The organism is Pseudomonas sp. RA_5y_Pfl1_P24 (assembly GCF_963970945.1).
In the GTDB taxonomy this organism is placed as follows: domain Bacteria; phylum Pseudomonadota; class Gammaproteobacteria; order Pseudomonadales; family Pseudomonadaceae; genus Aquipseudomonas; species Aquipseudomonas tritici.
On sequence record NZ_CAXAOJ010000007.1, the window covers coordinates 115,344 to 173,014 of the forward strand.

The 57,671-nt window shown below is 60.8% G+C and carries 45 protein-coding genes and 1 riboswitch (2 of these 46 cut by a window edge); of the genes, 30 read left to right on the forward strand and 15 right to left on the reverse strand.

The features are described from left to right. Positions 1-1,465: the 5' end (the start) of a trifunctional transcriptional regulator/proline dehydrogenase/L-glutamate gamma-semialdehyde dehydrogenase gene (gene putA, locus AACY30_RS13535; protein WP_339469250.1), read on the reverse strand. It extends 2,489 nt beyond the left edge of the window; the window shows 1,465 of its 3,954 coding nt (coding positions 1-1,465); it begins with the start codon at positions 1,463-1,465; the stop codon falls past the left edge of the window. A gap of 461 nt (positions 1,466-1,926) precedes the next feature. Between putA and putP the strand changes: the two genes are divergently transcribed. The 3 genes from putP to AACY30_RS13550 all read left to right on the forward strand — a co-directional run bounded on the left by putP (position 1,927) and on the right by AACY30_RS13550 (position 6,302). Next, positions 1,927-3,411, forward strand: coding sequence for a sodium/proline symporter PutP (gene putP, locus AACY30_RS13540; protein WP_339469251.1), 1,485 nt, complete (start codon positions 1,927-1,929; stop codon positions 3,409-3,411). Between the two features lie 203 nt (positions 3,412-3,614). Continuing rightward, positions 3,615-5,591 (forward strand): type VI secretion system Vgr family protein, encoded by a 1,977-nt coding sequence (locus tag AACY30_RS13545; RefSeq protein ID WP_339540469.1) that lies wholly within the window; start codon positions 3,615-3,617, stop codon positions 5,589-5,591. Between the two features lie 27 nt (positions 5,592-5,618). Next, positions 5,619-6,302 carry a DUF4123 domain-containing protein gene (locus AACY30_RS13550; RefSeq protein WP_339540470.1) on the forward strand — a complete coding sequence of 228 codons (684 nt, stop codon included), beginning with the start codon at positions 5,619-5,621 and terminating at the stop codon, positions 6,300-6,302. Here the strand turns inward: AACY30_RS13550 and AACY30_RS13555 are convergent. Then, positions 6,288-7,565, reverse strand: a complete 1,278-nt coding sequence (locus AACY30_RS13555) for an O-acetylhomoserine aminocarboxypropyltransferase/cysteine synthase family protein (protein ID WP_339540471.1) — start codon at positions 7,563-7,565, stop codon at positions 6,288-6,290. The genes AACY30_RS13550 and AACY30_RS13555 overlap by 15 nt on opposite strands. Positions 7,566-7,814: 249 nt before the next feature. Between AACY30_RS13555 and AACY30_RS13560 the strand changes: the two genes are divergently transcribed. After that, complete coding sequence (locus tag AACY30_RS13560; RefSeq protein WP_049710361.1) at positions 7,815-8,651, forward strand: 23S rRNA (adenine(2030)-N(6))-methyltransferase RlmJ; 837 nt, start codon at positions 7,815-7,817, stop codon at positions 8,649-8,651. Between the two features lie 79 nt (positions 8,652-8,730). On the opposite strand, the gene msrA is transcribed toward AACY30_RS13560, so the two are convergent. From msrA to aceE, 4 genes are all read right to left on the reverse strand, one after another. Then, complete coding sequence (msrA, locus tag AACY30_RS13565) at positions 8,731-9,378, reverse strand: peptide-methionine (S)-S-oxide reductase MsrA (RefSeq protein ID WP_065875274.1); 648 nt, start codon at positions 9,376-9,378, stop codon at positions 8,731-8,733. A 72-nt stretch (positions 9,379-9,450) separates the two neighbouring features. Further along, positions 9,451-12,135 (reverse strand): putative bifunctional diguanylate cyclase/phosphodiesterase, encoded by a 2,685-nt coding sequence (locus tag AACY30_RS13570; RefSeq protein WP_339540472.1) that lies wholly within the window; start codon positions 12,133-12,135, stop codon positions 9,451-9,453. A gap of 316 nt (positions 12,136-12,451) precedes the next feature. Then, positions 12,452-14,095 (reverse strand): dihydrolipoyllysine-residue acetyltransferase, encoded by a 1,644-nt coding sequence (aceF, locus tag AACY30_RS13575; protein WP_339540473.1) that lies wholly within the window; start codon positions 14,093-14,095, stop codon positions 12,452-12,454. An 11-nt stretch (positions 14,096-14,106) separates the two neighbouring features. Next, complete coding sequence (gene aceE, locus AACY30_RS13580) at positions 14,107-16,752, reverse strand: pyruvate dehydrogenase (acetyl-transferring), homodimeric type (protein ID WP_339415598.1); 2,646 nt, start codon at positions 16,750-16,752, stop codon at positions 14,107-14,109. Positions 16,753-17,135: 383 nt separating this feature from the next. Here aceE and glnE point away from each other — a divergent pair, with 383 nt between their 5' ends. From glnE to AACY30_RS13620, 8 genes are all read left to right on the forward strand, one after another. Continuing rightward, a complete protein-coding gene (glnE, locus tag AACY30_RS13585) occupies positions 17,136-20,075 on the forward strand; it encodes a bifunctional [glutamate--ammonia ligase]-adenylyl-L-tyrosine phosphorylase/[glutamate--ammonia-ligase] adenylyltransferase (protein WP_339540474.1) in 2,940 nt (979 codons plus the stop codon). A gap of 220 nt (positions 20,076-20,295) precedes the next feature. Further along, on the forward strand, positions 20,296-21,330 hold the full coding sequence (waaF, locus tag AACY30_RS13590) for a lipopolysaccharide heptosyltransferase II (RefSeq protein ID WP_339469265.1): 1,035 nt from the start codon (positions 20,296-20,298) through the stop codon (positions 21,328-21,330). A gap of 1 nt (position 21,331) precedes the next feature. Next, entirely contained in the window at positions 21,332-22,393 is a 1,062-nt protein-coding gene (gene waaC / locus AACY30_RS13595; protein WP_339540475.1) for a lipopolysaccharide heptosyltransferase I, read from the forward strand. After that, positions 22,393-23,517: a glycosyltransferase family 4 protein gene (locus AACY30_RS13600; protein ID WP_339540476.1), complete on the forward strand. Its 1,125-nt coding sequence runs from the start codon at positions 22,393-22,395 to the stop codon at positions 23,515-23,517. Before waaC ends, AACY30_RS13600 begins: the two co-directional genes overlap by 1 nt. Then, entirely contained in the window at positions 23,514-24,320 is an 807-nt protein-coding gene (rfaP, locus tag AACY30_RS13605) for a lipopolysaccharide core heptose(I) kinase RfaP (RefSeq protein ID WP_339415603.1), read from the forward strand. The genes AACY30_RS13600 and rfaP overlap by 4 nt, the downstream gene beginning before the upstream one ends. Further along, the gene (locus tag AACY30_RS13610; protein WP_339540477.1) at positions 24,320-25,054 is read left to right on the forward strand and encodes a lipopolysaccharide kinase InaA family protein; all 735 of its coding nucleotides are present in this window, start codon (positions 24,320-24,322) and stop codon (positions 25,052-25,054) included. The genes rfaP and AACY30_RS13610 overlap by 1 nt, the downstream gene beginning before the upstream one ends. Then, positions 25,051-25,803: a lipopolysaccharide kinase InaA family protein gene (locus AACY30_RS13615; protein WP_339469271.1), complete on the forward strand. Its 753-nt coding sequence runs from the start codon at positions 25,051-25,053 to the stop codon at positions 25,801-25,803. The genes AACY30_RS13610 and AACY30_RS13615 overlap by 4 nt, the downstream gene beginning before the upstream one ends. After that, positions 25,803-27,248, forward strand: a complete 1,446-nt coding sequence (locus AACY30_RS13620) for a lipopolysaccharide kinase InaA family protein (RefSeq protein WP_339540478.1) — start codon at positions 25,803-25,805, stop codon at positions 27,246-27,248. Before AACY30_RS13615 ends, AACY30_RS13620 begins: the two co-directional genes overlap by 1 nt. Positions 27,249-27,255: 7 nt before the next feature. On the opposite strand, the gene AACY30_RS13625 is transcribed toward AACY30_RS13620, so the two are convergent. Continuing rightward, positions 27,256-27,522 carry a hypothetical protein gene (locus tag AACY30_RS13625; protein ID WP_339469273.1) on the reverse strand — a complete coding sequence of 89 codons (267 nt, stop codon included), beginning with the start codon at positions 27,520-27,522 and terminating at the stop codon, positions 27,256-27,258. Positions 27,523-27,641: 119 nt separating this feature from the next. Further along, a complete protein-coding gene (locus AACY30_RS13630; protein WP_339540479.1) occupies positions 27,642-29,744 on the reverse strand; it encodes a TonB-dependent receptor family protein in 2,103 nt (700 codons plus the stop codon). A gap of 198 nt (positions 29,745-29,942) precedes the next feature. On the opposite strand from AACY30_RS13630, the gene AACY30_RS13635 reads away from it, so the two are divergent. The 8 genes from AACY30_RS13635 to AACY30_RS13670 all read left to right on the forward strand — a co-directional run bounded on the left by AACY30_RS13635 (position 29,943) and on the right by AACY30_RS13670 (position 38,494). Next, positions 29,943-30,299, forward strand: coding sequence for a YceK/YidQ family lipoprotein (locus AACY30_RS13635; RefSeq protein WP_339540480.1), 357 nt, complete (start codon positions 29,943-29,945; stop codon positions 30,297-30,299). Positions 30,300-30,441: 142 nt separating this feature from the next. After that, entirely contained in the window at positions 30,442-32,199 is a 1,758-nt protein-coding gene (locus AACY30_RS13640; protein ID WP_065875259.1) for a carbamoyltransferase family protein, read from the forward strand. Further along, the gene (locus AACY30_RS13645) at positions 32,183-33,313 is read left to right on the forward strand and encodes a glycosyltransferase (protein WP_339540481.1); all 1,131 of its coding nucleotides are present in this window, start codon (positions 32,183-32,185) and stop codon (positions 33,311-33,313) included. The genes AACY30_RS13640 and AACY30_RS13645 overlap by 17 nt, the downstream gene beginning before the upstream one ends. Continuing rightward, a complete protein-coding gene (locus tag AACY30_RS13650; protein WP_339540482.1) occupies positions 33,313-34,209 on the forward strand; it encodes an antimicrobial resistance protein Mig-14 in 897 nt (298 codons plus the stop codon). The genes AACY30_RS13645 and AACY30_RS13650 overlap by 1 nt, the downstream gene beginning before the upstream one ends. After that, positions 34,206-35,591, forward strand: a complete 1,386-nt coding sequence (locus AACY30_RS13655) for a PIG-L deacetylase family protein (protein ID WP_339540483.1) — start codon at positions 34,206-34,208, stop codon at positions 35,589-35,591. The genes AACY30_RS13650 and AACY30_RS13655 overlap by 4 nt, the downstream gene beginning before the upstream one ends. Continuing rightward, positions 35,591-36,547 carry a glycosyltransferase gene (locus AACY30_RS13660; protein ID WP_339469283.1) on the forward strand — a complete coding sequence of 319 codons (957 nt, stop codon included), beginning with the start codon at positions 35,591-35,593 and terminating at the stop codon, positions 36,545-36,547. Before AACY30_RS13655 ends, AACY30_RS13660 begins: the two co-directional genes overlap by 1 nt. Positions 36,548-36,600: 53 nt before the next feature. Continuing rightward, the gene (locus AACY30_RS13665; protein WP_339540484.1) at positions 36,601-37,362 is read left to right on the forward strand and encodes a glycosyltransferase family 2 protein; all 762 of its coding nucleotides are present in this window, start codon (positions 36,601-36,603) and stop codon (positions 37,360-37,362) included. Positions 37,363-37,408: 46 nt separating this feature from the next. Further along, positions 37,409-38,494, forward strand: a complete 1,086-nt coding sequence (locus AACY30_RS13670) for a glycosyltransferase (RefSeq protein ID WP_339469285.1) — start codon at positions 37,409-37,411, stop codon at positions 38,492-38,494. Here AACY30_RS13670 and AACY30_RS13675 read toward each other — a convergent pair. Continuing rightward, entirely contained in the window at positions 38,483-39,049 is a 567-nt protein-coding gene (locus AACY30_RS13675) for a toluene tolerance protein (protein ID WP_339540485.1), read from the reverse strand. The genes AACY30_RS13670 and AACY30_RS13675 overlap by 12 nt on opposite strands. A 148-nt stretch (positions 39,050-39,197) precedes the next feature. On the opposite strand from AACY30_RS13675, the gene AACY30_RS13680 reads away from it, so the two are divergent. The 6 genes from AACY30_RS13680 (at position 39,198) to AACY30_RS13705 (ending at position 46,100) form a co-directional block, all read left to right on the forward strand. Next, on the forward strand, positions 39,198-40,376 hold the full coding sequence (locus AACY30_RS13680; protein ID WP_339540486.1) for an O-antigen ligase family protein: 1,179 nt from the start codon (positions 39,198-39,200) through the stop codon (positions 40,374-40,376). Between the two features lie 9 nt (positions 40,377-40,385). After that, positions 40,386-42,194 carry a lipid A export permease/ATP-binding protein MsbA gene (msbA, locus tag AACY30_RS13685; protein WP_339469288.1) on the forward strand — a complete coding sequence of 603 codons (1,809 nt, stop codon included), beginning with the start codon at positions 40,386-40,388 and terminating at the stop codon, positions 42,192-42,194. A 153-nt stretch (positions 42,195-42,347) separates the two neighbouring features. Continuing rightward, entirely contained in the window at positions 42,348-43,052 is a 705-nt protein-coding gene (locus tag AACY30_RS13690; RefSeq protein ID WP_339540487.1) for a sulfotransferase family 2 domain-containing protein, read from the forward strand. After that, positions 43,045-43,653: an adenylyl-sulfate kinase gene (gene cysC / locus AACY30_RS13695; RefSeq protein ID WP_339427253.1), complete on the forward strand. Its 609-nt coding sequence runs from the start codon at positions 43,045-43,047 to the stop codon at positions 43,651-43,653. The genes AACY30_RS13690 and cysC overlap by 8 nt, the downstream gene beginning before the upstream one ends. Positions 43,654-43,756: 103 nt before the next feature. Further along, entirely contained in the window at positions 43,757-45,181 is a 1,425-nt protein-coding gene (gene hldE / locus AACY30_RS13700; protein ID WP_339415619.1) for a bifunctional D-glycero-beta-D-manno-heptose-7-phosphate kinase/D-glycero-beta-D-manno-heptose 1-phosphate adenylyltransferase HldE, read from the forward strand. Further along, entirely contained in the window at positions 45,174-46,100 is a 927-nt protein-coding gene (locus AACY30_RS13705) for an NAD-dependent epimerase/dehydratase family protein (protein WP_339415620.1), read from the forward strand. The genes hldE and AACY30_RS13705 overlap by 8 nt, the downstream gene beginning before the upstream one ends. A gap of 109 nt (positions 46,101-46,209) precedes the next feature. Here AACY30_RS13705 and AACY30_RS13710 read toward each other — a convergent pair whose 3' ends face one another. The 4 genes from AACY30_RS13710 to AACY30_RS13725 all read right to left on the reverse strand — a co-directional run bounded on the left by AACY30_RS13710 (position 46,210) and on the right by AACY30_RS13725 (position 49,667). Next, the gene (locus tag AACY30_RS13710; protein ID WP_339415621.1) at positions 46,210-47,169 is read right to left on the reverse strand and encodes a metal ABC transporter ATPase; all 960 of its coding nucleotides are present in this window, start codon (positions 47,167-47,169) and stop codon (positions 46,210-46,212) included. A 41-nt stretch (positions 47,170-47,210) separates the two neighbouring features. Further along, positions 47,211-48,023 carry an aldo/keto reductase gene (locus AACY30_RS13715; RefSeq protein ID WP_339469294.1) on the reverse strand — a complete coding sequence of 271 codons (813 nt, stop codon included), beginning with the start codon at positions 48,021-48,023 and terminating at the stop codon, positions 47,211-47,213. Continuing rightward, the gene (locus AACY30_RS13720; RefSeq protein ID WP_339469295.1) at positions 48,020-49,189 is read right to left on the reverse strand and encodes an NAD(P)/FAD-dependent oxidoreductase; all 1,170 of its coding nucleotides are present in this window, start codon (positions 49,187-49,189) and stop codon (positions 48,020-48,022) included. Before AACY30_RS13720 ends, AACY30_RS13715 begins: the two co-directional genes overlap by 4 nt. A 142-nt stretch (positions 49,190-49,331) precedes the next feature. Next, positions 49,332-49,667: a DMT family transporter gene (locus tag AACY30_RS13725; protein ID WP_339415624.1), complete on the reverse strand. Its 336-nt coding sequence runs from the start codon at positions 49,665-49,667 to the stop codon at positions 49,332-49,334. A 102-nt stretch (positions 49,668-49,769) separates the two neighbouring features. Between AACY30_RS13725 and AACY30_RS13730 the strand changes: the two genes are divergently transcribed. Beyond that, entirely contained in the window at positions 49,770-50,660 is an 891-nt protein-coding gene (locus AACY30_RS13730; protein WP_065879892.1) for a LysR family transcriptional regulator, read from the forward strand. A gap of 23 nt (positions 50,661-50,683) precedes the next feature. Beyond that, positions 50,684-51,961 carry a lipid IV(A) 3-deoxy-D-manno-octulosonic acid transferase gene (gene waaA, locus AACY30_RS13735; protein WP_339540488.1) on the forward strand — a complete coding sequence of 426 codons (1,278 nt, stop codon included), beginning with the start codon at positions 50,684-50,686 and terminating at the stop codon, positions 51,959-51,961. Between the two features lie 118 nt (positions 51,962-52,079). Here waaA and AACY30_RS13740 read toward each other — a convergent pair whose 3' ends face one another. Further along, positions 52,080-53,519 (reverse strand): TolC family outer membrane protein, encoded by a 1,440-nt coding sequence (locus AACY30_RS13740; RefSeq protein ID WP_339469298.1) that lies wholly within the window; start codon positions 53,517-53,519, stop codon positions 52,080-52,082. A gap of 195 nt (positions 53,520-53,714) precedes the next feature. Beyond that, positions 53,715-53,820, forward strand: a riboswitch (TPP riboswitch). 149 nt (positions 53,821-53,969) lie between these two features. On the opposite strand from AACY30_RS13740, the gene thiC reads away from it, so the two are divergent. After that, positions 53,970-55,874 carry a phosphomethylpyrimidine synthase ThiC gene (gene thiC, locus AACY30_RS13745; protein ID WP_339415628.1) on the forward strand — a complete coding sequence of 635 codons (1,905 nt, stop codon included), beginning with the start codon at positions 53,970-53,972 and terminating at the stop codon, positions 55,872-55,874. A gap of 146 nt (positions 55,875-56,020) precedes the next feature. Continuing rightward, positions 56,021-57,310, forward strand: coding sequence for a putative hydroxymethylpyrimidine transporter CytX (gene cytX, locus AACY30_RS13750; protein ID WP_339540489.1), 1,290 nt, complete (start codon positions 56,021-56,023; stop codon positions 57,308-57,310). Here the strand turns inward: cytX and AACY30_RS13755 are convergent. Next, a protein-coding gene (locus tag AACY30_RS13755; RefSeq protein WP_339469301.1) for an RsiV family protein crosses the window boundary here: on the reverse strand, positions 57,279-57,671 show its 3' portion. It continues 345 nt past the right edge of the window; the window shows 393 of its 738 coding nt (coding positions 346-738); the start codon falls outside the window, past its right edge; its stop codon occupies positions 57,279-57,281. The genes cytX and AACY30_RS13755 overlap by 32 nt on opposite strands.

The window sequence follows — 57,671 nt, forward strand, 5'->3', positions numbered from 1 at the left end:
TGTGGGCGTTGTGCGTGGCGAACTGCGGGTAGATGACTTCCGGCACCGACAGCAGCTTGCGTGCGCAGGCAATGTAGGAAACGTCGGTGTAAACCTTGCGGGTGTACACCGGGTAGCCTTCCAGGCCTTCAACCTGGGCGCGCTTGATCTCGCTGTCCCAGTACGCGCCTTTTACCAGGCGGATCATCAGACGATGGCGGCTGCGGCGCGCCAGGTCGATGACGTAGTCGATCACATACGGGCAACGCTTCTGGTAGGCCTGGATCACGAAACCGATGCCGTTCCAGCCGATCAGTTGCGGCTCGAAGCACAGGCGTTCCAGCAGGTCGAGCGACAGCTCCAGGCGGTCTGCTTCTTCGGCGTCGATGTTCAGGCCGATGTCATATTGCTTGGCCAGCAGCGTCAGGGACAGCAGGCGCGGGTACAGCTCATCCATCACGCGTTCGTACTGCGCACGGCTGTAACGCGGGTGCAGTGCCGACAGCTTGATGGAGATGCCCGGGCCTTCATAAATCCCACGGCCATGGGAGGCTTTGCCGATGGAGTGAATGGCTTGTTCGTACGAGGCCAGGTACTTCTGCGCATCGTGCTCAGTCAGCGCGGCTTCACCGAGCATGTCGTAGGAATAACGGAAACCCTTGGCTTCGAATTTGCTCGCGTTAGCCAGGGCTTCGGCGATGGTTTCGCCGGTGACGAACTGCTCGCCCATCAGGCGCATAGCCATGTCGACGCCCTTGCGGATCATCGGCTCGCCGCTTTTGCCGATGATGCGGCTCAGGGACGAGGTCAAACCTGCCTCATTATGCGTGGCGACCAATTTGCCGGTCAGCAGAAGGCCCCAGGTGGCGGCGTTAACGAACAGCGATGGGCTGTTGCCCACGTGAGGGTGCCAGTTGCCGGTGCTGATCTTGTCGCGGATCAGTGCGTCACGGGTGCCTTTGTCCGGGATGCGCAGCAGCGCTTCGGCCAGGCACATCAGTGCCACGCCTTCCTGGGAAGACAGGGAAAATTCCTGCAGGAGGCCCTGAACAATCCCGGCACGGCCGCCAGCACTTTTCTGGTTGCGCAGCTTCTCGGCAATCGAGGCGGCGAGCTTGTTGGTAGCCTCGGCCATAGGCGCTGGCAGGCGAGCCTGCTCGATCAGCATCGGCACCACTTCCGGCTCTGGGCGGCGGTAAGCGGCGGTGATCGAGGCGCGCAGTACGGACTGCGGCAGGATGCTCTCGGCGAACTCAAGGAAGCACTGGTGGGCGTGGTCGTTCTGGACCTCGCCTGCGTCGTCTGCTTCCTTGCTGCTCAAGCCATCGAGCTCAGTCAGGGTTGCACCACCCTCCAGTTTCTCCAGGTAATTGAAAATCGCCTGCTTGATCAGCCAGTGCGGCGTGCGATCAATGGAGGTCGCGGCAGCCTTGAGGCGCTCGCGGGTTGGGTCGTCAAGTTTGACCCCAAGGGTGGTCGTAGCCATTTTCTTATCCTCATGGGTGCCACTACCGAGTGGCATCAGCTGGCGGCAAGATTAGCTTTGCGCATGCAGAGGTGCAACCGGGTGCAACCCTTTTTATGCATGAAATTTTCGCACGGGTACGTGAAATAAAATGGCCCTCGGCGGAATTGGCTCTGCCTTGGTGCGTTTGCTTCTGAGATCGGCTGTTCTTGCTCCGAAAAGTAGCAAAAACAGGGTGTTTTGTACTTTTCACATCAAGGTGCAACTTATTCTCACGAAACTGGTTGCACCTTATTTGGTTTGTTGAATAGCATTCGCGGCCAAGGTGCAACCACTCCGGTGAGTCGGTTCATCGGCTGACGGCTTTCCTGGGGAAACGTCAGTCATAAATGCGCGGCACGCAGCTACGTCTATCCTACTTGCAGTGGGTGGCCGTCTGACAGACCGTCGCTACATAAAAACAAAGCCAGGACGTCACTCCTATGAGCGTTAGTAATCCAACCCTGATCACGTTCGTGATCTATATCGCAGCAATGGTGCTGATCGGCTTCATGGCCTATCGCTCCACCAACAACCTTTCCGATTACATCCTGGGCGGTCGCAGCCTCGGTAGCGTGGTGACTGCCTTGTCGGCCGGCGCTTCCGATATGAGTGGCTGGTTGTTGATGGGCCTGCCGGGCGCGATCTACATGTCCGGCCTGTCGGAAAGCTGGATCGCTATCGGCCTGATCGTCGGTGCCTACCTCAACTGGCTGTTCGTCGCCGGTCGCCTGCGGGTCCAGACCGAGCACAGCGGTGACGCCCTGACCCTGCCGGATTACTTCTCCAGCCGTTTCGAAGATAAAAGCGGCCTGCTGCGGATCATCTCCGCCGTGGTGATCCTGGTGTTCTTCACCATTTACTGCGCCTCCGGCATCGTGGCCGGTGCCCGCCTGTTCGAAAGCACCTTCGGCATGTCCTACGAGACCGCGCTGTGGGCCGGTGCTGCAGCGACCATTGCCTACACCTTCGTCGGTGGTTTCCTGGCAGTGAGCTGGACCGATACCATACAAGCCACGCTGATGATCTTCGCGCTTATTCTTACGCCGATCATCGTGCTGCTCGCCACCGGGGGCGTTGACACCACCTTCCTGGCGATCGAAGCCAAGAACCCCGACAACTTCAATATGCTGAAAAACACCTCCTTCATCGGCATCATCTCGCTGATGGGCTGGGGCCTGGGTTACTTCGGCCAGCCGCACATCCTCGCGCGTTTCATGGCGGCGGATTCGGTGAAGTCAATTGCCAAGGCACGTCGTATCTCCATGACCTGGATGATCCTGTGCCTGGCCGGCACCGTGGCGGTGGGTTTCTTCGGTATCGCTTACTTCTCGGCGCATCCGGAAGTGGCAGGCCCTGTGACCGAGAACCACGAGCGTGTGTTCATTGAGCTGGCCAAGCTGATGTTCAACCCATGGATTGCCGGTGTACTGCTGTCGGCCATCCTGGCTGCCGTGATGAGCACCTTGAGCTGCCAATTGCTGGTGTGTTCCAGCGCCCTGACCGAAGACTTCTACAAAACCTTCTTGCGCAAAAACGCCTCCCAGGTTGAGCTGGTATGGGTCGGTCGCCTGATGGTGCTGCTGGTTGCCCTGATCGCCATCGGCATGGCTGCCAACCCTGAAAACCGTGTATTGGGCTTGGTGAGCTATGCCTGGGCTGGCTTCGGCGCTGCGTTCGGTCCTGTGGTGCTGATCTCGGTAATCTGGAAAGGCATGACCCGCGACGGCGCACTGGCCGGTATCCTGGTCGGCGCGATCACCGTGATCGTGTGGAAACACTTCGAATTGCTGGGGTTGTACGAAATCATCCCTGGCTTCATCTTCGCCAGCCTCGCGATCTACTTCGTGAGCAAGATGGGCGCACCGACTGCGGGTATGGTTGAGCGCTTTGATGCGGCGGAAAAAGACTACAACCTCAATAAGTAATTCGACGGGCGCTAAGCGCCCTACGAATTGAAAAAAGGCCCGCGTCCTACAGATGGCGGGCCTTTTTTTGTGTGCGCTTTACGTCGGACTTAAGAAAGTTCTGGCGCGTGCGTGTAGGGTTTTACTGATTTGTTTGGGGTGTGCTCAGCAAGGTGAAGCGGTGGTGCAGAATCTGCCACCTATCCCTCGCAGAGAAACACCGGATGTTCGCTCCTGCCAATCAAAGTGCCTTCACGCTGACCCTCGATGGGGAGCCCAGTGAACTCAAGGTGTTCGAGTTCATGGGTGTTGAGTCCATCAGCCAACCCTACCGTTTTGAACTCGAACTGGTCGCCGAGCAGCCCGATCTCGACCTGGAAAGTCTGCTGCATCACCCGGTGTATCTCGGATTTGATGATCGTGGCCATGGCGTTCATGGTCTGGTTCACCGAGTGGCGCAAGGTGATTCAGGGCGCCGACTGACGCGTTATCAAATGACGCTTGTACCGCAGCTCGCCTATCTGGCGCACAGCAGTCACCAGCGTATTTTCCAGCACAAGACAGTACCGCAGATTGTTGCGCAGGTGCTGGAGGGGCAGGGGATCCAGAGCGACCGCTTCGAGTTCCGGCTCAGCGGCACCTACCCCGAGCGCGAGTATTGCGTGCAGTTTGGCGAAACTGATCTGGCCTTCATTCAGCGGCTTTGTGCCGAGTTGGGTATTCACTATCACTTCCAGCATTCGGCCGAGGCGCATGTGCTGGTATTTGGCGATGACCAGACGGTTTTTGTCCAGGCGGATCAGCCTACTCCTTACACTCCCGGTTCCGGGATGGTCGCGGACACCCCGGCGATCAAGCGGTTTACGGTGCAGGTGCAGACCCGCGCCACGGCAATCAACCTGCGCGACTATGACTTTCGCAAACCCAGCCTGGCACTGGAAAGCGCGGTGTCTGGCGAGCAGTTACCCAAGCTCGAAGCGCAGGATTACCCCGGCCACTTCAGCGACCGTGCCCATGGCAAATACCTCGCACAGCGTGGCCTGGAGCGTCATCGCAGCGACTATCGTGTCGCCTGTGGCAGTGGTGATGAACCCGCTCTGGTCAGCGGACGGTTCCTCAGGCTCGCCGGTCACCCGCGCGAAGACTGGAACGCCTTGTGGCTGGTGACGAAAGTAACCCATGAGGGCAAGCAGCCCCAGGTACTGGAAGAGCTTGTAACCGAGGTGTCGGGCGGGGATTTTCGCCAGGGCTATCGCAACGAATTCGCCGCCGCCCCGTGGGATGTGATTTTCCGGCCGCCAATGCCAGAGCAGCCTCGCCCGAGCATTGCTGGCTATCAAAACGCAACGGTGACCGGCCCCGTCGACAGTGAAATTCATTGTGATGAATACGGCCGGGTCAAGGTGCAGTTGGCGTGGGATCGTGCCGCAGAGCATAACGACCATTCCAGTTGCTGGCTGCGGGTTGCCAGCGCCTGGGCGCATGATCGTTATGGCTCGGTCGTGATCCCGCGAGTCGGCATGGAAGTGCTGGTGGGCTTCGTCAATGGCGACCTGGACATGCCACTGGTGGTGGGCTGCCTGGCAAACGCCGCAACACAGCTGCCCCTCGACCTGCCGGCGGACAAGACCCGCAGCATTTTCCGCAGCCAGAGCAGCCCAGGTGGGGGGGGCTACAACGAGCTACGCATTGAAGATCGCAAGGGGGCCGAGGAAATCTACCTGCGTGCCCAGCGTGATTGGACGCAGCATGTGCTGCATGACCATCGGGTGAAGGTGGGCGGTGAGTCGCACCATGAACAGCAAGGCGAAGAGCAGCGCATAACCCATGGCAACCGCGTGACCGACCTCAAGCAGGACGACCATCTGGTGGTTGGCGGCTCGCAGCAGGTGCGCGCCGGGCAGACCATCCAGATGGGGGCAGGGCAAAGCGTTGTCATTGATGCGGGCGTGACCGTCACGATTCAGGCGGGTGGGCAGTCGATCACCCTGTCTGCGGGCGGAATTTTCAGCAGCGTACCGATTCAGCTCGGCGGCTCCGCCGTTCCGACATCCGCGCCGTTGATTCCTGGCGTGAAAGAGAAGTTGCTGGCCGTGATTCCTGCACCGCTGAGTCGTGTGCAAATCGCCAGTCTGAAGCGCAGCGCGCCGTTTTGCGAAGAGTGTGAGCGTTGTAAAAACGGCCAGTGTGATCTCACCTGACCTCCACTTTAAAAGGAATTTACGTCGATGCATCAACCCTTGCTTGCTGGTGAACAGCTCTTCGCGGTACTGGGCGCTGCCAGCGACGCCAAGCCCTTGGAGGCTTGGAAAGCGCTTGCCGTCGGCGCCCCACTGCAACCCATTTGGGCTGGCACCGCCTACGCGAAATGGGAAGAGGTAATGCCCTACGTGGGTATCGTCGAACCGGGCAGCCCTTTCCTCGATTGGGCCGCCTCCACTGACGCAACGGATTGGGGGTGGCTGGCCATATCGTTGAGCTCGTTGGAAAGGGTAGTGGCACATCTTCAAGGCTTGACCAAGGTGTACCTGCCCGATGGCCAGGAGGTGTTTTTGCGTTTATGGGATGGCGATCAGATGCTACCCATCCTCCAGCAAGTGGGTGGCGAGGTGTTGCCGGTATTCCAGCATTACCTGATCAATGGCCAGTCGCTGACCGTTGGGACTGGCCCGGTCACGGCGGCTAAAGCCAGCCCGTGGTGGCGGGTGCCTTCACCGTTATTGGAACACCTGGCCGGGCAATCGCCGCAGACTCTTATCGGCAACTTGCTGCAGTGGCTGGAAGAGCAGCGCCCCGACCTCTACACCGCGTTCACGCCGACGACCTTGCAGCACAAGGTCGTCTACTTCTCGCGCGGTCTGGATGTCAGCCATCAGGCGCTGGCCGACTATCTGGCCTCAGAGCTGAGTTGAACCCAGTGCCTGCTGCAGATCTTCGATCAGGTCTTCAATCGCCTCGATACCGACTGACAGGCGAATCATCTCCGGCTTCACGCCGGCCTTGGCTTGTTCCTGCTCGTTCATCTGCCGATGGGTGGTAGAGGCGGGGTGACAGGCCAGGGATTTGGCATCGCCGATATTTACCAAACGCTTGAAGATTTGCAGCGCGTCGTAGAAGCGCACACCGGCCTCGTAACCACCCTTCAGGCCAAACGACAGGATCGCCGACGGTTTACCCTGCATATATTTCTGCGCCAATACGTGATGGGGATGGTCTGGCAGGCCGGCGTAGCTGACCCACTCGACATCCGCGTGGTCTTGCAGAAATTGCGCAACTTTCAGGGCGTTTTCGGTATGGCGTTCCATGCGCAAGGCCAGGGTTTCCAGGCCTTGCAGCAGGAGAAAGGCGTTCATGGGGGCCAGCGCCGCGCCGGTGTTACGCAGCGGTACGGTGCGGGCGCGGGCGATGAAGGCGGCAGGGCCGAATTTTTCCGTGTAGACCACGCCGTGATACGCGGGCTCCGGGGTGTTGAGGCCGGGGAATTTCTCTGGGTAGTCGGTCCAGGGGAAGGAGCCACTGTCGACGATCACACCGCCCAGGGAATTGCCGTGGCCACCGATGTACTTGGTCACCGAGTGCACCACGATATCGGCACCGAACTGGATCGGTTTGCACAGGATCGGCGTGGCCACGGTGTTATCCACCATCAGCGGCACGCCTCGGGCGTGGGCCACCTTGGCCAAGGCTTCCAGGTCGATGATATTGCCGGCTGGGTTGCCGATGCTTTCGCAGTACACCAGCTTGGTGTTGTCATCGATCAGTTCGGCGATGGCGTCGGCGGAGTCGTTGCGGGCGAAACGCACGTCGACGCCAAAGCTTGGCAGCAAGTGTGCGAACAGGGTGTAAGTGCCGCCGTAGAGTTGCGGGGTGGTGACGATATTGTCGCCGGCCCGGGTGAGGGTCTGGATCGCGTAGTGGATTGCGGCGCTGCCGGCCGACACGGCCAGGGCGGCGATACCGCCTTCAAGGGCGGCGATACGCTGCTCCAGCACGTCATTGGTGGGGTTCATGATTCGCGTGTAGATATTGCCAGGCACGTCCAGGTTGAACAGATCGGCGCCGTGCTGGGCGTTATCGAATTCGAACGCGACGTTCTGGTAGATCGGTACGGCGACGGCCTTGGTGGTTGGGTCGGACTTGAAGCCGTGGTGCAATGCGATGGTGGCGTCTTTCATGAAAATTATTGACCTCCCTGGACTCTGTGGGCGCCCCCTGCAAGGTGGGGGCTGGCTTGCCTGCGATAGCATCATCGCGGTACTTGGTAATACCGCAGCGCCGGCATCGCGGGCAAGCCCGCCCCCACATAACCCGCTAGATCATTTTCGGCATAACGTCTGTGCTTTTGACATAAGCACCGCCCGGCACACCGCCCTGCACCTTTGCGCCCGTAAAAGGTAAACTTCGCCCCCTGCGCAGGAGCAACCATGAATTATCGTCACGCCTTTCACGCCGGCAACCACGCCGATGTCTTCAAACACCTGACCTTGACCCGCCTCATCGCCCTGATGTCGCGCAAGGAGCAGCCGTTCGCCTACCTCGACACTCACGCCGGCATCGGTCTGTACGACCTGCAGGGCGACCAGGCCAACCGCACCGGTGAATACCTGGAAGGCATCGCGCGCCTGTGGGGCGAAAGTGACCTGCCGCCGCTGACCGCCGATTACATGCGTGTGTTGCATGAGATGAACCCGGATGGCGAGTTGCGCTACTACCCGGGCTCACCGGAGCTGGCGCGGCGCCTCACGCGTCCACAGGACCGCGTACTGCTCAATGAAAAGCATCCGGAAGACGGTCTGCTGCTCAAGGACAACATGAAAGGTGATCGCCGGGTCAAGGTGCACTTGGGCGAAGGCTGGCATGTGCCACGTGCCTTGCTGCCGGTGCCGGAAAAGCGTGCGCTGATGCTGATTGATCCGCCGTTCGAGAAGCTCGACGAGATGCAACGTTGCGCGGCGTCCCTCAAGGAAGCCGTGAGCCGCATGCGTCAGACCGTCGCGGCCATCTGGTACCCGGTGAAGGACCAGCGCCTGTTGCGCCGTTTCTACCAGGACCTGGCCGGCACCGGTGCGCCGAAGTTGTTGCGTGTGGAGTTGCTGGTGCATCCGCTGGACACGCCCAACACCCTGACCGGCTCGGGCCTGGCAATCGCCAACCCGCCGTGGGGCCTGGAGGAGGAATTGCGTGAGCTGCTGCCGTGGTTGTCGAAGAAGCTTGGGCAGACCCAGGGCGGGTGGCAGATGGATTGGCTTATTGCTGAATGAACGCTGCAAGTTTCAAGCTGTAAGTGGTGGTTGCTGCTTTTACTTGCAGCTTACAGCTTGAAACTTGCAGCTCCGATCTTCAGATCGGACAGCTCACGCCTGTACCGCCAATCCCGCAGTAGCCCTGCGGGTTCTTCGCCAGGTACTGCTGGTGATACGTCTCGGCGAAGTACACCGTCGGCGCTTCTTCGATTTCCGTCGTGATCTCACCCAGGCCGGCCTTGGTCAATTCAGCCTGATAGGCATCAGCACTGGCTTGCGCCGCCGCCAACTGCTCCGGCGTGGTCGCATAGATCACCGAGCGGTACTGGCTGCCAATATCATTCCCCTGACGCATGCCCTGGGTTGGGTTGTGCAGTTCCCAGAACATCTTCAGCAGGTCTTCATATTTCACTTTGGCTTGGTCATATACCACCAGCACTACTTCGCTGTGGCCGGTCAGGCCTGAGCATACTTCTTCATAGGTCGGGTTCGGCGTGTAGCCGCCGGCGTAACCCACCACGGTGCTGACCACGCCATCGCGCTCCCAGAACTTGCGCTCGGCGCCCCAGAAACAACCCAGGCCGAAGATCGCAAAACCGACGTCATCGAGGAACGGGCCCAGCAGCGGGTTGCCGTTGACGAAATGAGTCTCTGGCAGCGTCATTGGGGTTTCACGACCAGGCAAAGCTTGTTCTTGAGTAGGCAGCACGTTTTTGTTCACCAGAATTTCCGAGCGCAAGACCATGATCAGTCCTCTCAGTCAGGTTGAATTGGATAAGAAGTCAGACCGCCAGTGTGCCCGAGTGTTACAGCGCTGTCAGGCGATTGGCCCGCGCGGATAGCGTTTGAGCTTCTCGAGCAGCTCTGCGCCGGGGATCGGCCGGTCAAACAGGTAGCCCTGGCCGACATCGCAACGGTGCCGGCGCAGGAACGCCAGTTGCTTGGCCGTCTCAATGCCCTCGGCCACGACCTTGAGCTTGAGGTTGTGGGCCATGGCGATCACCGCCGAGGTGATTTCCATGTCGTCCTGGTTATCCGGGATTTCGTGGATAAAGCTGCGATCAATCTTGATGATGTCGATGGGGAATTTTTTCAAGTAGCTCAGCGACGAGTAACCGGTGCCGAAGTCATCCATGGCCAGTGTCAGGCCAAAGCTTTTCAGCTGATCGAGTTGCAAGCGCGTGTCTTCGGTGGCTTCCAATAGCAAACCTTCGGTCAGCTCCAGCTCCAGAAGGTTGGCCGGTAGTTGTTCTTCCTTGAGGATCGTGGCAATCGACGCGACCAGGTCCGGGTCAGAGAACTGCTTGGGCGACAGGTTGATCGCCACCTGCAGATTGCCCATGCCGGCGGCACTCAGTTGCTTGCTCATGCGGCAGGCCTGGCGCGCAATCCATTTGCCGATGGGAATGATCAGCCCGGTTTCTTCAGCGACGCTGATGAACTGGTCGGGACGGATCATGCCCTTTTCCGGGTGGTTCCAGCGCAGCAGCGCCTCCATGCCCAATAGGCGACCGCTACGCAGGCACAGCTTGGGTTGGTAGAACACATCCAACTCGTTCTGGGTAAGGGCGCGGCGCAGGTTGTTTTCCACGAACAGTTTGTAGCTGGCTTCGGCATTCAGGGCTTCGGTAAACACTTGCACCTGGTGTTTGCCGTTGGCCTTGGCTTTGTGCAGGGCCAGGCCGGCGTTGCGCATCAGGGTTTGCGGATCGCGGCCATGCAGCGGCGCGCAGGCGAGGCCCACGGAGCCGGTGACGCTGATCAACTGATTATCGACGAACATCGGTTTGTCGAGGGTCGCGAGCAGTTGGCTGGCGACCTGCTGGCCGGTCTCCAAATCGATGTCGTCGAGCAGCACTGCAAACTCGTTACTGGCAAAGCGCGCCAGGCTGCCGCTGGCGCTCAGGCTGTTGCGCAGGCGGCGCGCCAGGCTGATCAACAGTTTGTCACCGGTCTGGTGGCCAAGGCTGTCGTTGATTCGCTTGAAGTTATCGATGTCCACCAGCAACAGGCTGATCGGGCTGTCGCTGTCACGTGCAAAGCGTTCATCCAGGTTGCGGATAAACGAGGGGCGGTTGCCCAGGTTGGTCAAGTTGTCGGTGTAGGCCAAGCGCTCGATGCGCTGCTGGGCCAGCTTGGTCTGGGTGATGTCTTCGTAGATGCCGATGTAGTGCGTCAGCTCACGGTTATCGCCATAGACCTTGGAAATTGACAGTTGGCCCCAGTAGGGTTCGAGGTTTTTACGCCGGCTTTTGAATTCGCCCTGCCAGCTGTTGCTCTTGGCCAGGCTCGACGGTGCGTCGAACAGTAATTCGCTGAAGTTTTCCAGCGCCGGCAATTCGGCCAGGCGGTGGCCGTGGACTTCTTCGGCGCTGTACTGGGTGATCGCGGTAAAGCTCGGGTTGACGTACTCCACCACGCCGTCGCAGTTGACCAGCAAAAACGCGTTGGCGCTTTGTTCCACTGCACGCTGGAACAAGTGCAGGGCACTGGTGGCAGTGCGGCGGTTGTGGTTGTTGATGACTTGCGCGAACTGATCGGCCAGTTCGCCGGCAAAGGCAATTTCATCGGCCTGCCAGGCGCGCGTGCAGCTGCTTTGTTCCAGGCACAAAACGCCGACGACCTGGCCATCGACGCGGATGCTCGCGTCGAGCATGGCGTTAATGTCTTTGTTCTCGGCCATTTCCCAGGTACGCGGGTCGCGCAAGGCGTTGGTGGCGTCAATGGCGCGGCTGGTGTGCAGGGCTTCGAGGTAATCCGGGAAGCAGCTTGCGTCAATGGAGCCGGGCAGGTGGTGCTGCTGGTGGTCGCGGTGGTAGGCCGAGATGGGCACCAGGCGTTGGCCTTCGAGGTTCCAGATGCTTGCGCAGTCGATCTGGTAGATATCGCAGGCGCTGCGGGTGATCAGCTCAGCGGCTTCTTGCAACGAATTATTGGTGGTGTAGCGTTGGCGGGCCAGCAGCAGGATCAACTCCTGCTGGGCACGCACCCGCTCCAGGTGTTGCAACTGTTCCTGTTGGGCGCGCTGGTTGAGCTCCAGGGCGATCTGCAGGCGGCTGTTCTGGTTTTCCAGGTCTGCCGTGGGCACGGCAGCGGGGAGTTCACTGAACAGGCCGTCGACCACCATCAGGTAGCCGCGCAGCAGGTGGCGATTGTGTTGTTTAAAGGCTTCGCCCATTTCCAGCAGGCTCAGCGGGCCATCATTGGTATGCAGGGTATAGCGCACCAAGTAGTGAGGGCTCAGGGCCAGTTGCTGCTGGATGGTGTCGTGCAGTTCATAGCGCGCCTGGGGTTCCATCAGGCTGGCGTAGGGCGTGCCGAGCTGGTCACACAGCTCAACGGCCGACACACCGAATTGGCGCTCGCAATTGGGGTCGAGGTAAAGGAGGGCCCAGCTTGCCTCATTCAGCCGCTCGAAACGCAGCATACCGAGGCGCGAAGGCACCGGTAACTGCGTCACTACCTCGGCCGCCATTCGGGCGACATCGGGTTGGCTTTTCATGGGGCAGACTCATTTGAAATAACGCGCACGGCGCCGGGCTTACGCCCTCTTTTCTGTTGCCTGCGGCAAGGTTGCATCATGCGGCGCGGGCTGACAAGAGAGGATGAAGGCTAAGTGCTATAAGGGTGTTATCGGCCGCGGGAGGGGTTTCTTCAATCGGAATGATGGAAGGTGTACAAACCTGTCTTCTTTATCCAGCTTCCTGCCGGGGAACAGGCAAAAAAAGCCCCGCCAAGTGGCGGGGTTGAGGGACGAGCGTGGCGCTCGGAAATCGGTGCAGCCAGGCCCCCTCGGTGAGGAGGAGGCCCGTTGAGGCTTACAGCAGGATGGTGCGGATGTCGTTCAGCAGTTGGCTCAAGCGCTGCGTGAAGCGAGCAGCAGCGGCGCCGTTGATCACGCGGTGATCGTAGGACAGCGACAGCGGCAGCATCAGCTTAGGCTGGAACGCTTTACCGTCCCACACAGGCTGGATAGTGGCCTTGGACACACCCAGGATCGCCACTTCCGGCGCGTTGACGATTGGCGTGAAGCCAGTGCCGCCAATATGACCGAGGCTGGAGATGGTGAAGCATGCGCCTTGCATGTCGTCTGCGGTGAGCTTCTTGTCGCGGGCCTTGGCAGCCAGCGCAGCGGCTTCGGCAGCGAGTTGCAGCAGGCTCTTCTGATCGACGTTCTTGATGACCGGTACCAGCAGACCTTCCGGTGTGTCGACGGCAAAGCCGATGTGTACGTATTTCTTGCGAATGATTGCCTTGCCGCTTGGCGCCAGCGAACTGTTGAAGTCCGGCAGTTCCTTGAGCAGGTGCGCACACGCCTTGAGCAGCAGTGGTAGCACGGTCAGTTTCACGCCAGCCTTCTCGGCCACGGCTTTCTGCGCAACGCGGAAAGCTTCCAGGTCGGTGATGTCGGCCTGGTCGAACTGAGTCACGTGCGGGATGTTCAGCCAGCTCGCGTGCAGGCTCGACGCGCCGATTTGCATCAGGCGGGTCATCGGCACTTCTTCGGTTTCGCCGAAGCGGCTGAAGTCCACGGTGCGGATCGGCGGAATGCCCGAACCACCGGTAGCGCCACCGGCAGCCGGCGCTTCCTTGGCTTTTTGCATCATGGATTTGACGTAGACCTGCACGTCTTCCTTCAACACGCGGCCGTGAGGGCCGGTTGCCGATACGGCATTGAGCTCAACGCCGAATTCACGGGCCAATTGACGCACGGCTGGACCGGCGTGAACCTTGGCACCGCTTGGCGCAGGTGCGGCAGCCGCAGGGGCCGGTGCGGCCTCGGCTTTTGCAGCAGGTGCAGGTGCAGCGGCAGCCGGTGCAGCTTCAGCTTTGGCGGCTGGAGCAGCGGCCGGTGCTGGAGCGGCAGCAGGTGCAGCGCCTTGCACTTCCAGCGTGAGGATGAAGTCGCCAGTGCCGACTTCATCTTCCAACTTCACTGCAATGCTTTTCACCACGCCGGCAGCCGGCGAAGGGATTTCCATGGAGGCCTTGTCGGACTCCAGGGTGATCAGCGATTGGTCGGCTTCGACAGTGTCACCGACCTTGACCAGCAGCTCAATGATCTTGGCCTTGCCCGACGAGCCGATGTCCGGGACATGAATGTCCTGAACGCTGGCGGCGGCAGGGGCAGCCGCCGGGGCCGCAGGGGCCTCGGCAGCAGGTTTTTCAGCCGGTGCAGGTGCAGCAGCGGCAGCAGGAGCCGCCGGAGCAGGGGCCGCATCAGCGGCACCTTCGATTTCCAGTTCCAGCAGTTCGTCGCCTTCTTTCAGGCGGTCGCCCAGCTTCACTTTCAGGCTTTTGACCACGCCGGCCTTGGGAGCAGGGATTTCCATGCTCGCCTTGTCCGACTCCAGGGTCAGGATGCTCTGGTCGGCTTCGACGGTGTCGCCGACCTTCACAAACAGCTCGATTACTTCACCTTCACCGCTGCCGATGTCAGGTACGCGAATGAGTTCGCTCACAAAAAATCTCCTCAGCAGTCCAGTGGGTTGCGTTTTTCCGGGTTGATCCCGAACTTGACGATAGCGTCAGCCACCACCTTGGGTTCGATCTCACCACGGTCAGCCAAGGCTTCCAGGGCTGCCAACACCACGAAGTGACGGTCAACTTCGAAGAAGTGACGCAGCTTCTTGCGGCTGTCACTGCGGCCGAAACCGTCGGTGCCCAGGACTTTGAATTCCTTGGACGGGACCCACTGGCGAATCTGTTCAGCAAACAGCTTCATGTAGTCGGTAGAGGCGATCACCGGACCTTTGCGGCCGGCCAGGCACTCTTCGACGTAGCTCTTCGCAGGCTTCTGGCCTGGGTGCAGACGGTTGCTGCGCTCTACGGCCAGGCCGTCGCGACGCAGCTCGTTGAAGCTGGTAACGCTCCACACGTCAGCGCCGACGTTGAACTCTTCACGCAGGATCTTCGCCGCTTCGCGCACTTCACGCAGGATGGTGCCGGAGCCCATCAGCTGCACGTGGTGCGCCGCTTCCTTGGTGTCTTCTTCGAGCAGGTACATGCCCTTGATGATGCCTTCTTCAACACCGGCCGGCATGGCAGGTTGCTGGTAGGACTCGTTCATCACGGTGATGTAGTAGAAAACGTCCTGCTGCTCTTCAGTCATCTTCTTCATGCCGTCCTGGATGATCACCGCCAGCTCATAGCCGTAGGTTGGATCAAAGGTGCGGCAGTTCGGGATGGTGGCAGCCAGGATGTGGCTGTGACCGTCTTCGTGTTGCAGGCCTTCGCCGTTCAACGTAGTCCGGCCGGCGGTACCGCCGATCAGGAAGCCACGGGTACGGCTGTCGCCTGCTGCCCACGCCAGGTCGCCAATACGCTGGAAGCCGAACATCGAGTAGAAGATGTAGAACGGCAGCATCGGCTGGTTGTGGCTGGAGTACGAAGTACCGGCAGCGATGAAGGAGCTCATGGCGCCCGCTTCGTTGATGCCTTCTTCGAGGATCTGGCCCTTCTTGTCTTCCTTGTAGAACATCACCTGGTCTTTATCGACTGGCTCGTAGAGCTGGCCGACGGAGGAGTAGATGCCCAACTGACGGAACATGCCTTCCATACCGAAGGTACGGGCTTCGTCCGGGATGATCGGGACGATGCGCGAACCGATTTCCTTGTCCTTGACCAGCTGCGCGAGGATCCGCACGAAGGCCATGGTGGTGGAGATTTCACGGTCGCCCGAGCCGTCCAGGATCGCCTTGAGGGTATCCAGCGGTGGTGTCGGGATGTTGAAGCTCTTGGCGCGGCGCTGTGGCACGAAACCGCCCAGTGCAGTGCGACGCTCGCTCAGGTAGCGGGCTTCGGCGCTGTTTGGCTCAGGCTTGAAGAACGGCAGGTTTTCCAGCTCTTCGTCCTTGACCGGAATGTCGAAGCGGTCGCGGAACAACTTCAGGCTGTCGACATCGACTTTCTTGGTGTTGTGGGCAGTGTTCTTCGCTTCGCCGGCACCGGTGCCATAACCCTTGATGGTCTTGGCCAGGATGACGGTGGGTTGTTCTTTGTGGTTGACCGCTTCGTGGTACGCCGCGTAGACCTTGTACGGGTCGTGGCCGCCACGGTTGAGTTTCCAGATCTCGTCGTCGGACAGGTCTGCAACCATCGCCTTGAGTTCTGGCGTGTTGAAGAAGTGTTCACGCACGAATGCGCCGTCTTTGGCTTTGTAGTTCTGGTACTCGCCGTCGATGACTTCGTCCATGCGACGTTGCAGGATACCGTCGACGTCCTTGGCCAGCAGTGGGTCCCAGAAACGGCCCCAGATGACTTTGGTCACGTTCCACTGAGCACCGCGGAACACACCTTCGAGTTCCTGGATGATCTTGCCGTTACCGCGAACCGGGCCGTCGAGGCGCTGCAGGTTGCAGTTAATGACGAAGATCAGGTTGTCGAGCTTCTCGCGGCCAGCCAGGGAGATGGCGCCCAGGGATTCCGGCTCGTCACACTCGCCGTCGCCCAGGAAGCACCAGACCTTCTGTTTGCCTTCAGGGATGAAGCCACGGGCTTCCAGGTACTTCATGAAGCGTGCCTGGTAGATCGCTTGGATTGGACCCAGACCCATGGAAACGGTCGGGAACTGCCAGAAATCAGGCATCAGCCAAGGGTGCGGGTACGACGACAGGCCGCCACCGTCCACTTCCTGGCGGAAGTTGTTCATCTGGTCTTCGGTGATGCGGCCTTCCATGAACGCACGGGCGTAAACGCCTGGAGAGGTGTGGCCCTGGAAGTAGATCAGGTCGCCGCCGTGTTCCTCGGTCGGGGCCTGGAAGAAGTAGTTGAAGCCGATGTCATAAAGAGTTGCACTGGAAGCGAAGCTGGAGATGTGACCGCCCAGGTCAGAATCTTTCAAGTTCGTGCGCATTACCATCGCCATGGCGTTCCAGCGTACCAGCGAGCGAATGCGGCGTTCCATGAACAGGTCGCCAGGCATGCGTGCTTCGTGGGTAACGGGGATGGTGTTGCGATATGGCGTAGTGATGGCGTAAGGCAGTTGCGAGCCGCTGCGGGTCGCGAGTTCGCCCATACGGGTCATCAGGTAGTGAGCACGGTCTTCGCCTTCTTTGTCGAGAACCGATTCCAGGGCGTCCAGCCATTCCTGGGTTTCGACGGGATCGAGGTCTTGCATGGCTTGCTCCAGGGCGGAAAGGCTACCAGAATCGGTTGCCTGAAGTTTGCGACTGGCCTTGTGGGCAGACGACATAAATTCTTGGATGGCCGAAGGTTGCTTCGGCGTCCTGTAGTTTTACTACAAGTCGTCGGCCATTTCAGCCTTTCGAATGTATATACGAGTAGTAAAACTACACAAGACTGAGCGTATGGCTCGGTCTGGCTGGTGAGCATAATCGTTATTGTTGATCTTTTGCGAACAAGAAAAGGTGGAAGTTTAATGTTCCCTGCCAACAACTATAGATTTTCAGCTATTTATAACCTTTGTTCGACAGTCCTTCATGTAGCGCCAGTATCACGTCCACAGCAACAAGCCATTTACGCGCTGATCAAGGATAGACCATGAGCCTTCCAATGCTGGCCGAACTGCCGGCCATTCTCTTGCCAAAAGCCCAGCGGGCCGAGCAGTCATTTCGTGACGCCGTGGCCGCGCTGGACGACGATCATGGACTTTCTGCGTGGACGCCGCAACGGTGGGCCGATTTCGTCCGCGTGTGCGCCGCCAGTGATTTCGTCATTGAACAGAGTGTTCGTGACCCTTTGATGTTGCTCGAGCTGGTGGCCTGGGGCGAGCTGGACCGGGGTTTCGCCCCTGGCGAGCTGTGCGGGCAAATTGCTGGCGCAGTGCAACAAGCCGAAACAGAAGACGAGCTGGGCCGTGTGTTGCGTCGCCAGCGTACTCGCCAGCAAGTGCGCATCATCTGGCGCGATTTGACCCGCCAGGCGGGCCTGGTGCAAACCTGCCGTGACCTTTCCGACATGGCCGACGCGAGCATCGACCAGGCCTACCAGTGGCTGTACCAGCGCCACTGCGCGCAGTTCGGCACGCCTACCGGCCGGCGCAGCGGCGAGCCGCAGCACATGGTTATCCTCGGCATGGGCAAGCTCGGCGCGGTGGAGCTGAACCTGTCGTCGGATATCGACCTGATCTTCGCGTATCCCGAAGGCGGCGAAACCGTCGGTGTTAAACGCTCCCTGGACAACCAGGAATTTTTCATCCGCCTTGGTCAAAAACTGATCAAGGCCCTCGACCCGATGACGGTTGACGGCTTTGTGTTCCGCGTCGATATGCGCCTGCGCCCCTACGGTTCCGCGGGCGCGTTGGTGCTCAGCTTCAATGCGCTGGAGCAGTACTACCAAGACCAGGGTCGTGACTGGGAACGCTACGCCATGATCAAGGCGCGGGTGGTGGCGGGCGATCAGGTGGCGGGTGCGCAACTGCTCGACATGCTGCGACCGTTCGTTTATCGGCGCTATCTGGACTTCTCCGCCATCGAAGCGCTGCGCACCATGAAGCAGTTGATCCAGCAGGAAGTGCGGCGCAAAGGCATGGCCGAGAATATCAAGCTGGGCTCTGGCGGTATCCGCGAAGTGGAATTTATCGCCCAGGCCTTCCAGCTGATCCATGGCGGCCGCGACCTCAGCTTGCAACAGCGGCCGCTGCTCAAGGTGCTCGGCACCCTGGAGGGTCAGGGTTACCTGCCGCCGGCGGTGATCGCCGAATTGCGCAATGGCTACGAATTCCTGCGTTATACCGAACATGCGATCCAGGCGATTGCCGACCGCCAGACGCAAATGCTCCCGGACGACCCGGAAGATCAGGCGCGCATTGCCTTTATGCTGGGGTTCGCCGACTGGGCCGCGTTCCATGAGCGCCTGATGTACTGGCGCGGGCGCGTGGATTGGCATTTCCGCCAAGTGATTGCCGATCCAGACGAAGAAGAGGGTGAAGAGAGCGAACTGGTAGTGGGCGGTGAGTGGTTGCCGTTGTGGGAAGAATCCCAAGACGACGAAGCGGCCTGCCGCCAATTGGCCGAAGGCGGGTTCACTGACGCGACCAAGGCGCTCAAAGCGTTGGCCGGCCTGCGCAGCAGCCCCCAGCTGCGTGCCATGCAGCGCCTGGGTCGCGAACGCCTGGATGCATTTATCCCGCGTCTGCTCGCCCAGTCTGTCGAACACGCCAACCCCGACCTGGTGCTGGAGCGTGTGTTGCCGCTGGTGGAAGCGGTCGCTCGGCGTTCTGCCTATCTGGTGCTGCTCACGGAAAACCCCGACGCGTTGCGTCGCCTGTTGACCCTGTGCGCCGCCAGCCCGTGGATCGCCGAACAGATCACACGCTTCCCGCTGCTGCTGGATGAACTGCTTAACGAAGGCCGTTTGTTCAAGCCGCCATTGGCGCCGGAGCTTGCGGCTGAGCTGCGCGAGCGCCTGACGCGCATCCCCGAGGACGACCTTGAGCAACAGATGGAAGCCTTGCGTCACTTCAAGTTGGCTCACCGCCTGCGCGTGGCCGCGTCTGAAATCGCCGGCAGCTTGCCGCTGATGAAAGTCAGCGACTACCTGACCTGGCTCGCCGAGGCCATCCTCGAGCAAGTGCTGGCCCTGGCCTGGCGCCAGACCGTCGCGCGCCACGGCTCGCCGCAGCGGTTGGACGGTACGCTGTGCGATCCTGGGTTCATTATTGTCGGTTACGGGAAAGTCGGCGGGATCGAACTGGGGCATGGTTCGGACTTGGACCTGGTGTTTATCCACGACGGCGACCCGCAGGCCGAAACCGATGGCGCCAAGCCGATTGATGGCGCGCAGTTCTTCACGCGCCTGGGCCAGCGGATCATTCACCTGCTGACCACCCAGACCAACTCCGGCCAGCTGTATGAAGTGGACATGCGCCTGCGGCCTTCCGGCGCCTCCGGGCTGCTGGTCAGTTCACTGGGAGCGTTTGATCGCTATCAACAAAATGAAGCCTGGACCTGGGAACACCAGGCATTGATCCGTGCGCGGGTGCTGGTCGGTAGCCAGGATGTGGGGCATGGGTTCGAACGGGTCCGGGCTAAAGTGTTGGGTCGGGAGCGGGATCTGGCCAAGCTGCGCCAGGAGGTCAGCGAGATGCGCGCGAAGATGCGTGACAACCTGGGTACCAAGACCACGGCGGCCGGCACTGGCGCCAATGCCTTCGAAGCCACGGCGGCGTTCGACCTCAAGCAGGACGCCGGAGGTATCGTCGATATTGAATTTATGGTGCAATACGCGGCTTTGGCATGGTCTGCGCAACATCCATCGTTGCTGCGCTATACCGACAATATCCGCATTCTGGAAGGCCTGGAGCAGGTGGGCTTGATGCCCGCCGCCGATGCCCACCTGCTGCGTGAGGTGTATAAGGCCTACCGTTCCGCCGCGCACCGCCAGGCCTTGCAAAACGAGGCCGGTACGGTGGCCGGGGATCAGTTCGCCGACGAGCGGCGCCAGGTGATGCGAATCTGGAAAGAACTGGGGTTAAGCTGAAACTTGATGAATTGAGCGACGCCGATCTGATGTGGAAACCGGCTTTATGTGGGAGCGGGCTTGCTCGCGGAGCAGGCGCTGCGGTCTGTCTATCGGGCCGCGGTGATGCCTTCGCGAGCAAACCCGCTCCCACACAAACCGGTGTTCACACAAACCCGGTCTTATAGTCATTATCGAGGCGGGGAGGCATAAGCCTCCCCGCATCGTTTGTGGAAACTACATGAATATTCTGATCGTTGGGCCCAGCTGGGTCGGTGACATGGTGATGGCGCAGACACTGTTTCAGTGCCTGCGCATGCGCTACCCAGACTGCCAGATCGATGTGCTCGCCCCTGAGTGGAGCCGGCCGATCCTTGAGCGCATGCCCGAGGTGCGCAAGGCCTTGAGCTTCCCGCTCGGTCACGGTGCCCTGGAGTTGGCGACCCGCCGCCGCATCGGTAAATCCCTGGCGGGCGAATACAACCAGGCGATCCTGTTGCCCAACTCGCTCAAGTCGGCGCTGGTGCCGTATTTTGCCGGCATCCCCAAACGCACCGGCTGGCGCGGCGAGTTTCGCTACGTGCTGCTCAATGATGTGCGCAGGTTGGACAAAGCCCGCTACCCGCTGATGATCGAGCGTTTCATGGCCCTGGCGTATGAGCCGGGTGCAGAGTTGCCCAAGCCGTATCCGCGCCCGAGCCTGCAGATCGACCCGGTCAGCCGCGACGCCGCCCTGGCCAAGTTCGGCCTGCAACTCGACCGCCCGGTCCTGGCGCTGTGCCCAGGGGCCGAGTTTGGCGAGTCCAAGCGCTGGCCGTCGGAACACTACGCCAAGGTCGCCGAGGCCAAGATCCGCGAAGGTTGGCAGGTGTGGTTGTTTGGTTCGAAGAAGGATCATCCGGTGGGTGAAGATATTCGCCAGCGCCTGATTCCCGGCCTGCGCGAAGAGTCGGTCAACCTCAGTGGTGACACGTCCCTGGCCGAGGCCATCGACCTGCTGTCCTGCGCCGATTCGGTGGTGTCCAACGACTCCGGCCTGATGCACGTCGCCGCCGCGCTGAACCGCCCATTGGTGGCGGTGTACGGCTCCACTTCCCCTGGTTTCACCCCGCCTTTGGCCGATAAGGTCGAAGTCGTGCGCCTGGGCCTGGAGTGCAGTCCGTGCTTTGAGCGCACTTGCCGTTTCGGTCACTACAACTGCATGCGCCAATTGCTGCCGCAACCGGTGAACGAAGCCTTGCAGCGGTTGCAGGGCTCTGTGGTCGAGGTCCGATAGTTTGCGCGTACTGGTAATCAAGACCTCATCCCTGGGCGATGTGATCCACGCGTTGCCGGCACTGACCGACGCAGCGCGGGCGATCCCCGGCATTCAATTCGACTGGGTCGTGGAAGAAGGCTTCGCCGAGATTCCCACCTGGCATCCGGCGGTCGACAAGGTCATCCCGGTGGCAATTCGTCGCTGGCGCAAAAACATCTGGCAGACCCTCAAAAGTGGCGAATGGCGGCGCTTCAAGCAGCAGGTCCAGTCGACCAAGTACGACCTGGTGATCGACGCCCAAGGGCTGCTTAAAAGCGCCTGGCTGACCCGCTATGTACGTGCCCCGGTAGCCGGCTTCGACAAGCACTCGGCCCGCGAGCCGTTCGCAGCACGCTTCTACTCCCGGCGCCTGGCCGTGGCCCGCGGGCAGCATGCGGTGGAGCGTTTGCGCCAACTGTTCGCCGTGGCGCTGGGTTATGACTTGCCCAAAGGCTTGGGCGACTATGGCCTGATCGTCGACAAGCTGCTCGGCCTGCCGCCGAAAAAGCCCTTCGTCCTGCTGCTGCACGGCACCACATGGGACACCAAGCACTGGCCCGAAACCTACTGGCGCGAGCTGGCCGAACGCATGGGGCGCCTGGGTGTGGACGTGAAATTGCCCTGGGGCAACGCCGCCGAAAAAGCCCGCGCCGAACGCTTGGCCCAGGGCCTGCAAAACGCCGAAGTGCTGCCCAAGCTGAACCTGGCCGGTGTCGCCCGCGTATTGGCCGGCGCCCGCGCCTGCGTGGCGGTGGACACCGGTCTCGGTCACCTGGCTGCTGCGCTGGACGTGCCGACCATTTCCCTGTTCGGCCCGACCAACCCTGGCCTCACGGGTGCCTATGGCAAGGGCCAGATTCACCTGGCCAGCGACTTCCCCTGCGCGCCCTGCCTGCAAAAGCACTGTACCTATCAACCGACGGCCGACGACCTGCGTCGGTTCGACATCACGCGCGAGTCGCCCCTGTGCTTCACGCGCCTGAACCCTGAGCGTGTGGCAAGCCGACTGAGCACGTTGTTATTGGCTGAGGAGCTGCACTGATGCAACTGGCTTTTGTTCTGTACAAATATTTCCCCTTCGGCGGCCTGCAGCGTGACTTCATGCGCATCGCCCTGGAATGCCAGCAGCGCGGCCATCAGATTCGTGTCTACACGCTGATCTGGGAAGGCGATATCCCGCCCGGTTTCGAAGTGCTGGTGGCGCCGGTCAAGGCGTTCTTCAACCATCGGCGCAACGAGAAACTCAGCGCCTGGATGGAGGCCGACCTGGCCAAGCGCCCAGTGGACCGCCTGATTGGTTTCAACAAAATGCCTGGCCTGGACGTGTACTACGCCGCCGACGGCTGCTTTGAAGACAAGGCGCAAAACCTGCGCCATTCGCTGTACAAAAGCTTTGGCCGTTATCGCCACTTTGCCGAGTACGAGCGCGCGGTGTTTGCCAAGGATGCCAAGACCGAAGTCCTGATGATTTCCGAAGTGCAGCAGCCGCTGTTCATCAAGCATTACGACACCCCGCTGGAACGCTTCCACTTGCTGCCGCCGGGCATTGCCCAGGACCGGCGCGCGCCGCCGAACGCCGCCGAGATTCGCGAAGGTTTCCGCCAGGAATTCAACCTGGGCGCAGACGATCTGTTGCTGGTGCAGATAGGCTCCGGCTTCAAGACCAAGGGCGTCGACCGCAGCCTCAAGGCCGTGGCCGCCTTGCCATCGGAGCTGAAAAAACGCACGCGCCTGTTTGTAATCGGCCAGGACGACCCCAAAGTACTCCAGTTGCAGAGCGCCACGTTGGGGCTGGGCGATAACGTGCAGTTCCTCAAAGGCCGCAGCGATATCCCGCGCTTCCTGCTGGGCGCCGACCTGTTGATCCACCCGGCGTACAACGAAAACACTGGCACCGTATTGCTCGAAGCCCTGGTGGCCGGGCTGCCGGTGCTGGTCTCGGCGGTGTGTGGTTATGCCCACTACATCCATGAGGCCGACAGCGGCCTGGTACTGGATGAGCCGTTTGAACAAACGCAGCTGAACCAGTATTTGGCCCAGATGCTCACCGACACTGCACAGCGCGCGGCCTGGAGCCGCAATGGGTTGGCCTTCGCCGAGACGGCCGACCTCTACAGCATGCCGCAGCACGCGGCAGATGTGATTCTGGCGGAGCCAAAACGATGAAATTGATTCTTGCCGAACCGTTCAAGACGTTGTGGGCCGGGCTTGATGCCTTTGCCGAAGTCGAGAAACTGCAAGGCCAGGTATTCCGTGAGCTGGCGGCGCGTCGCACCTTGCGCACCGAGGTCGATGGCCGCCCGTTTTTCGTGAAAATCCATCGCGGCATTGGTTGGGCGGAAATCTTCAAGAACCTGATCACCGCCAAGTTGCCGGTGCTCGGCGCCGGCCTGGAGTGGGACGCCATCCACCGTTTGCAGGCACTGGGTGTGCCGACCATGACCGGCGTGGCGTTCGGCGAAAAGGGCAGCAACCCGGCGGACCAGCATTCGTTCATCATCACCGAAGAGCTGGCGCCGACGATCAGCCTGGAAGACCTGACGATCAATTGGGTGGCCGAGCCGCCTGCGCCTGCGTTGCGCCACGCCCTGACGGCTGAGCTGGCGCGCATGGTCGGTGATATGCACCGAGGTGGCGTCAATCACCGCGACTGCTACCTGTGCCACTTTCTGCTGGACACCTCGAAGCCCATTGATGCCAGCACGATCAAGCTGTCGGTGATCGACCTGCACCGTGCCCAATTGCGGGCCCATCTGCCGCTGCGCTGGCGCGACAAGGACCTGTCGGCGCTGTACTACTCAGCGCTGGAAATCGGCCTGACCCGCCGCGACAAGCTGCGCTTTCTCAAGGGCTACTTCCGCCAACCGCTGCGCCAGATCCTGGCCGAGCAATCGGCGTCGTTGAGCCTGATGCAGCGCAAGGCCGACAAGCTCTATGCGCGCAAGCAACGTTACGGGGATGCAATCTGATGGCGGGCTGGATTCTGGAGCCTGCCTACTCCCACCTGGCGGATGATTTTGGAAGCCTCGAAGCCGTCTTTGCCCTGCAAGGCGAGCGACTGACCCGCGACCCGCTGTCGGAGGTGGTCCGGGTGGAGCGCGGCGGGGTCAATTACTACGTCAAGCGCTACGTCGGCGCCGGCAAAGGCTTGCGGCGTTACCTGGGCAAGCCCCGGGTCAAGTCCGAATGGCAGAACCTCAAGCGCTTCGCCAAGTGGGGCATTCCCACTGCCGACGTGGTTGCCTGGGGCCTGGAACGCAAAGGCCTGGCCTACGACCGTGGTGCGATGATCACCCGCGAGTTGCCGAGGACGGAAGACCTGTCGGTGCTGGCCGAGCGTAATGATGCACGCCTGCGCGATCCGAAGTGGGTCGGCGCGGTGAGCCGCCAGCTCGCTGAATACACGCGCACCCTGCACGATCATCGGTTTACCCATAACGATTTGAAGTGGCGCAACCTGCTGATCGACGACCAGACCACCCTGTACCTGATCGATTGCCCCAACGGCGATTTCTGGCGCGGCTTCTGGCTCAAGTACCGTATTACCAAAGACCTGGCCTGCCTGGACAAGGTGGCCAAGTATCACCTGTCCGCCACTCAGCGCCTGCGCTTCTACATGCAGTACCGTCAGCGCCGGCACCTGAGTGCTTCGGACAAGCAGCGTATTCGCCACGTGGTGAAGTTTTTCGAGGGACGTGAATGAGTGATTTCCTGGCGGCTGAAGACCGTGCGCTGCTGGAGCGCAACGGCCTGGCGACGTTCGATGCCCTGTGGGCCAAACAACTGGATGCGGTGGACGAGCCGAATACCAGTCGCGGCGGCTGGAGCAGCGTGTTTCGCCTGGAGCTCGACGGCCACGGTTACTACCTCAAGCGCCAGAGCAATTACCTGACGCGCAGCCTGCACCGCCCCTTTGGCGAACCGAGTTTCTCCCGCGAATTCCGCAATATCAGCCGTTACCGCAAGCTCGGTATTCCGGCCTTGCAAGCGGCGTTCTACGGGGAGCGCAAAGTCGCTGGCGAACACCGCGCGATGCTGTTGACCCGCGCCCTGGACGGCTGGAATGACCTGGATTCGTTGCTGGAGCAGTGGCCTTCACTGAGCGATGCCCAGCACCGTGCGATCCTGCTGGCCTGTGGCCAACTCGCACGCCGACTGCACAGCGTCGGCCAGGTGCATGGCTGTTTCTACCCCAAGCATATTTTCCTGCGGGCCACCGGTGACGGTTATGCCGCGCAGTTGATCGACCTGGAGAAAACCCGCCCGCTGCTGTTCGGCTGGCGTGATCGGGTCAAGGATCTGGAGCCGTTGTTGCGTCGCGCACCACAATGGTCCGATGCGCAGGTCTGCCAACTGTTGGCGGCGTATCTGGAACAGCCTGAGGGCAGCGAGTTGGTCGCCACTTGGTTCCAGCGCCTTGGCGCCCGTCGTAGCCATAAGGAAAACCGTTGATGCGTTTGTCCGAGCTGAAAACCGCCGGCCGTACTCCCACCCTGCCGCTGACGATTGAGCTGGTCGATGCGGCGGGCCCAGGCCAATTGCAACTGCTGAGCCTGTTGCGTGTGCTGCCGGGCGAGCGCTACGTAGGCGCAGCGGTGTGGCGCGGGCGTCCGGTGCTGGCCAAGTTGCTGGTGGGCAGCAAGGCGGCGCGGCACTTTCAGCGTGAACTCAACGGGGTGCGCCTGCTCGCCGAGCAAGGCCTGACCACACCGTTGTTGCTGGCCGATGGCTTGCAGGACGGCGAGGGCGGTTGGCTGTTGTTCGAATTTATCGAAGGCGCCGAGAGCTTGGCGGATGCCTGGCACGCGGTCGAAGGCCTGCCGCCCTTGGTCGACGAGCAAACGGCGGTGCTTGCCGAGGCATTGGGTGCGATTGCCCTGATGCACACCAAAGGCCTGTGGCAGGAAGACCTGCACCTGGACAACTTGCTGCGTCGGGACGGAAAGCTGTATTTGATCGATGGTGCCGGGATTCGCGTGGAAGAGGCGGGCAAGCCCCTGTCGCGCAACCGCGTACTGGAAAACCTTGGGGTGTTTTTCGCCCAATTGCCGAAGCATCTCGAGCCGTTTAACGAAGAGCTGCTGGTGTATTACCTGCTGGGCAACGGCGAGCACGCGTTGCCCTTGGAGGCCTTGGAGAAGCAGGTGCGCAAGGTCAGCGCTTGGCGCCTGAAGGACTTTCTCAACAAGGTCGGTCGCGAATGCACGCTGTTCAGTGTGCTGCGCGGGCCGTTTGCCCTGCGTGTAACCCGTCGCGAGGAAGAAGTCGCGATGCTGCCGGTGCTGGAACAGGCCGATGCCTTGCTCGAGCAGGGCCACTTGTACAAGACCGGTGGAACCGCCACGGTGGCCAAGGCCGAAGTGGCGGGTCGCCCATTGGTGATCAAACGTTACAACATCAAGAGCTTCGCTCACTGGTTCAAGCGCTTCTGGCGCCCAAGCCGTGCCTGGCATTCCTGGCGTGAAGGCAATCGCCTGGTGTTCCTCGGTATCGCTACGCCCAAGCCGCTGGCCGTGCTGGAAAAGCGCTTTTTCGGCCTGCGCGGTCGCGCTTACCTGATTACCGAATTCCTGCCGGGGCCGGACATCATCGAGCGCTTTGCGCCTTACGTTGAGAACGGTGACGCGCCGGAAAACGAATTGCTCGCCCTGGATCGCCTGTTCGCCGAGCTGATCCGCGAGCGCATCAGCCATGGCGACTTCAAGGGGCATAACCTGTTCTGGGACAAGGATCGCTGGTCGTTGATCGACCTGGATGCCATGCGCCAACACAGCACCCAAGCCAGCTTCGCCCCGGCGTTTGCCAGGGACCGCGCGCGGTTCATGCGTAATTGGCCGCAGGACAGTGCGTTGTATCAACTGATTGATCAGCGCCTGCCCAAACAGCTCGAGGCCTGAAGGCCGGTTACTGAGCCTTGACCAGCGTCGTACGAATGTCGAACTTGTTCTGAATATTGTCCTGGCTGGCGAAGAAGTACCCGTAGTCCTCCAGGTACATGACGGTGCTGGTGGCGTGGTATTGATCGCCAGCGGCGGTGCAATTGAGTGCTTTGGCATTGCCGCTCAGCGCCGAGTTGAGTGTACTGGCCGCCAGTTCGCGTTCCACGACGCAGGTCGAATCGCGGGACAGCAGGCGCTCCTCTTCGGCGGTAGTGCGATTGCGCTCCTTCACCTTGAACCCCAGCCTAGCGCGACGATAATCGCGATGTGTTTCATGAGCGTTCCTTGCAGGCTAGAGGGGGATCAGGGCCTTTCGACCGCCCGCATCGCGTTTTGTGCGCGGCGCGCTGATCAGAATTGGTACTCCGCGCCCGCACCCGCATACCACGAGCGACCCGGTGCCGCTTCGTAGTAGCGGTTGTTGCCATCGCCGACGATCACCGAGCCGACGTACTGGCGGTCGAGCAGGTTATCCAGGCGCAGGGTCTGGTGGAAGGTCCAGTGTTCGACCTTCTGCTCGAAACGCGCACGCCAGTTGAACACGCTGTAGGCCGGTGCGGCGTGTTGGCTGTTGGTGTCCTCGACGTAGACCTTGCTGCGGTAAATGCCTTCGATGGCGGTGCTGACCCAGTCGCGGGGCTTCCAGTTCAGTTCGGCGAACAGCGTGGTTTGCGGCACGCCGGGCAGGTAGTTGCCCTTGTCGACGGCGGTGCTGCCGCCGCTGACGAAGTCGCTGTCGTAAGTAGCTTGCAGGCGGGTGTAGGCGAGGCTGCTGCTCCACTGTTCGCTGAGCTGGCTTTCGAGGCCCAGTTCGAAACCGCGGCGCAGGGTGCGGCCGGCGTTTTGGTAAGTCGTGCGACCGCCGCTGGATTGCTGAACCACTAACTCGTCTTCGGTGGTGATTTGGAACACGGCAGCGTTGATGCGGGTGTCCTGGCCGACACGTGCTTTCAAGCCGACTTCATACTGTTTGCTGACCGATGGCTTGAGCGCGAAGTTGAAGCTGTTCGAGTTGCTTGAATAGGCGGATTCAGCTTGCGTCGGCGTTTCAAAACCTTTGCCGGCGCTCACGTAGCCGTGCAAGTCAGGCGTAAACGCGTACATGACGCTGACCGATGGCGTGTTTTTCTGGTAGGTCTTGCTGCCGCTGTCGTTGCCGTCGCTGAGGAAGTGGTCGTCCACGTCCATCTTCATGGTGCTGTGGCGAAGGCCGGCTTGCAGGGTCCAGTCCCCCAGTAGCCAGTTGGCTTGCACGAACGGGTCGAGGCTGGTGGCGGTGTCGATTTCATCACGGCCGAGTGCGCCTTTGACTCCGTGCACACCGTTGACGGTGTTGGAATAGCCTTGGCGATCATCCTCGCTGCGGTCGTAGTCGAGGCCGGCGATTAGCGTCAGGTCGCCGGGTGTGCTGGTGATGGGTTGCAGCCAGTGGACGGAACCGCCGTAGAACTTGCGGTCGAAAGCCACCACACCGCCGCGAGCATTGGCGGGGTTTTTCACGCCACTGGCGAACTTGTCAGGAATCGACAAATACTGAATCACACTCCGCCGTCCCGTATACCCATTCACCTGCAACGTCGCATCGCCGATATAGCGCTCGTAATTCATCCCCAATTGCTGATGATCGATACTTTTGCGCGTGTTGTACGTCAGCGCATTCGCACTCACCGAGCGTGGATCGGCCTTGTACGCTGACCACGTCTGCCCTAGCGGGTCCTGCGTGCCATTCTGCTCCAGGCTGCTGTAGATCAGCGCCAGCTTGCTGTCGTCATCCGGCTGGAAGTTGAGCTTGGCAAAGGTCTGGTCACGTCGCGCGCTGCTGTGGTCGCGGTAGCCGTTGGTGTCCATGCGCGAGGCGTCGATCACGAAGCCTGCTCCGTTGGTGGCGCCCTCGGCGGTCAGGTGGTTTTTGTTCAGGCCGTTGCTGCCCACCAGGGTTTCGGCGCCGATGCGCGGCGGGCCTTCGCCGTCGCGGGAGAACATCTGGATCACCCCGCCGGCATTGCTGCCATACAGGGTGGCTGCCGGCCCACGCAGTACTTCGATGCGCTCGGCGGTGTCGAGGTTGAAGGTGGCAGCCTGGCCCTGGCCGTCCGGCGTGCTGGCCGGAATGCCGTCGGCGATCAGCTTGATGCCGCGCACGCCGAATGCCGAGCGGGCACCAAAGCCTCGGGAGGAAATCTGCAAGTCCTGAGCATAGTTCTGGCGGTTCTGCACCACCAGGCCGGGCACGCGGGAGAGGGCTTCGGAGGCATTGATGCCGAGTTGACCGTCGCTGATCTGTTCACGGTTGATGCCGTCCACCGAGTAGGGCAGGTCGAAGGTCGGGCTGGCGCTGCGTGAGCCGCTGACCACGCTCGGGTCGAGGACCAAAGGCGTGTCATCGGCCAGTGCCGTATTGCTCAGCGTGAGCAGGCCTGGCAGCAACAGGGTGAAGCGGGCGAGGGTGTTCATCAGTCAGCCGGAATCCGTGGCGCGCATGGGAGGTAAACGCGCAAAGGGGCGCGAGTTTAGTGAATCAGGCGAGTTTTATCATTTAGGAATCGTCTTACGCAGCGAATCGGTGTTCCCGCCCTGGGTCGCCATCCGTTGTGATGTTAGCGTGGCCAGCCTTGGCAGTAACAATGGCTGAAGGGTCAAAAGGGTGGGGTCATGAGGATTACGTCGAAAGTCTTGTGGGTTGCGGTGTCTTTTTCGCTGGCCGGTTGCGGCACCATCAATACCGTCTTCCGACCCGACGCCGTGACCAGCCAGAACCTCAAGGACTCACGCAGCCATTGCGAAAACGTGCCGCGCATCTACAGCGGGGTGATCTACGGGTTTTGCACGCTCAATGGCGAGCCAGCGTCTGACAAGAGCCTTAAGGACAAGAGCCTGATAGACCATGGGGGCAGCGTGTTGCCTATCCTCGCCGTGGAGTTCGTCGCCTCCGGCGTGCTGGACACCCTGGTGCTGCCCTACACCATTTACCGCCAGAATAGGGACGGCAGCATCGAGATCTTCCGCTGATCCCTCTTGACGCTTGTCGCTAACAGCTCCCCACTGCTTTTAAGCTATAATCCCGCCCTTTAGCTGTTTCCTGCCCAGGCAGGGGGCACACTTTTTTCAGGCGTAACCCGCCTGCATGCAGACTAAAAGAGGCTAGACCCCTGTGGCATTGACGATTCTTGGCCTGTCCGGCGCCCTTAGTCATGATCCTTCCGCAGCCTTGTATATCGACGGCAAGCTGATCGCGGCCGCCGAAGAAGAGCGCTTCGTACGCGACAAACATGCAAAGAACCGCATGCCTTACGAATCGGCGAAGTTCTGCCTGGAACAGGCCGGTATCAAGCCTTCCGACGTTGACGTGGTCGCGATCCCGTTCGCCCCGATCAGCCTGTTCGGCGAGGCGCGCTGGCACTACGCCAAGCGTTACTGGTACGCCCCCGACCGCGCCCTCGACGCGATCCTGATGGGCAACCGTCGCTACAAGCGCTACCGCAACAAGATCGTCTGGTGCCTGGAGCAACTGGGCTTCGATCCTAAGAAAATCAAGATCGAACCGGTTGAACATCACCTGGCCCACGCCTCGAGCGCCTATCACTGCTCTGGTTTCCAGGAGAAAACCGCGATCCTCGGGATCGACGGTAAAGGTGAGTACGCCACCACGTTCTTCGGCTACGGCGAAAACGGCAAGATCCACAAGATCAAGGAATTCTACGATCCAGACTCCCTCGGTGGCCTGTATGGCGCGATCACCGAGTTCCTCGGTTTCGAGATGCTCGACGGTGAGTTCAAGGTAATGGGCATGGCGCCGTACGGCGATGCCAGCAAGTACGATTTCTCGCGCCTGGCCTCCTTCGAGAACGGCGAGTTGGTGATCAACACCGACTACGCCAACGTCATCGGCCTGCGCCGCTACAAAGAGAAGGGCAAGGGCTTCTACTTCTCGCCAAAACTGATCGAGTGGCTGGGCCCAAAGCGCGAAGGCGATATCGCCGACGAGCCGTACATCCACTACGCCGCCAGCATGCAAGCGCTGTTCGAGAAACTGGCCCTGCAGATGATCGACCACTACCTGGGCGACATCCTCAAGGACACCGGCAAACTGGCCTTCGCCGGCGGTTGCGCGCTGAACGTCAAGCTGAACCAGAAGATCATCGCCCGTGACGACGTCAAAGAGCTGTTCGTGCAGCCGGCGTCGGGCGATGCCGGCACTGCGGTCGGTGCGGCGGCATATGTGTCCCACGCCCGTGGTGTGCCGGTCGAGAAGATGGAACACGTCTACCTCGGCCCGTCCTACAGCAACGAAGACGTGATTGCCGCGTGCGCCAAGCACGAGAGCAAGCCGAACTGGCGCAAGATCGAGAACATGCCACAGCGCATCGCCAAGATCATGGTCGACGGCAACCCGGTGGCCTGGTTCCAGGGCCGCATGGAGTTTGGTCCGCGTGCCCTGGGCGGTCGTTCGATCATCGGTTGCCCGAGCGCCACCGGTGTGGCGGATCGCATCAACCACCAGATCAAGTTCCGCGAGCGCTGGAGGCCTTTCTGCCCGTCGATGCTCGACACCGTGGCCCCGCAGATGATCAAGGTCGATCACCCGGCGCCGTTCATGACCTTCACCTTTGAAGTGTCCGAAGAGTGGAAGACCCGCGTGCCGGAAGTGGTCCATGAAGATGGTACCTCCCGCGCCCAGGTGCTCAAGCGCGAATACAACCCGCGCTACTACGACATGATGAAAGAGCTGGAAGTGCTCACCGGCAACGGCGTGTCCCTGAACACCTCGCTCAACCGTCGTGGCGAAGCGATGATCTGCTCGCCGACCGACGCGCTGAACATGTTCTTCGGCTCTGACCTGCAGTACCTGATCATGGAAGACATCCTGGTCGTCAAGGATGGCGTGGACCCTTATGACGCGCTCGGCTGACCGCCACGTCCTGCAGTTCTGCCACGGCTATGACGGGCCATTCCTCGATTGCGCGCGGCAGTACGCCAGTTTGTTCGCAGGGTCAGGCTACAAGGTGACCACTGTGTTTCTCACCGGGGTCGCCGACCCTGAGGTGGCGGCCGGTTGCGCCAGTGATGAAGTGTTGTTCATGGAGTACAGCTCGAAGGCCATCCGTGGCCTCAAGCTGGGCGCCATCGCCGAGATGCGCAAGATTGCCGCGTCGCGCAACTTCAGTTTCTGCATCGCGCACCGCGCCAAGCCGATCTACATCGCGCTGCTCGCCACGCGCTTGCAGGTGATTGGCGTGCATCACGCTTTTGGCGACTACCAGCGCCGGGGGCGTCGGCTGTTTGCAACGATTTTCCGCCAGCGCCTGAGCTTGTTGGGCGTCTCCGATGCCGTGCGCGATGACATCCGTCGCTGCCTGCCGAAATGGCCGGCGGCGCGTATCCAGACCTTGTACAACCGCATTGATGTCGAAAACCTGCAGGCCCAGCAGGTTTCGAAGGATGAGGCGCGCGACGCCCTTGGCTTGTCGCCGGATGAGTGGGTGGTCGGCAATGTCGGCCGCCTGCACCCGGACAAGGATCAGGCCACGCTGCTCAAAGGTTTTGCCCTGGCATTGCCAACGTTACCAGCTGAAAGTCGTCTGGCGATCCTCGGCACCGGGCGCCTGGAGCAGGACCTGAAAGAGCAGGCGCGCGAGCTGGGGATTGCCGACAAGGTTGTGTTTCTCGGCCAGGTGCCGGAGGCGCGTCGCTATTTCCGTGCGTTTGATGTGTTTGCGTTGAGCTCCGACCACGAACCCTTTGGCATGGTGTTGCTGGAAGCCATGGCGGCCGGCGTCCCCTTGCTCGCCACCGCCTGTGGCGGCGCGCGGGAAGTGGTTGAGGGCGTTGGTATCCTGTTTCCCTTCGGCGACGGCGAGCACCTGGCCCAAGGGCTGGGACACTTGGCTGCGATGGATCAGCAGCAGCAGCGCCAGTGCGCCGAGTTAATGCTGGAGCGCCTGCACGCACGATTCTCGGATCAGGCGGTGCGCGCTACTTTCTGGCAACTGCCGCATGTCATTGAACTGACCGCGAGGGCTTGATGCTCAATCGATTTCAAGGCTGGCGCGAGCGCGGCTGGTCCGTCGTCGATGCGCCTGCATACAGCGAGGCCTGGCAGCGTTTTGGCGGCAGCGTCGCGACGCATCCGCAAGTGATCGAACGCCTGGCCGGGTTGGCGCAGATTCCGGTGCGTTACTTGGCCTGGGAGCAGGCGGGTGAGCTCAAAGCGTGCATTGCCACCTGGGGGCGCGACCTGGCGCTGTCCAAGGATGTACTTAAGCGCAGTGGCAAGAAAGGCCTGTTCGATCTGGGCAATGCCGAGCTGATCCTGCCGGCCGCCGCCGACGCGCAGGCGCCGCTGAGGCAGCGTGCGCGCTACCTGTCTGCGCTGAACGAAGGGCGTTTCAGCGGCCTCAAGCTCCAGGCCGAGCAGTTGGCCATGGCGCGCACGCCCGAAGAACTGTCGAAGAAGTTTCGCTACAACCAGCGCCGCGAACTGCGTTTGCTGGAAGAGGCGGGCGGCGTGGTGCGGTCGGTCAGTGAGTTTTCCAGTGCGGAGCTGGCGTCCATCTACTGTGACCTGTTCCTGCGCCGCTGGGGCTTCACCGCCACAGGCGCCGAGCGCATGGCCGAGGTGATCGAGCTGATGCGCGAGTGGTTGATCGGCTCGGTGATTTTTCTGAATGACGCACCCATCGCAATCCAGTTGGTGTATCGGGTCGAGTCGCCGCAATGGATCAGTGTGGAGTACGTCAACGGTGGGGTCGATCCTGAAACTCGCGCCTTTAGCCCCGGCAGCGTGCTGAGCTTTCTCAATACCCAGAACGCCTGGGAGCAGGCACGCGAAGTCGGCAAGCCACTGCGCTTTTCCTTTGGTCGCGCCGACCGCGAATACAAGGACCGTTGGTGCAACCCTGTGCAGGTATTCAGCGTATGACCCGCAAGCAGCAATTGCTCAAACGTCACCGGCGCAACAAGCGTACGGCGCTGATCATTGGTGTGTTGCTGCTGTTGCTGGTCGGCATCCTGGTGGTCTGGTGGTTACCGTTGCTGTTGGCCCTGCTGGCCTGGGTGGCCCATGAAGCGTGGTTTGCCGACCACCTGTTCTACGCGCCGAATGAAGATTACCAGTACCGGTTTGCGGCGGATGCCGAGCTGGCGGGCGTGCGCTTGGAAAATGGGCGCTTGCTGCTGGATCAGCCGGTAGACGCGGACGCGACGATGGTGATGGCGATCAAGGTCAAAAGCACTTGGCTGGGCCGTTTTTTTGACCCGAGCGTCGAGCTGGTGGACGATCGGCAAACCTTTGAGCGTGGCGTCAACGGTGTGCGTTACCTGAACCTCAGCGGTTTGGCGCTGAGCGACTTAACGTTGCGCGGTCGCCATTGCCGATTGCTCGGCACGCCCCGTCTGTGGGCCTGGACCCATCCGGACTACCGCGCACAGCGCGTAATGGTGATCGCGCCCCACGCCGACGATGCTGAATTGGCGGCCTTCGGCCTGTACAGCCAGGCTGAAAATCCCTGGATCGTCACCCTGACGGCAGGTGAAATCGAAGCCGAGCATTATGAGCAGATGGGCCTGGACGCGGTCGAAGCCTCGCGCATCAAAGGCCGCCTGCGTGCCTGGGACAGCATCGCCGTGCCGCTCTGGGCGGGAGTGCCCCAGGCCCACTGCGTGCAGCTGGGCTATTTCTGCCTGCAGTTGCAGGCGATGCAGGCCGCGCCGGACCTGCCGTTCGCCTCCCGCGAGGCAGAGCTGACGGACGTGCGGCCATTCCGTCAGTTCAACCCCTTTCCATTACCGGCGGACAGCGACGGCCTGCCCACCTGGAACAATCTGTTGGCCGACCTGCGCCAAGTACTGTTAATGGCGCGCCCGGAAGTGATCGTGTTGCCGCATCCGGTATTGGACCCGCATCCAGACCATGTCTGTGCGCAGCAAGCCGTGATGGAGGCGCTGCAAGGGCTGGAGTGGCAGCCGACCACTGTGCTGGGCTATGCCAACCACTTGCATGACAATGATCGTTGGCCAATGGGCGACGCCGGAGCCGGTATTGCGTTGCCACCGTTGTTCGACGCGACCGTGGAGTTGCTGCCGTGCAACCTGCCGCTGACGTTGGCGCAGCAGCGTGATAAGGCCATGGCGCTGGGCATGATGCATGACTTGCAGCCGGCACCGCCGTTCAAGCGCTGTGTGCGACGCTGGTTGCAGCGGGTGTTGGCAGGTCGCGCGAAATCGCCCTACGGTGAGAACGAATTTTTCCGTAAGGCCGTACGACGGCATGAGTTGTTCTGGCGTTTGGGAAAGGATAAGTAATGAAAGTCTTGTTTCTGGTGCAGAAAGAGCAGCGCGCCATCCTCGACCGCTTGTACGAAGGTGTGGCCGAGCACTGCGAATGTGATATCCGCTGGTTGAGCAGCGATGAGCAGCGCAACCTGCGCGGTTACTTTCGGCGCGAAGTCGACGTGACCCGTTACGACCGTATTGTGTTCTTCCTGCGCTTCAAGCAGGAAATCCGCCAGGCCGGGTTTATCCGTACGATCCCAAACCTGGTGATCCTCGAGCACGACGCTTACCAGAACTACATTCCCTGCAAGTACACCGGCAAATTCAGCGCCCACTACCGTCGCTTGCCGTGGGTTCGCGTGATCAGTTCAGGCTACATGGTGACCGAGCGCCTGCGCGCCGAAGGTTTCGATGCGGTGTTCGTGCCCAAGGGCTATGACCAGGCACTGCTACAGCCCCAGGATCGTGAACGAGATATCGAACTGGCGTTTGTCGGTAGTACCAACAGCGTGGCCTATAGTGGTCGCAAGGCTCTGCTCGATGAACTGGCGCGGGTTGAACCTTTGGTGGTGACGCGCACCAAATCGGGTGAGGAATACTGCGCGACCCTCAACCGGATTCGTTTTTTCGTCAGTGCCGATGTGGGCATGGGCGAGTACATGATCAAGAACTTCGAAGCCATGGCCTGTGGTTGCGTGTTGCTGGCCTTCGATCAGGGAGCCGAGGAAAACGCGGCCCTCGGGTTCGAAGACATGGTCAATGTGGTGTTCTACAAGGACATCCCGCAGTTGCAGGAAAAACTGGCCGTGCTGCGGGCCAACCCGCAGTTGGCGGCAGACATCGCGCGCAGTGGGCAGGACTTGGCCGTCGGCCAGTTCGGTTTCGCCCGTATCGGCCAGCGTATTGTCGAAGTCCTCGAGCCGCCCTTGCGGCCTCGTGCGCCATTGAATGTGCTGGAAAGGTTGCGTCTGAAGGTGGGCGTTTAATATCGGTCAGATATGGCCGCAAATAGTGGCTATATGATATTATCGAGGCTTGAATGCAGTTCTCCGATCAAAGCGACATAACGCTCGTGGTGACCAGTTGTGGTCGCTTCGATTTATTGAAGCGGACGCTCGAGAGCTTCGATCTGTTCAATACGGCGGATATCCGCGAAGTTTTCATTACCGAAGACTCTGGCGATGAAGCCGTGCGCCTTGCGGTGCCGCCGCACTGGCACGGCCATTGCCATTTCCTGATCAACCGCCCGAAGCTTGGGCAGTTGGCATCCGTCGACTTGGCCTACGCGTCGGTCAAGACCCCCTACATATTCCATTGCGAGGATGATTGGGCGTTTTATCGACCAGGCTTTGTCGAAGACTCCAAGGCGGTACTGGAGCAGCGACCCGATATTTTGCAGGTGTGGTTGCGTAACTACGTTTATGACTTGCAGGTGCACAGCCCTTATATCCATCTGGGGCCACGTGAGGTGATTGGCGGGGTGCCGTGTTATCCCCTGCTGTCCGACAAGCCTGAGTGGCAGGGTTTTTCGCTGAATCCCGGGTTGCGGCGTATCAAGGAATATCGCTTGTGCGCGCCCTACGCCGGATTCGAGGGTGAGAAGGGGCTATCCAAGCGTTACGCGCAGCTGAACCTGGCGGCCGTGACACTGGAAGGCGATGCGGTTTTGCACACGGGTTTCGGTTTGCATGTGGCGACGGCAGAAGAGCGCTTGACCAAGGCGCGGCGCAAGCGGCGAGAGCGGATCAAGCTGGCAGTCATGTTGGCACTGGGTGTCGGTATCGGCTGGTTGATCCATTAAGTACATACAGCAAGCCACCATAACGCCGCAAAAGGTCATTTTTCAGATGAGTATCCTCAACATCATGTGGGCCGGTGGTTCTGCATTCGCTTCGGTGCAGAAGGTTCACCAACAGATACTTTCCCACGCCATTTGCCGGGCACCGATCGCTACCTGGTTGCTTCAAGGCGGTTCGGATGAGAGCGCGCCGGCATTGGAATGGAACTTCTCCTCCGCCCAGCTCAAGGGGCGGCACCTTTGGAAGTTGCTGGCACCCTGGATGCGCGCGCGTTTTCAGAAGGCGCTGCCTGACGATCTGGAAGTTGTGCTGCTGGACGGGGTTGGTGTGGCCCGGGTGATGTTGCCGGTGCTCAAGCACTTGCCACATGTGCGCGCCGTCGTCGTGTTCCATGGCGTCACGCGCATGCGCCGGGCGGATCAGAAGCTCTTCGAACAGTTTCCGGCTACGCAACTGACCTTGGCGGCTGTTTCGCAAACCCTGGCTCACTCGCTTGAGCGTTACCTGCAGCGGCCCGTGACAGTGCTGCGCAGCGCTTTCGATCCGGTGGCTTTCCGTGCGGCTGCGCTTTCTCGAGCGCAGGCGCGGTCTCGCCTGGGCCTGTCTTTGGACGCCTCGCCCGTGTTGGGGGCGGTAGGCCGGCTGGTAGACGGCAAGGGTTTTGGCTGTTTGCTGGACGCGTTTGCCGGCGTGTCGGCCCAGCAGCCGGATGCGCGGCTGGTGATTATCGGCGAGGGTGCTGCTAGGCAGACCCTGGAAGCGCGTATCGAACAGCTCGGCTTGCAGGGCAAGGTTTCGTTGCCGGGCCATCTGCCGGACGCCGCGACGCTTTACCGGGCCTTCGACTGGGTCGCCATTCCGTCGACGCAAGAAGGCTTGGGGTTGATCCTGCAAGAGTCGGTGATGGCGGGCGTGCCCGTTCTGACCAGCGAATTGGCCGTGTTTCGCGAGCAACTGGCGAATGCGGGCTGGTACGCGCCGTCAGACGATGTGCAGGCCTGGGGCAGTCTGATGGAGCGTGCGTTCGCCACATCGATCCAGGAAGTACTGGAGGCTCAGGCGCAAGCGCTGGCCCCGGACCAAGCCTGGAAAGATTTCAGTGAAACCTCCCAGCGCCTGTTTTCATGCCGCTAGCAACGCCTGCTCCAGTGCCTGCATTGGAAAGCGTTCGTTCAGCTTCTCGCGTGCAATATAACGTGCAAAGTGCTGCAAGTTGCGCCGTGCGAGTTCCGGGCTCAGCGGCGCGCGCAAAAAGCGCATATCCGCCACATCGATCAGCCCCATTTCGTTATCCGGTGTGACAACAATATTGCCCAGGTGCAGGGAGCGGAAGTAAATCCCCGCACCGTGCAAGCGGCGGATCAGCGCCACCAGCGGATCGAGGTTCGATTGCCAGTCATAGCCTTCCTTGTTGGAAATCTGACGCAGCGTTTCACCCGGCAGCGGGCGATACAGTACGGCGGTCATGCCGGGCGCGGCCAGTTGAAAGAATGCGAGTACGGTCACGGTGGGGATGCCACGCTGTTGCAATTGCGCCACATTGTCGATGAATCGCTTGGAGTAGGGGCGCAACAGCGCTGACGAAAACAGACGCTTGCGGCGAAACAGTTTTAGGATATTCCCGTCGGCCAACAGGTAGACTTTGGGGCCGTAGCTGTCCTGTTCGAGGATTCGGGCACCTTCAATCATCGCGTTTAAATCGGCTTGGGGAAGCCTTGAACATTGCATCGTCGGAAAGCCTTGTGGGAGTCGCGGGCACAGTGATCGGTAATAATGCCGAAAGTTTTGGGTTTTAACCATGCCGGGTTGGCGGGTTGTACGTATTCAGGAGCGGGTGATGCAAGTAAGTCGTTGGGCGCAGATATGGATGATTTTCGGGTTACTTTGGTTTTTGCTGGCGATTGCTTTCGCGCCGACCAACAAGATTTATCAACAAGGTTTGACGCTGTTTCTCTGGTTGCCCGCCATGGTGTTTGCCTGGTCGGCGCGTGAGCGCCTCAAGGAAGTCTGGCGTGAACAGCGCTGGATGTGCCTGATGATTGCGGCGCTTGCCGTCTGGGGTGCAGTCAGTTTGTCGTGGACCAATGCCGAAGACCCTTCGCGCGAGGCCAAGCGCTTGCTGTACATCGGCGTGTTCCTGCTTTTTTTTCCGGTGTTGGCCTGCGGGCAGACCGAGCGAGTCATTCGCGTGATGCAGTGGGGTGGTTTCGGCCTGGCCCTGTCTTCGCTGGTGACGATCATCAAGTTCTATGGCCTTGAGCATAACGCCTGGAGTGCGCGAATCGAGGGCTTGGGGCAGTTGTCCCATCCGATCCTGGGCGCCTATGTGATTGGCCTGGCCGCCGTCTGGTTGCTGCACTGGCTGCCGCGTGGGCGCTGGATGCAGGTGGCGTGGGCGGTGTCCATTGCGCTGCTCGGGCTCTTTGTGGTGCTCAGCCAAAGCCGCGGTGCCGCACTGGCCTTGCTGCTGACCGTCGTGGCGATGCCGGCCTGGTGCCGTGACCGACGCACCACCGTGATCGCTATCGCGGCAGTCGTGGCGGCGCTGGCGGTGTTCTTCGCCATGCAATCGCTGATGTTGGCCCGTGGTGTGTCCTACCGGCCGCAGATCTTCATGGCGGCCGTCCAGATGATTTCCGAGCGCCCGTGGACCGGTTTGGGCCTGGGTGGCGACTACAAGGTATTTGCCGACGGTCTTTATTTCGATCACGCCCACAACCTGTTCTCCCACGTCGCGATCGAACTGGGCCTGCCCGGCCTGCTGTTGTGGTGCGGGCTGTGGTTTGGCGTGTTGTGGCAAGCCTGGAAGGCCCGCGACACGCTCTATGGCAAAGGCATCATCGGTATGTGGATGTTTTCGTTCCTGGCCATGCAGTTCGATGCGGCCAGCCTAACGGGCACCCCGCGGGCCGAGTGGTTTATCTCGTGGCTGCCGATTGCGCTGGCCAGTGTCTTGGTCTGGGCTCGGGCCAACCCCGATGCATGTGATAAAGTTCGCGTCCTACCCAATCAGTGAGCTCGACACATGAGTGACGCACCGCCCAAAGCGGACCAGGAATCCAGCCTGAAAATTTATCTCAGGCTGCTGGGCTATGTGAAACCGTACATCGGCATGTTCATGCTGAGTATCTTGGGCTTCGTGATCTTTGCTTCCACCCAGCCGATGCTCGCCGGGATCCTCAAGTACTTTGTGGATGGCTTGAGCAATCCCGACGTGGTGTTCCTGCCCAAGATCCCGCTGTTCAAGGACCTCAAGCTGCTGATGGCCGTGCCGCTGCTGATCATCCTGATCGCCGCGTGGCAAGGCCTCGGCTCTTTCCTCGGCAACTACTACTTGGCCAAGGTCTCCCTTGGCCTGGTGCATGACCTGCGGGTCCAGCTGTTCAACAAACTGCTGGTACTGCCGAATCGCTATTTTGATACGCATAACTCAGGGCACCTGATTTCCCGCATCACCTTTAACGTGACCATGGTCACCGGCGCCGCCACGGATGCGATCAAGGTCGTGATCCGCGAAGGTCTGACGGTGGTGTTCCTGTTCGGTTACCTGCTGTGGATGAACTGGAAGCTGACCCTGGTGATGCTGGCGATCCTGCCGCTGATCGCCATCATGGTCGGCAGCACCAGCAAGAAATTCCGCAAGCAGAGCAAGAAGATCCAAGTGGCAATGGGCGATGTCACCCACGTGGCCTCGGAGACCATCCAGGGTTACCGCGTGGTGCGCAGCTTCGGTGGCGAAAGCTACGAGGAACGCCGTTTTGCCGCCGCCAGCCAAAGCAACACCGACAAACAGCTGCGCATGAACAAGACCGGTGCGGTCTACACGCCCATGCTGCAACTGGTGATCTACACGGCCATGGCCACCTTAATGTTCCTGGTGCTGTTGCTGCGCGGCGACGCCACCGCGGGTGATCTAGTGGCGTACATCACCGCTGCGGGCCTGCTGCCCAAGCCGATCCGTCAGTTGTCGGAAGTCAGCTCGACGATCCAGAAAGGCGTCGCCGGTGCCGAAAGCATCTTCGAACAGCTGGATGAAGAGCCGGAAGTCGACAGCGGTACCGTGGAGCGTGATCGCGTCAGCGGTCGCCTGGACGTGCGCAACCTGAGCTTCACCTATCCGGGTGCTGAGCGCGAAGTGCTGAAGAACATCAGCTTCACGGCGGAACCTGGGCAGATGATTGCGCTGGTAGGGCGCTCAGGCAGTGGCAAGTCCACGCTGGCCAGCCTGATTCCGCGGTTCTACCACCACGAAACCGGCGAAATCCTGCTGGATGAGGTGGAGATCGAAGACTACCGCCTGCGCAACCTGCGCCGGCATGTGGCCCAAGTGACCCAGCACGTGACCCTGTTCAACGATACCGTGGCCAATAACATCGCCTACGGCGACCTGGCGGATGCACCGCGTGCCGACATCGAAAAAGCCGCCGCCGATGCCTATGCCATGGACTTCATCGCCGAACTGCCCAAAGGCCTGGACACCGAAGTCGGTGAAAACGGCGTGCTGCTCTCCGGCGGCCAGCGTCAGCGCTTGGCCATCGCCCGCGCCCTGCTGAAAAATGCCCCGTTGCTGATCCTGGACGAAGCGACTTCGGCGCTCGACACCGAGTCCGAACGCCACATTCAGGCTGCGCTGGACAAAGTCATGAAGGGCCGTACCACCCTGGTTATCGCGCACCGACTGTCCACCATCGAGAAAGCCGACAAGATTCTGGTGATGGACCACGGTGAAATTGTCGAGCGTGGTACACATGTGGAACTGCTGGCCCTGGGCGGCTATTACTCGCGGCTGCACGCCATGGGCCTGGATGAGCCCGTCACGGCTAACATCACCTGATGTGCCGGGGCGCGCAATGCGCCCCGGCGTTTGTATCAAGCCCCTTACACGGCTTGACCAAAGCCAAATAATTCGCAGCCTATCGTTTGTTATGTTGGCCTTCTCGATTCGAATGACGAACGAGAGGGCTAACCTTCTTGCGTGGGTAATGGAATGTTGCAACGTCTGTTCTGGAAACTGCTTCCCAAACCCCAACGGGTGTTTTTGCTGGGACGTTTGTCAGTGGTGGATCGCCAGGCGGTGAACAAATCGTTGTCTGGGGTGACGGCACTTCCGCCTGCTTTCGAACGACACAACTGCGTGTTTATCCATGTACCCAAATGCGCCGGCAGCAGCGTCTGTTCGGCGTTGCTCGATGGGCGCTGGCCAGGGCATTTGCCGTATTACTGGTATCAGCAACAATTCCCCGAACATTGCCAACGCAGTTTCAAATTTGCCTTTGTGCGTGACCCGCTGGAGCGCGCCTACTCGGCCTACACCTACTTGCGCAGCAACCACTTGGGCCGCCGCGACCTGCAGGCACAGGCACTGATATGCAGCTACCGCGACTTTGACCATTTCGTCGCCCACTGGCTGTGCCCGGAAAACCTGCGCCGCCAGCTGCACTTTGCTCCCCAGACCGACTTCCTGGTCGATCACATGGGGCAAATGGCCATGGATTTTCTGGGTCGCCAAGAGTCCCTGGAGCAAGACTTCCAGCAGTTGTGCGACCGCCTCGGCGTAACGTCTTCGCTGCCCCATCTCAATGTTTCACTCGGGCGGCGCAGCGAGCCGGTCAGGGACTTCTGCACCCTGCGTACGCGCCGCTTGGTCCGGCGTGCTTATCAACGTGACTACGAGGTCCTGGGTTATGAATAGTCCGTCGCTCTCCCGTGGTTCTGCCTCCATTCGCCCCTTTGCCTTGTCGTTGTCGGTCGCCGCGCGCGCCGCGCTCAAGCACCAGCAGCCTTGCTGCCTGTGGCTGACGGGGTTGTCCGGGTCCGGCAAGTCGACCCTGGCCAACGCCCTGGAAGTGCAGCTCAATGAGCAAGGGCGGCATACCTTTGTGCTCGATGGCGACAACTTGCGCACGGGGTTGTGCAATGACTTGGGCATGAGTGATGCGGCGCGTAAGGAAAACATCCGGCGCATTGGCGAGGTGGCGCGACTGATGGTTGACGCGGGATTGATCGTGATCGTCTCGGCGATTTCTCCGTTCAGCGCCGATCGCGCGACTGCCAAGGCACTGTTCGGCCCGGGGCAGTTTTTCGAGGTCTACATCAGCACCCCGTTTGACGTGTGCGCGCGGCGCGATCCCAAGGGGTTGTACCGTGCGGCGCTGGACGGGCGCATCAAGGCCTTCACTGGACTGGACAGCCCTTACGAAGCGCCGCTTGCAGCCGACTGCGAAGTCAACACCGATGAGGTCGAACTGGCCGATGCGGTGGACCACATCCTGGCTGCTTTGTTTAAAAAATGAGCAGATGTAGCCTGTGATGCCTCCCGGATAAAGCTCTCGAACTAGGCGGCGCTCACCCTGTGCTAATATCGCGCCCCTGTTCATTTTGTATGTGGGTTGCTCCATGAAGTTGTCCATGCCGCGATTCGATCAAGCCCCTGTCTTGGTGGTCGGCGATGTCATGCTCGACCGTTACTGGCATGGCGGTACCTCACGGATTTCCCCTGAGGCGCCGGTACCGGTAGTCAAGGTCGAGCAAATCGAAGACCGCCCAGGCGGCGCTGCCAACGTTGCCCTCAATATTGCCGCCCTCGGCGCCCCGGCCTCCCTGGTGGGTGTGACCGGTGACGATGAAGCCGCCGACAGCCTGGCCAACAGCCTGCGCGGTGCTGGCGTGCGCGCGCTGTTCCAGCGCATTGCCCATCAGCCGACCATCGTCAAGCTGCGGGTCATGAGCCGTCACCAGCAATTGCTGCGTATTGATTTCGAAGAACCCTTCACCACCGACGCCCTGGCCCTCAGTGGCCAGGTTGACGAGCTGCTCGAAGGCATCAAGGTGCTGGTGTTGTCGGACTACGGCAAAGGCGCCTTGAAGAATCACCAGGTATTGATCCAGGCCGCCAAGGCCAAAGGCATCCCGGTGCTGGCCGATCCCAAGGGCAAGGACTTTTCGATTTATCGTGGAGCCAGCCTGATCACGCCGAATCTCAGCGAGTTCGAAGCCATCGTCGGTGGTTGCGCCGACGAGCACGACCTAGTGACCAAGGGCGCAGCGCTGATGGCCGATCTCGACCTGGGCGCCTTGCTGGTGACCCGTGGCGAGCACGGCATGACCTTGCTGCGTCCGGGCCACCCGGCGATGCACCTGCCGGCGCGAGCGCGTGAAGTGTTCGACGTCACCGGCGCCGGCGATACAGTGATTTCCACCCTGGCCGCCTCGATTGCGGCCGGTGAAGAACTGCCCCATGCGGTGGCCCTGGCCAACCTGGCAGCGGGCATCGTGGTCGGCAAGTTGGGTACGGCAGCTATCAGTGCACCGGAATTGCGTCGCGCGATCCAGCGCTCCGAAGGCTCGGAACGCGGTGTGCTGACGATTGAGCAATTGCTGCTGGCGATCGACGATGCCCGTGCCCACGGCGAAAGCATTGTGTTCACCAACGGCTGCTTCGACATCCTGCACGCTGGTCATGTGACGTACCTTGAGCAGGCGAGCGCCCAAGGCGATCGCCTGATCGTCGCGGTCAACGACGACGCGTCGGTCAGCCGCCTCAAAGGCCCTGGCCGCCCGATCAACAGTGTCGACCGTCGCATGGCGGTGCTGGCAGGCTTGGGCGCGGTGGACTGGGTGATCAGCTTCCCTGAAGCGACCCCTGAAAACCTGCTGGCCCAGGTCAAGCCGGACGTGCTGGTCAAGGGGGGCGACTACTCCGTCGACCAGGTCGTGGGGGCGGATATCGTCAGCGCCTACGGCGGCACGGTCAAAGTGCTGGGCCTGGTTGAGAACAGCTCGACTACGGCTATCGTCGAAAAGATACGCAACAATGAGTAAACGGGTACTGATCACCGGTGGTGCAGGCTTTATCGGCTCGCACCTGGTCGATGGGCTGCTCGCTAAAGGCTACAGCGTGCGGGTGCTGGATAACCTCTCCACCGGCAAGCGCAGCAACCTGCCGTTGGACGATCCGCGCGTCGAACTGCTTGAAGGTAATGTGGCCGATGCCGAGCTGGTGGCGCGTGCCGCTGTCGGCGCGGCAGCGGTGGTGCACCTGGCGGCGGTGGCCTCGGTGCAGGCATCGGTGGATGATCCGGTCAGCACGCACCAGAGCAACTTCGTCGGCACCTTGAATGTCTGCGAAGCCATGCGCAAGGCTGGCGTCAAGCGTGTGGTGTATGCCTCCAGCGCTGCCGTCTACGGCAACAATGGCGAGGGCGCGTCGATTGACGAAGAAACCACCAAGGCGCCGTTGACGCCTTATGCGTCCGACAAATTGGCCGGTGAGTATTACCTCGACTTCTACCGCCGCCAGCATGGCCTGGAGCCGGTGGTCTTGCGCTTCTTCAATATCTTCGGGCCGCGCCAGGATCCGTCATCGCCGTATTCGGGCGTGATCAGTATCTTCAGCGAGCGCGTGCAGCAAGGCGTGCCGATTGCCGTGTTTGGCGATGGCGAGCAAACCCGTGACTTCATGTACGTGGAAGACCTGGTGGACGTATTGGTCCAGGCCGTAGAAGCGCCCGCCGCACCTTTGGGCGCAATCAACGTGGGCTGGAACCGCACCACCACCCTCAGCCAAGTGCTGCAAGCCCTGGAAGAAATAGTCGGCAAGTTGCCGGCGGTGACTTACGGGCCGGCGCGGTCCGGGGATATCCGGCATTCGCGGGCGAACAACCAGCGGTTGTTGGCGAGCTTCACACTGCCGGAGCCTACCCCGTTGAAGGTCGGTCTGGAGCGCTTGCTCAAAGGCTGAACGCAATCAATTGTGGGAGCTGGCTTGCCTGCGATGGCATCAGCTCGGTCTACCTGATGCACCGAGGTGTGTGTATCGCAGGCAAGCCCGCTTCCACATTTGGTTCGTGTTAAGCCTTGGCTTTTTTCTTCGGCACGATTTTGCGCAGCACCCGCTTTGCCAAGCGCTTCAATTTCGATTCTTTCTCCGGCACCGCGAGCCCTTGCTGGCGCAGCCAATCCTTCCAGCGAATCCGCTCCTCACGCACCACCCAGCCTTCCTGCTGGGCGAAGCTTTCTGCGAGGTACAACCCCCGGGTGCTCGCTGGATACAGCTGGTCCTTCTTGACGGTGTACAGCTCGGCCAAGGGTTGGCCGTCTTTGAGTGGCATCAGGTACAGGTCCGGCCGCTTGCGGTCCAGGCGCGCGACCAGTTGATCACCTTCCAGGCGCTCGTCCACATGGAACAGGCTCAGGGATTTGGCTTCCTTGGGCACTTCCAGGCGCAGGTCGTAAATCAATTGCAGCGATGCGGTGGGCAAGTGCACGTAGGCACGCGGGCGTTCGATCAACTGGGTTGTGGCACAACGCACCGGGCGGGCAGCGCCGGACAAGGGGCTCAGGCGAAACGGCAGCGCTTCGCGGTAATGCAGCGCGGCCGAGTAGGGCGCCGGCAGCCAGGTGTCATTGAAGCGCCCGCTGAGCCAGCCTTCCGGCGTCTCCAGCAGGCACTCTTCGGCAATTTCCTGGATGGCAGTGTGCAGCGGCAGGTTCAGTTCATGGGCGGGCACGTAGCCGGAAATCAGCTTGAGCACCACATCGCCACGGTCCTGCCGGCGTTGGCGTACCAGCACCCAGTAATCGCGGTTCTGCCAATGCAGGGTCAGGCGTACCGAAACCCCCAGATTGGCCAGTTCGAGCGCGAAGCGCTCGGGGTCTGCCACCTCCACCGGCTTGCGCCGCTGCAGGGTCTGGGCAAAGTTAAGCGGCATGCCGACGCTCTGGTAGCTCAGGCCTTCGGGGGTGGCTTCGACGTGCAGCGGCAGTGTTTTGAAATTGCTGGGGTTTTTTCTTATGAGCGTACGCGCCATGTCGGCTCCTTCTTGCGACGGGGTCGGCCGCGTCGGCGGCATCAGAGTTGACGAATGACTTGGGCAGCGGTCGCCACGTTATGGGCCAGGTGCAGCGGATTAATGGTCCCGACAATAGCACTGGCGACGCCGGTTTGCGCAAACAACAACGTGAAACTGGCGCGAATTGGATCCACTCCAGGCGCAAGGCATACGTGACCACTGGCCAGGGCCTTTTTCACCAGGATGCCCTTGCCGTGTGCCGCCGCATACTCAATGACGGCTTTCTCGGCCTGTTCGTTCAAATTGTAGGTGACCATCGCGCAATCGCCCTGTTCCAGAGCCTTCACACCGCCTTCGGCGGTTTTGCCGGAAAACCCGAAACCGCGAATCTTGCCTTCCTTTTTCAGATCGGCCAGGGTCTGGTAGACCTCACAGTCGTTGAGGATATGCAGGTCATTACCGTCGGAATGCACCAGCACAAGGTCGATAAAATCAGTTTCAAGGCGTTTCAGGCTGCGTTCAATTGACATCCGCGTATGAACCGCGCTGAAGTCGTGGCTGGACGCGCCATTCTCGAACTCTTCACCGACCTTGCTGACAATCACCCAGTCCTTGCGCTGATCCCGCAGCAGCGGCCCCAGGCGTTCTTCACTCATGCCATAAGCCGGTGCGGTATCGATCAGGTTGATGCCCAGTTCACGGGCCTGACGCAACAGCATACGGGCCTCGTCGTCACCGGGAATCTGGAAACCGCTGGGGTATTTCACCCCTTGATCGCGACCCAGCTTGACGGTGCCCAGGCCCAGCGGCGAGACCAGCAGGCCGGTGCTGCCCAAGGGGCGATGCAGGTCGTGCAGGGTTGGCAGGCTCATGGCAACAGTTGCTCCCAGGCAGGTACGCCGATGGCGGGTTTTGGCAGCGCGGGCAGTGGCTCGCTGGCGCTTGGGCGGATGCCATCACGCGCCAGGCTGTCGATCACCCGATCAGCGAAGTCAGGCGCCAACGCCAGCTTGGTCGGCCAGCCCACTAGCAGCCGGCCTTGCTCGGCGATGAAGGCGTTGTCGGGGCGGGATAAGCCTGATTGCAATGGTTCGGCACGGTCGACGCGCAGGGTGGTCCACTGGGTCTGGCTCATGTCGATCCATGGCAACAGCTGAGCAAGCTCTTTCTGCGCGGTGGCGATCTGTTCTTGTGGGGTGCGCGCCACGCCATCGGCTTCGGCAATGTCGCCGCCCATGTACCACACCCAATTGCCATCAGCCGCCGGGTGAGTGGTGACGGTGATGCGTGGCTTGGTGCCGCCGCCGAGGCAGTGGGCGTACAACGGCTTCAGGCCGGGCCCTTTGGCGATGATCATGTGCAATGGACGTTTTTGCATGGCTGGCTGGCTGATGCCCAGCGCGGTCAGCAAATCTGCCGTGCCGGCGCCGGCGCTCAACACGATGCGTTGGGCGCGAATGTCGCGACCGTCGACCTTCAAACCCACCAGCGCGTCGCCTTCCAGCAACGGTTCAATCTGTTGCCCGGCGAGCAACCCGTCGCCGGCCAGTTGTGCCAGGCGTTCGATCAGGCTCGGTACATCCACCACCAGTTCGGCCAAGCGATAGACCTTGCCTTTGAAGCGGCGGTCTTGCAGGGCGGGTGGCAGGTCATCGCCCTTGACCTGGTCGACACGGCCGCGCACTGCTTTGCTGGCGAAGAAACTGGTGAGGTTGCCAGCGAGCGTGCCGGGGGACCACAGGTAATGGGCCTCGGACAGCAAGCGTACGCCGGACAAATCCAGCTCACCGTTACCTGCCAGCGCTTCACGCCAGCGGCGCGGCATATCGGCAATCGCTTCAGAAGCGCCGGTAAGGGCACCGTGCAGGGCGTATTTCGCACCCCCGTGAATGATCCCCTGGGACTTCACGCTTTGCCCGCCACCCAGGGTGGCGCTTTCCACGACCACCGTGGAAAAGCCCTGGCGGCGCAGGCGCGCATTCAGCCAGAGGCCGGCAACCCCGGCGCCGACAATCAGAACGTCGGTGGAAATAGGCATGCGCGCGGGACCTCTGGCGTAGAAAAAGGAGCGCTAGTATAGCGCGCAGCTGGTAGTTATCAGCTGCAAGCGGCAAGTTAGAAGCGAACCGCGTTGCTTTTTCTTGCCGCTTGTAGCTTGAAACTTGCCGCTGGCTATCGCCTCAATGCCCTGCTGTTTTCGAAAAGAGTTGTATCACCACAACCCCAAGCACAATCAGGCCCATTCCCAGCACCGCCGGGATATCCAGCTTCTGCCCATAAATAAACAGCGCCGCGATGCTCACCATCACAATGCCCATCCCGGCCCACACCGCGTAGGCCACGCCGACCGGTACCGTGCGCACCACCAACGTCAGCATCCAGAATGCCACGCCGTAACCGACGATCACCAGCAGCAGGGGAATTGGCGTGCTCCAGCCCTTGATGGCCTTCATCGAAACGGTGGCGATCACTTCCGAGCAAATGGCGATTGCCAAGTAATAGTAGGCGGCGTTCATGGGTCAATCCTCGGGGTAAAGCAATCAGATAAGGCTGGCATTTTAGAGTTTTATCAGATGGGGTAAAGTCATTACCTATCCGAATTAGAGATGGGTTGAGCCATGAGCGTGCAGTGGGATCTGGAGCAGATGCGCCTATTTGTCAGCGTCGCCGAGCAGCGTTCGTTTTCGGCGGTGGCGCGTGAGCAGCGCAAGGCCCAATCGGCAGTCAGCAACGCGATTGCGATGCTGGAGGCGGACCTGGGCGTCAGCCTGTTCGAGCGCAGCAGTGGCCGCCAACCGCGGCTGACTGAAGCCGGCAGCGTGTTGCTGGAAGAAGCACGCGAAGTGCTGCGCCAATGCGAGCGGCTCAATGGCCGGGCGCTGTCATTGACGCGCGGCGAGGAGGCTTGCTTGCGCCTGGCTCAGGATGAAGCCATGTTGTTCCAGCCGGTCCTCGATAGCCTTGAGGCGCTGGCGGGGCAGTACCCGCTCCTGGAAGTGCAACTGTCCAGCGCCGCCCAGGGTGATGTCGCGCGCAAGTTGGTGGAGCGCAAGGCGGACCTGGGCCTGTTGTTCTATCACGACCAGATCCCCGAAGCACTCGAGCGGCGAGTAGTCGGCAGTGTGGAGATGGTCACGGTATGCGGTGTCAATCACCCGCTGGCCAAGGAAAAGTACGTGGATTGCCAGCGCCTTGCGCAATTTCGCCAACTGCTGATGTCGACCCAGACCAGCGTTTACCCCGGCAGTGAAGCCGCCAGCCCGCTGGTGTGGCGCGCCGACAGCTTCTACGTGCTGGCCGAATGGCTGATGAGTGGCCTTGGCTGGGCCTGGCTGCCCCGGCATATCGTGCAGTACCCGACTTATCAGCAACAAATGGTCGAATTGGACAGCGAATGGACGCCGCCGGCCCTGGTGGTGGAATTGGTGTGGCGCCGCGACGAGCACTTGGGGCCCGCCGCGCGCTTCCTGGCCAAACGTTTTGCTGAGTGCTTGCAGGCGATCGACTGAAAAAGCCGATAAACTCCGGCGCCATGAATAGAACTCTCTACAGCTGTCTGTTTTACCTGGCGCTGCCGTTGGTGGCTTTACGTCTGTGGTTGCGTGCGCGCAAGGCGCCGGCCTATGCCAAACGCGTCGGCGAGCGCTTTTCCTATGGCTTGCCGGTGATGCAACCGGGCGGGATCTGGGTGCATGCGGTGTCGGTGGGCGAAAGCATCGCTGCTGCGCCGATGGTTCGGGGGTTGCTTGCGCGTTATCCAGAGCTGCCAATCACCGTCACCTGCATGACGCCCACCGGTTCCGAGCGCCTCCAGGCGCTGTTCGCCAACGAGCCGCGCATTCAGCACTGCTACTTGCCGTATGACTTGCCGTATGCGGCCAAGCGTTTTCTTGATCGTGTGCAGCCGAAACTCGCGGTGATCATGGAAACCGAGTTGTGGCCCAACCATATCCACGCTTGCGCCCAGCGCGGTATCCCAGTGGCGTTGGCGAACGCGCGATTGTCGGCGCGTTCGGCCAAGGGTTACGGGCGCTTCGCCAAGCTGACGGCGCCGATGCTGTCTGAGCTGAGCCTGTTCGCCGTGCAGACGCAAACCGAAGCCCAGCGTTTCCTTAGCCTGGGGGCTCGTCCGGAAACCGTCGACGTCACCGGCTCGATCAAATTCGACCTGACCATCGACCCCCAGTTGCCGGTGCGAGCTGCTGCGTTGCGCGAACAATGGGGCGCCAGCGAGCGTCCGGTGTGGATCGCCGCCAGCACCCACGAAGGTGAAGATGACGTGGTGCTGGCTGCCCATCGCCAGCTGCTCGACAGCTATCCCAACGCGTTGCTGATTCTGGTGCCGCGCCATCAGGAACGCTTCGGCCCGATGTTTGAACTGTGCGAGCAGCAAGGCTTTGCTACCGTGCGCCGTTCCAGCGGCGAACCGGTTACCGCGCAAACGTCAGTGTTGCTCGGCGATACCATGGGTGAGCTGCTGTTTCTCTATGCGTTGGCCGACAGCGCGTTTGTTGGCGGCAGCCTGGTGGCGACCGGTGGGCACAACCCTTTGGAGCCGGCAGCGTTGGCCAAACCCGTGATCATGGGGCCGCACGTGTTCAACTTCCTCGAAATCACCGCGATGATGCGGGAAGCCGGGGCGTTGCTAGAGGTGGATGATGCCCAAGGACTGGCCGAAGCCGTGCGCCAGCTGTTCGAGCTACCGCAGGATGCACGCAAGATGGCCCAGGCTGGCCTTAAGGTGATGCAGGCCAATCAGGGCGCGCTCAAGCGTTTGCTGGATGGTTTGGACAAACTGCTTGCCCGCTGACAACACCAATCAAATGTGGGCGCTGGCTTGGCTGCGATAGCATCGCCTCGGTGTACCAGAAGTACCGAGGCGTCTGCATCGCAGGCAAGCCAGCTCGCAAATGGGTCATGCGGTGTGCTTAATTATTCGGGCGGGCCTTGAGCTGTTCGGCTGCGGCCTTGGCCAGGTCTGGTGGCAGGAAGTCTTTATCCGGGTTGTAGTCAACCTTGAGGTAGCGCGCCAGGTCCTGCAGATCCCCTGGGTTCAAGGTGCCCGCTGCCTGCTTCAAACGCAGGTTGTCGAGAATGTAGTCGTAGCGGCTGTTGTTGTAGTTGCGCACCGAGGCGTAGAGCTGGCGCTGTGATTCCAGCACGTCGACGATGTTGCGCGTACCCACCTGATAGCCGATTTCCGTGGCTTCCACCGCGCTCTGGTTGGAGATGATCGACTGGCGGCGCGCCTGTACTTGTTCCACATCGGTGTTTACCGCACGGTGCAGATTGCGGGTGTTTTCCACTACCTGGCGGCGCAGGCCTTCGCGTTGCTGCTCGGTCTGGCCCAGGCGCGAGTAGGATTCACGCACCTGCGAGCTGGTCAGGCCGCCGCTGTAGATCGGGATAGTCAACTGCAAGCCGATGGTCCGGCGCGAGGCGTCGCCATGATAGTCCGGGCCGAAAGCGTTGGGGTTGCTGGCGCCGAGGGCATCGTTGTCACCCTTTTGGTATTGCGCCACCGCATCAAGGGTTGGAGCATGCCCGGCCTTGCGTTGCTTGAGGGTTTCTTCGGCGGCGGTGACGGCGTAGTTGCTGGCGAGGAGGTTGAGGTTCTGGCGACCTGCCGTTTCGACCCAGCTTTTGGCGTCGTTCGGTGCCGGCGGCAGCACCGGCAACGTGTGGACAATGCCCTGGATCGAGTTGTACTGACGGTTTGTCAGGGTAATCAACGCTTCGAAAGCATCATCCACCTGGCGCTGGGCGACAATGCGATTGGCGCGCGCCGTGTCATAGCTGGCCTGGGATTGCAGTACGTCAGTCTTATCCGACAGACCCACGTCGAAACGTTCGTTGGATTGGTCCAATTGGCGCTTGAACGCTGCTTCTTCTGCTTTGGTCGTCGCCAGATTGTCCTGGGCTCGCAGCACACTGAAGTAGCTTTCGGCGCTTTGCAGGATCAAGTTCTGTTCGGTGGCTGAGAGTTGCAGCGCGGCCTGTTCGTTGACGGCTTCAGCGGCTTGCAATTGAAACCAGCGGTCGGCACGGAATATCGGTTGGCTCAAGGTCGCGCGCCAGGAATGAGCGTCACGGTCGATCTTGGCGGCGGGTTGATCAAATTCATTGCGCACATTATTGGAATCGGCGCCAGCCGACAGGTTAGGCAGCAGCCCGGCGCGGGCCTGGGGCACCACTTCCTTTTGTGCGCCATATTGAGCACGGGCGGCGGCCAAGTCGGCGTTGTTGTCTACAGCTTCTTGGTAGACGCTGACCAAGTCGGTTTTGGTCGACAGGGGCGCTTCAGCTGCCCAGACCATTCCGTTGGTTGCACAAGACACGGCGAGCGCCAGTGAAAGTTTGCGCAGCATGGGCAATCCCTAGATTGAATATTACGATTATAATTTGGTGCTCAAAGCTAAGACGAGTAATCCCTAGCGTCAAGCCTTGAGGCAGTTGCCGAGTGTAGTAGCGCTGTCACTGCACAACAATCCTGTAATTGCGCCATTCATCACGCTGAATGCTCGGGTGTTGGCAATTTGCCCACGGCATGGTCTAGACTGGCTGCGTTCTTGTCGGGGTGCCTTGTTGGAAGGCTGAGATCGGTAAATACCGGATCCCGTTGAACCTGATCAGGTTAGCGCCTGCGTAGGGAACAAGATTTCTCGTCACCCGGCGAGTCCTCTTGTGCTTCGTCCGGGATGTTGTTCGACAATCGAACAGCCCTCGTGCGCCAAGCACAGCACTGGTTTCAGTGCGTCCATCCGTCACAGGTTCGCTCCGACAAAAATCCACCGCCTGGATAAGTTGGAGAGCCCGTGATGAGCACAGAACAAAAAAGTACAAAACTGAAAAACACCGTGCACCTGAGTGAATCGGCCAAGGTCGACTCCGGCTCCGTGCAACCTTTTACCCGCTCGCAAAAAATTTACGTGCAGGGCACTCGCCCGGACATCCGCGTGCCGATGCGCGAAGTCAGCCTGGACGTGACCCCCACCGATTTCGGCGGTGAAATCAACGCGCCCGTCGTCGTCTACGACACCTCCGGCCCCTACACCGACCCTAACGTGATCATTGATGTGCGCAAAGGCCTGGGCGATGTACGTTCGCCGTGGATCGAAGTGCGTGGCGACACCGAGCGCCTGCCCGGCCTGAGCTCGCACTTCGGCCAACAGCGCCTCAGCGATGCCGAGTTGACCGCGCTGCGCTTCGCCCACGTGAAGAACCCGCGCCGCGCCAAGGCCGGCGCCAACGTCACGCAGATGCACTACGCGCGCAAAGGCATCATCACCGCTGAGATGGAATACGTCGCCATCCGCGAAAACATGAAGCTTGAAGAAGCCCGCGCCAGTGGCCTGCTCGACCAGCAACACGCCGGCTACAGCTTTGGCGCTAGCGTGCCGAAGATCATCACCCCCGAATTCGTGCGTGAAGAGATCGCCCGTGGCCGTGCAATTATCCCGGCCAACATCAACCACACCGAGCTGGAACCGATGATTATCGGCCGTAACTTCCTGGTGAAGATCAACGGCAACATCGGCAACAGCGCCCTGGGTTCGTCCATCGAAGAAGAAGTGGCGAAACTGACCTGGGGCATTCGCTGGGGCTCGGACACCGTGATGGACCTGTCCACCGGCAAGCACATCCACGAAACCCGCGAGTGGATCATCCGCAACTCGCCGGTGCCGATCGGTACCGTGCCGATTTACCAGGCCCTGGAAAAAGTCGGCGGCGCCGCCGAAGACCTGACCTGGGAGCTGTTCCGCGACACCCTGATCGAGCAGGCCGAGCAGGGCGTCGATTACTTCACCATTCACGCCGGCGTGTTGCTGCGCTACGTGCCGCTGACCGCCAAGCGCGTCACCGGCATTGTGTCCCGTGGCGGCTCGATCATGGCCAAGTGGTGCCTGGCGCACCACAAAGAGAACTTCACCTACACGCATTTCGACGAAATCTGCGAAATCATGAAGGCCTATGACGTCAGCTTCTCCCTTGGCGATGGCCTGCGTCCCGGTTCGATTGCCGACGCCAACGACGCCGCGCAATTCGGCGAGCTGGAAACCCTTGGCGAACTGACCAAGACCGCCTGGAAGCACGACGTGCAGACCATGATCGAAGGCCCTGGCCATGTGCCGATGCAGTTGATCAAGGAAAACATGGACAAGCAACTCGAGTGCTGCGACGAGGCGCCGTTCTACACCCTTGGCCCGCTGACCACTGACATCGCGCCGGGTTACGACCACATCACCTCCGGCATCGGTGCGGCGATGATCGGTTGGTTCGGTTGCGCGATGCTCTGCTATGTCACGCCCAAGGAGCACCTGGGGTTGCCAAACAAGGATGACGTGAAGACCGGGATCATCACCTACAAGATCGCTGCGCACGCGGCTGACCTCGCCAAAGGCCATCCAGGTGCGCAGATCCGCGATAACGCCTTGAGCAAGGCGCGCTTCGAGTTCCGCTGGGAAGACCAGTTCAACCTCGGCCTGGACCCGGACACCGCGCGTTCGTATCACGATGAAACGCTGCCGAAGGACTCGGCCAAGGTCGCGCATTTCTGCTCGATGTGCGGGCCGAAGTTCTGCTCGATGAAAATCACTCAGGAAGTGCGTGAGTACGCGGCCAACCAGCGCATTGAAGCGGTGGATGTCGATGTAGCCAAGGGGTTGGCGGAGCAGGCGGAGCGGTTCAAGCAGGAAGGCAGTCAGTTGTACAAGAAGGTCTGATCCAGAGGCGGCGGTGACTGTGCCGCCGCCATCGCGGGCAAGACCGGCTCCCACATTTGGAATGCATTCCAGTGTGGGTGCGACGATTCGACTTGCCCGCGATAGCGATCTCCCAAACAACAAAGTGTCCCTCAGAGATAACCCCCTTGAGCATTCAACCCAGCACCTACTCCCCGGACATCGCAGTCCCCGCTGACAAGCGCGTCTTCGGCGCCCGCGACCTGTTCTCCCTCTGGTTCTCCCTTGGCATCGGCCTGATGGTCCTGCAAACCGGCGCATTGCTTGCGCCTGGCCTGGGCTTGTCGGGCTCTTTGGTGGCGATCTTCCTCGGCACTTTGGTCGGTGTGCTGTTGCTGGCCGCCGTCGGCGTGATCGGCAGTGACACCGGCCTGTCCGCCATGGCCGCCCTCAAGCTCAGCCTCGGCACCAAAGGCGCCAGCCTACCGGCGCTGCTCAACCTGCTGCAACTGATCGGCTGGGGCTCGTTTGAAATCATTGTGATGCGCGACGCTGCCAGCCTGTTGGGCGCGCGGGCGTTCAGCGACGGCAGCCTGCTAGCCAGTCCTTTGTTATGGACCCTGTTTTTCGGCGGCTTGGCGACCCTGCTGGCCGTCAGCGGCCCACTGACTTTTGTGCGGCAAATCCTGCGCAAATGGGGCATTTGGCTGTTGCTTGCCGCCTGCGTGTGGCTCACCTGGAACCTGTTCGCCAAAGCCGACCTCGCTGCACTCTGGGCCCAGGCTGGAGACGGCTCGATGCCGTTTGCCGTGGGCTTCGATATCGCCATCGCCATGCCACTCTCATGGCTGGCGCTGATCGCCGATTACTCACGCTTCGGCAAACGCGCAAAAAGCGTGTTCGGCGGCACTGCGCTTGGATTCTTTATCGGTAATTTATGGCTGATGAGCCTGGGCGTGGCGTACACCCTGGCATTTGCGCCGAGCGGTGAAGTGAATGCGCTATTGCTGGCCTTGGCCGGGGCGGGCCTGGGCATTCCGCTTTTATTGATTCTGTTGGATGAGTCGGAAAACGCCTTTGCCGATATTCACTCGGCGGCAGTCTCCAGCGGGATATTGTTGCGCTTGAAGGTCGAGCACCTGGCATTGGCCATTGGCGTCATCTGCACCCTGATCGCCTGCTTTGCACCGTTGGCTCAGTACCAGAATTTCCTGCTATTGATCGGCTCGGTGTTTGCGCCGCTGTTTGGCGTGGTGCTGGTGGATCACTTTATCCTGCGCCGCCGTGGCCAGGGCGCAATCGCCAACCTGCGCTGGCCGGCGTTATTGGCTTGGCTGGGTGGCATCGCGACTTACCACCTGCTGGCCAATCTGTATCCGGACATCGGCGCGACCCTGCCGGCACTGGTGCTGGCAGGGCTGTTGCAGTTGATCCTGAGTCGGATCTTCAGCGGCGTGCGGGCACCAGCTCAGGCCTGAGGATGCCGTCCAGGCGCGAGTAGGGGATCTGCAGCTCGACATGGCCCAGGGCATAGGGGGCGATCGTGGTGGTCGGGTACTTGAGGATCACGCCACCATAGGTCAGCGCCACGTTCGGGGTCTTCTGGAAGGGGTAGGTTTTCACAAACTCCGGCTCCAGGCTCAGGCGGGTGCTGATCAGCCAGCTGTTGTGGGCCACCTGGGCCGCTTTCCAGAACGCGTCCTCCTTGCCCGGCAACAGCATGTCGGTCAGGGTCAGCACCTTTTGCTGCTGGCGCGAATAGTTGATGAACGCACGGCCTGGTTCGCCGTGGGTAGCACCCTGGTCCAGGTAGCTGGACAGCTCGATGATCACCAGACC

Bases quoted from the DNA above. Each gene is read 5' to 3' on its own strand.
- putP (WP_339469251.1), top strand. From the start codon at position 1,927: ATGAGCGTTAGTAATCCAACCCTGATCACGTTCGTGATCTATATCGCA.
- AACY30_RS13545 (WP_339540469.1), top strand. From the start codon at position 3,615: ATGTTCGCTCCTGCCAATCAAAGTGCCTTCACGCTGACCCTCGATGGG.
- AACY30_RS13550 (WP_339540470.1), top strand. From the start codon at position 5,619: ATGCATCAACCCTTGCTTGCTGGTGAACAGCTCTTCGCGGTACTGGGC.
- AACY30_RS13555 (WP_339540471.1), bottom strand. From the start codon at position 7,565: ATGAAAGACGCCACCATCGCATTGCACCACGGCTTCAAGTCCGACCCA.
- AACY30_RS13560 (WP_049710361.1), top strand. From the start codon at position 7,815: ATGAATTATCGTCACGCCTTTCACGCCGGCAACCACGCCGATGTCTTC.
- msrA (WP_065875274.1), bottom strand. From the start codon at position 9,378: ATGGTCTTGCGCTCGGAAATTCTGGTGAACAAAAACGTGCTGCCTACT.
- AACY30_RS13570 (WP_339540472.1), bottom strand. From the start codon at position 12,135: ATGAAAAGCCAACCCGATGTCGCCCGAATGGCGGCCGAGGTAGTGACG.
- aceE (WP_339415598.1), bottom strand. From the start codon at position 16,752: ATGCAAGACCTCGATCCCGTCGAAACCCAGGAATGGCTGGACGCCCTG.
- glnE (WP_339540474.1), top strand. From the start codon at position 17,136: ATGAGCCTTCCAATGCTGGCCGAACTGCCGGCCATTCTCTTGCCAAAA.
- waaF (WP_339469265.1), top strand. From the start codon at position 20,296: ATGAATATTCTGATCGTTGGGCCCAGCTGGGTCGGTGACATGGTGATG.
- AACY30_RS13600 (WP_339540476.1), top strand. From the start codon at position 22,393: ATGCAACTGGCTTTTGTTCTGTACAAATATTTCCCCTTCGGCGGCCTG.
- rfaP (WP_339415603.1), top strand. From the start codon at position 23,514: ATGAAATTGATTCTTGCCGAACCGTTCAAGACGTTGTGGGCCGGGCTT.
- AACY30_RS13610 (WP_339540477.1), top strand. From the start codon at position 24,320: ATGGCGGGCTGGATTCTGGAGCCTGCCTACTCCCACCTGGCGGATGAT.
- AACY30_RS13615 (WP_339469271.1), top strand. From the start codon at position 25,051: ATGAGTGATTTCCTGGCGGCTGAAGACCGTGCGCTGCTGGAGCGCAAC.
- AACY30_RS13620 (WP_339540478.1), top strand. From the start codon at position 25,803: ATGCGTTTGTCCGAGCTGAAAACCGCCGGCCGTACTCCCACCCTGCCG.
- AACY30_RS13630 (WP_339540479.1), bottom strand. From the start codon at position 29,744: ATGAACACCCTCGCCCGCTTCACCCTGTTGCTGCCAGGCCTGCTCACG.
- AACY30_RS13635 (WP_339540480.1), top strand. From the start codon at position 29,943: ATGAGGATTACGTCGAAAGTCTTGTGGGTTGCGGTGTCTTTTTCGCTG.
- AACY30_RS13645 (WP_339540481.1), top strand. From the start codon at position 32,183: ATGACGCGCTCGGCTGACCGCCACGTCCTGCAGTTCTGCCACGGCTAT.
- AACY30_RS13650 (WP_339540482.1), top strand. From the start codon at position 33,313: ATGCTCAATCGATTTCAAGGCTGGCGCGAGCGCGGCTGGTCCGTCGTC.
- AACY30_RS13655 (WP_339540483.1), top strand. From the start codon at position 34,206: ATGACCCGCAAGCAGCAATTGCTCAAACGTCACCGGCGCAACAAGCGT.
- AACY30_RS13660 (WP_339469283.1), top strand. From the start codon at position 35,591: ATGAAAGTCTTGTTTCTGGTGCAGAAAGAGCAGCGCGCCATCCTCGAC.
- AACY30_RS13665 (WP_339540484.1), top strand. From the start codon at position 36,601: ATGCAGTTCTCCGATCAAAGCGACATAACGCTCGTGGTGACCAGTTGT.
- AACY30_RS13670 (WP_339469285.1), top strand. From the start codon at position 37,409: ATGAGTATCCTCAACATCATGTGGGCCGGTGGTTCTGCATTCGCTTCG.
- AACY30_RS13675 (WP_339540485.1), bottom strand. From the start codon at position 39,049: ATGATTGAAGGTGCCCGAATCCTCGAACAGGACAGCTACGGCCCCAAA.
- AACY30_RS13680 (WP_339540486.1), top strand. From the start codon at position 39,198: ATGCAAGTAAGTCGTTGGGCGCAGATATGGATGATTTTCGGGTTACTT.
- msbA (WP_339469288.1), top strand. From the start codon at position 40,386: ATGAGTGACGCACCGCCCAAAGCGGACCAGGAATCCAGCCTGAAAATT.
- AACY30_RS13690 (WP_339540487.1), top strand. From the start codon at position 42,348: ATGTTGCAACGTCTGTTCTGGAAACTGCTTCCCAAACCCCAACGGGTG.
- cysC (WP_339427253.1), top strand. From the start codon at position 43,045: ATGAATAGTCCGTCGCTCTCCCGTGGTTCTGCCTCCATTCGCCCCTTT.
- hldE (WP_339415619.1), top strand. From the start codon at position 43,757: ATGAAGTTGTCCATGCCGCGATTCGATCAAGCCCCTGTCTTGGTGGTC.
- AACY30_RS13705 (WP_339415620.1), top strand. From the start codon at position 45,174: ATGAGTAAACGGGTACTGATCACCGGTGGTGCAGGCTTTATCGGCTCG.
- AACY30_RS13710 (WP_339415621.1), bottom strand. From the start codon at position 47,169: ATGGCGCGTACGCTCATAAGAAAAAACCCCAGCAATTTCAAAACACTG.
- AACY30_RS13715 (WP_339469294.1), bottom strand. From the start codon at position 48,023: ATGAGCCTGCCAACCCTGCACGACCTGCATCGCCCCTTGGGCAGCACC.
- AACY30_RS13720 (WP_339469295.1), bottom strand. From the start codon at position 49,189: ATGCCTATTTCCACCGACGTTCTGATTGTCGGCGCCGGGGTTGCCGGC.
- AACY30_RS13725 (WP_339415624.1), bottom strand. From the start codon at position 49,667: ATGAACGCCGCCTACTATTACTTGGCAATCGCCATTTGCTCGGAAGTG.
- AACY30_RS13730 (WP_065879892.1), top strand. From the start codon at position 49,770: ATGAGCGTGCAGTGGGATCTGGAGCAGATGCGCCTATTTGTCAGCGTC.
- waaA (WP_339540488.1), top strand. From the start codon at position 50,684: ATGAATAGAACTCTCTACAGCTGTCTGTTTTACCTGGCGCTGCCGTTG.
- AACY30_RS13740 (WP_339469298.1), bottom strand. From the start codon at position 53,519: ATGCTGCGCAAACTTTCACTGGCGCTCGCCGTGTCTTGTGCAACCAAC.
- thiC (WP_339415628.1), top strand. From the start codon at position 53,970: ATGAGCACAGAACAAAAAAGTACAAAACTGAAAAACACCGTGCACCTG.